Source organism: Pseudomonas sp. LAMO17WK12:I5, from assembly GCF_900215165.1.
Lineage (GTDB): Bacteria > Pseudomonadota > Gammaproteobacteria > Pseudomonadales > Pseudomonadaceae > Aquipseudomonas > Aquipseudomonas putida_A.
The window spans coordinates 170861-226534 of sequence record NZ_OBDS01000013.1 but is presented as its reverse complement, the minus strand read 5'-3'; the positions used below and the strand labels follow the sequence as shown (position 1 = coordinate 226534).

41 protein-coding genes (1 of these 41 running past the window's edge) are annotated in these 55674 nt (G+C 60.2%); 19 read left to right on the top strand and 22 right to left on the bottom strand.

Annotation, left to right across the window (positions count from 1 at the left end; all coding sequences use genetic code 11):
- The coding region (locus CRO59_RS23255) for a transposase (RefSeq protein WP_143503110.1) at positions 1-308 on the top strand (308 nt) is incomplete at its 5' end.
- Between the two features lie 48 nt (positions 309-356).
- Here the strand turns inward: CRO59_RS23255 and CRO59_RS23250 are convergent.
- The 3 genes from CRO59_RS23250 to CRO59_RS23240 form a co-directional block, all read right to left on the bottom strand.
- Positions 357-1226 carry a DUF6279 family lipoprotein gene (locus CRO59_RS23250; protein ID WP_097090497.1) on the bottom strand — a complete coding sequence of 290 codons (870 nt, stop codon included), beginning with the start codon at positions 1224-1226 and terminating at the stop codon, positions 357-359.
- A 71-nt stretch (positions 1227-1297) separates the two neighbouring features.
- A complete protein-coding gene (locus tag CRO59_RS23245) occupies positions 1298-2017 on the bottom strand; it encodes a TorF family putative porin (protein WP_097090496.1) in 720 nt (239 codons plus the stop codon).
- Between the two features lie 205 nt (positions 2018-2222).
- Positions 2223-2411 (bottom strand): hypothetical protein, encoded by a 189-nt coding sequence (locus CRO59_RS23240; protein ID WP_016985943.1) that lies wholly within the window; start codon positions 2409-2411, stop codon positions 2223-2225.
- 349 nt (positions 2412-2760) lie between these two features.
- Between CRO59_RS23240 and CRO59_RS23235 the strand changes: the two genes are divergently transcribed.
- From CRO59_RS23235 to CRO59_RS23225, 3 genes are all read left to right on the top strand, one after another.
- Positions 2761-3597 carry a S1 RNA-binding domain-containing protein gene (locus tag CRO59_RS23235; RefSeq protein WP_027614566.1) on the top strand — a complete coding sequence of 279 codons (837 nt, stop codon included), beginning with the start codon at positions 2761-2763 and terminating at the stop codon, positions 3595-3597.
- Between the two features lie 45 nt (positions 3598-3642).
- The gene (locus CRO59_RS23230) at positions 3643-4047 is read left to right on the top strand and encodes a DUF2177 family protein (protein WP_097090495.1); all 405 of its coding nucleotides are present in this window, start codon (positions 3643-3645) and stop codon (positions 4045-4047) included.
- Between the two features lie 240 nt (positions 4048-4287).
- Positions 4288-5220, top strand: a complete 933-nt coding sequence (locus CRO59_RS23225) for a DMT family transporter (RefSeq protein ID WP_027614568.1) — start codon at positions 4288-4290, stop codon at positions 5218-5220.
- On the opposite strand, the gene CRO59_RS23220 is transcribed toward CRO59_RS23225, so the two are convergent.
- On the bottom strand, positions 5165-6346 hold the full coding sequence (locus CRO59_RS23220) for an MFS transporter (protein WP_097090494.1): 1182 nt from the start codon (positions 6344-6346) through the stop codon (positions 5165-5167). The two genes, CRO59_RS23225 and CRO59_RS23220, sit on opposite strands and share 56 nt — an antisense overlap.
- 104 nt (positions 6347-6450) lie before the next feature.
- Here CRO59_RS23220 and CRO59_RS23215 point away from each other — a divergent pair, with 104 nt between their 5' ends.
- Positions 6451-7344 carry a LysR family transcriptional regulator gene (locus tag CRO59_RS23215; protein ID WP_097090493.1) on the top strand — a complete coding sequence of 298 codons (894 nt, stop codon included), beginning with the start codon at positions 6451-6453 and terminating at the stop codon, positions 7342-7344.
- Between the two features lie 142 nt (positions 7345-7486).
- Positions 7487-7615 carry a PA1414 family protein gene (locus CRO59_RS29040; RefSeq protein ID WP_003184145.1) on the top strand — a complete coding sequence of 43 codons (129 nt, stop codon included), beginning with the start codon at positions 7487-7489 and terminating at the stop codon, positions 7613-7615.
- A gap of 88 nt (positions 7616-7703) precedes the next feature.
- On the opposite strand, the gene CRO59_RS23210 is transcribed toward CRO59_RS29040, so the two are convergent.
- The 6 genes from CRO59_RS23210 to speB all read right to left on the bottom strand — a co-directional run bounded on the left by CRO59_RS23210 (position 7704) and on the right by speB (position 13291).
- Complete coding sequence (locus tag CRO59_RS23210) at positions 7704-7952, bottom strand: phosphopantetheine-containing protein (protein WP_097090492.1); 249 nt, start codon at positions 7950-7952, stop codon at positions 7704-7706.
- A gap of 42 nt (positions 7953-7994) precedes the next feature.
- A complete protein-coding gene (locus CRO59_RS23205; protein ID WP_097090491.1) occupies positions 7995-8720 on the bottom strand; it encodes an MBL fold metallo-hydrolase in 726 nt (241 codons plus the stop codon).
- Between the two features lie 86 nt (positions 8721-8806).
- On the bottom strand, positions 8807-10186 hold the full coding sequence (locus tag CRO59_RS23200; RefSeq protein WP_097090490.1) for a sodium:solute symporter: 1380 nt from the start codon (positions 10184-10186) through the stop codon (positions 8807-8809).
- Between the two features lie 162 nt (positions 10187-10348).
- Positions 10349-11851, bottom strand: a complete 1503-nt coding sequence (locus CRO59_RS23195) for a cytosine permease (RefSeq protein WP_097090489.1) — start codon at positions 11849-11851, stop codon at positions 10349-10351.
- A 56-nt stretch (positions 11852-11907) separates the two neighbouring features.
- Positions 11908-12330, bottom strand: coding sequence for a nuclear transport factor 2 family protein (locus CRO59_RS23190; RefSeq protein ID WP_097090488.1), 423 nt, complete (start codon positions 12328-12330; stop codon positions 11908-11910).
- A 10-nt stretch (positions 12331-12340) separates the two neighbouring features.
- Entirely contained in the window at positions 12341-13291 is a 951-nt protein-coding gene (gene speB, locus CRO59_RS23185; protein WP_003222717.1) for an agmatinase, read from the bottom strand.
- 339 nt (positions 13292-13630) lie between these two features.
- On the opposite strand from speB, the gene CRO59_RS23180 reads away from it, so the two are divergent.
- A complete protein-coding gene (locus CRO59_RS23180; protein WP_007956593.1) occupies positions 13631-14524 on the top strand; it encodes a LysR family transcriptional regulator in 894 nt (297 codons plus the stop codon).
- Positions 14525-14529: 5 nt separating this feature from the next.
- Positions 14530-15126: a tRNA-uridine aminocarboxypropyltransferase gene (locus CRO59_RS23175; protein ID WP_097090487.1), complete on the top strand. Its 597-nt coding sequence runs from the start codon at positions 14530-14532 to the stop codon at positions 15124-15126.
- Positions 15127-15270: 144 nt separating this feature from the next.
- Here the strand turns inward: CRO59_RS23175 and CRO59_RS23170 are convergent, their stop codons facing one another.
- From CRO59_RS23170 to CRO59_RS23160, 3 genes are all read right to left on the bottom strand, one after another.
- Positions 15271-16632: an HlyD family type I secretion periplasmic adaptor subunit gene (locus CRO59_RS23170; RefSeq protein ID WP_007962568.1), complete on the bottom strand. Its 1362-nt coding sequence runs from the start codon at positions 16630-16632 to the stop codon at positions 15271-15273.
- 195 nt (positions 16633-16827) lie between these two features.
- On the bottom strand, positions 16828-18990 hold the full coding sequence (locus CRO59_RS23165; RefSeq protein ID WP_027614578.1) for a type I secretion system permease/ATPase: 2163 nt from the start codon (positions 18988-18990) through the stop codon (positions 16828-16830).
- A gap of 157 nt (positions 18991-19147) precedes the next feature.
- Positions 19148-20506: a TolC family outer membrane protein gene (locus CRO59_RS23160; protein ID WP_007962570.1), complete on the bottom strand. Its 1359-nt coding sequence runs from the start codon at positions 20504-20506 to the stop codon at positions 19148-19150.
- A 531-nt stretch (positions 20507-21037) separates the two neighbouring features.
- On the opposite strand from CRO59_RS23160, the gene CRO59_RS23155 reads away from it, so the two are divergent.
- The 3 genes from CRO59_RS23155 to CRO59_RS23145 all read left to right on the top strand — a co-directional run bounded on the left by CRO59_RS23155 (position 21038) and on the right by CRO59_RS23145 (position 31279).
- Complete coding sequence (locus CRO59_RS23155; protein WP_097090486.1) at positions 21038-29644, top strand: retention module-containing protein; 8607 nt, start codon at positions 21038-21040, stop codon at positions 29642-29644.
- 807 nt (positions 29645-30451) lie between these two features.
- The gene (locus tag CRO59_RS23150) at positions 30452-30823 is read left to right on the top strand and encodes a DUF6124 family protein (RefSeq protein WP_097093106.1); all 372 of its coding nucleotides are present in this window, start codon (positions 30452-30454) and stop codon (positions 30821-30823) included.
- 96 nt (positions 30824-30919) lie between these two features.
- Complete coding sequence (locus CRO59_RS23145; protein WP_097093104.1) at positions 30920-31279, top strand: DUF6124 family protein; 360 nt, start codon at positions 30920-30922, stop codon at positions 31277-31279.
- Positions 31280-31463: 184 nt separating this feature from the next.
- Here the strand turns inward: CRO59_RS23145 and CRO59_RS23140 are convergent, their stop codons facing one another.
- Positions 31464-34643 carry a hypothetical protein gene (locus CRO59_RS23140; RefSeq protein WP_097093102.1) on the bottom strand — a complete coding sequence of 1060 codons (3180 nt, stop codon included), beginning with the start codon at positions 34641-34643 and terminating at the stop codon, positions 31464-31466.
- A 593-nt stretch (positions 34644-35236) separates the two neighbouring features.
- Here CRO59_RS23140 and CRO59_RS23135 point away from each other — a divergent pair.
- The 3 genes from CRO59_RS23135 (at position 35237) to CRO59_RS23125 (ending at position 41822) form a co-directional block, all read left to right on the top strand.
- A complete protein-coding gene (locus tag CRO59_RS23135) occupies positions 35237-37186 on the top strand; it encodes a hypothetical protein (protein WP_256578490.1) in 1950 nt (649 codons plus the stop codon).
- Between the two features lie 157 nt (positions 37187-37343).
- The gene (locus CRO59_RS23130) at positions 37344-39290 is read left to right on the top strand and encodes a hypothetical protein (protein ID WP_097090183.1); all 1947 of its coding nucleotides are present in this window, start codon (positions 37344-37346) and stop codon (positions 39288-39290) included.
- 285 nt (positions 39291-39575) lie between these two features.
- Positions 39576-41822, top strand: a complete 2247-nt coding sequence (locus CRO59_RS23125; RefSeq protein ID WP_256578489.1) for an autotransporter outer membrane beta-barrel domain-containing protein — start codon at positions 39576-39578, stop codon at positions 41820-41822.
- A 115-nt stretch (positions 41823-41937) separates the two neighbouring features.
- On the opposite strand, the gene CRO59_RS23120 is transcribed toward CRO59_RS23125, so the two are convergent.
- From CRO59_RS23120 to CRO59_RS23110, 3 genes are all read right to left on the bottom strand, one after another.
- Positions 41938-43431: a hypothetical protein gene (locus tag CRO59_RS23120; protein WP_097090181.1), complete on the bottom strand. Its 1494-nt coding sequence runs from the start codon at positions 43429-43431 to the stop codon at positions 41938-41940.
- Positions 43432-43654: 223 nt separating this feature from the next.
- Positions 43655-44050: a YbaN family protein gene (locus CRO59_RS23115; protein WP_097090180.1), complete on the bottom strand. Its 396-nt coding sequence runs from the start codon at positions 44048-44050 to the stop codon at positions 43655-43657.
- Between the two features lie 10 nt (positions 44051-44060).
- The gene (locus CRO59_RS23110) at positions 44061-44648 is read right to left on the bottom strand and encodes a YecA family protein (RefSeq protein ID WP_007962155.1); all 588 of its coding nucleotides are present in this window, start codon (positions 44646-44648) and stop codon (positions 44061-44063) included.
- 309 nt (positions 44649-44957) lie between these two features.
- Here CRO59_RS23110 and recQ point away from each other — a divergent pair, with 309 nt between their 5' ends.
- The 3 genes from recQ to CRO59_RS23095 all read left to right on the top strand — a co-directional run bounded on the left by recQ (position 44958) and on the right by CRO59_RS23095 (position 49541).
- The gene (gene recQ, locus CRO59_RS23105; RefSeq protein ID WP_097090179.1) at positions 44958-47087 is read left to right on the top strand and encodes a DNA helicase RecQ; all 2130 of its coding nucleotides are present in this window, start codon (positions 44958-44960) and stop codon (positions 47085-47087) included.
- A gap of 133 nt (positions 47088-47220) precedes the next feature.
- Positions 47221-47655 (top strand): MarR family transcriptional regulator, encoded by a 435-nt coding sequence (locus tag CRO59_RS23100; RefSeq protein WP_027613988.1) that lies wholly within the window; start codon positions 47221-47223, stop codon positions 47653-47655.
- Positions 47656-47783: 128 nt separating this feature from the next.
- Positions 47784-49541 (top strand): FimV/HubP family polar landmark protein, encoded by a 1758-nt coding sequence (locus CRO59_RS23095; protein WP_097090187.1) that lies wholly within the window; start codon positions 47784-47786, stop codon positions 49539-49541.
- A 142-nt stretch (positions 49542-49683) separates the two neighbouring features.
- Here CRO59_RS23095 and CRO59_RS23090 read toward each other — a convergent pair whose 3' ends face one another.
- Positions 49684-51885, bottom strand: a complete 2202-nt coding sequence (locus CRO59_RS23090; protein ID WP_097090178.1) for a patatin-like phospholipase family protein — start codon at positions 51883-51885, stop codon at positions 49684-49686.
- A gap of 71 nt (positions 51886-51956) precedes the next feature.
- Between CRO59_RS23090 and CRO59_RS23085 the strand changes: the two genes are divergently transcribed.
- Positions 51957-52244, top strand: coding sequence for a SelT/SelW/SelH family protein (locus CRO59_RS23085; protein WP_027613985.1), 288 nt, complete (start codon positions 51957-51959; stop codon positions 52242-52244).
- Here CRO59_RS23085 and CRO59_RS23080 read toward each other — a convergent pair.
- Positions 52238-53131 (bottom strand): DMT family transporter, encoded by an 894-nt coding sequence (locus CRO59_RS23080; protein WP_097090177.1) that lies wholly within the window; start codon positions 53129-53131, stop codon positions 52238-52240. The two genes, CRO59_RS23085 and CRO59_RS23080, sit on opposite strands and share 7 nt — an antisense overlap.
- 74 nt (positions 53132-53205) lie before the next feature.
- Positions 53206-53970: an AraC family transcriptional regulator gene (locus CRO59_RS23075; protein WP_027613983.1), complete on the bottom strand. Its 765-nt coding sequence runs from the start codon at positions 53968-53970 to the stop codon at positions 53206-53208.
- A 136-nt stretch (positions 53971-54106) separates the two neighbouring features.
- On the opposite strand from CRO59_RS23075, the gene CRO59_RS23070 reads away from it, so the two are divergent.
- Positions 54107-54922: a UDP-2,3-diacylglucosamine diphosphatase gene (locus tag CRO59_RS23070; RefSeq protein ID WP_041073087.1), complete on the top strand. Its 816-nt coding sequence runs from the start codon at positions 54107-54109 to the stop codon at positions 54920-54922.
- A 120-nt stretch (positions 54923-55042) separates the two neighbouring features.
- Here CRO59_RS23070 and CRO59_RS23065 read toward each other — a convergent pair whose 3' ends face one another.
- Both CRO59_RS23065 and CRO59_RS23060 read right to left on the bottom strand, forming a co-directional pair.
- Complete coding sequence (locus tag CRO59_RS23065) at positions 55043-55633, bottom strand: HD domain-containing protein (RefSeq protein ID WP_097090176.1); 591 nt, start codon at positions 55631-55633, stop codon at positions 55043-55045.
- A 26-nt stretch (positions 55634-55659) separates the two neighbouring features.
- Positions 55660-55674 carry the end of a DUF962 domain-containing protein gene (locus CRO59_RS23060; RefSeq protein ID WP_003222750.1) on the bottom strand. It continues 297 nt past the right edge of the window, so only the last 15 of its 312 coding nucleotides appear in the window; the start codon falls outside the window, past its right edge; the stop codon is at positions 55660-55662.

The following is a 55674-nucleotide window of genomic DNA, read 5'->3' as shown; positions in this document are numbered from 1 at the left end:
TGGTTTATCTACCCGAACTCGGCGAGCTGGATCGCAGGGAGATCGCCGCCTTGGCGGGAATCGCCCCCTATAACGACGACAGCGGTAATCACAGCGGAAAGCGTCAGATTTACGGAGGGAGAGCGCGCGTCAGACGTGCGCTTTACATGTCGTGCTGGGTCGTTATCCGTTGCCAGGCCGACTTCAAGGCCCGTTATGAATCCTTAAGAGAACGGGGCAAGAGCGCGAAAGTCGCGCTCATCGCCTGTATGCGAATACTGCTGATCAGACTGAATGCCATGCTGCGAGACGGCACAGAGTGGCGGTGACGAACGGTGGCAGTAAGACAGTTGCTCCCACATTGGATTGGCATCCTACTAAGGTTTCTGTGCAGCTTTCAGGCACTTCAGGTCATTGAAGTCTTTACGCACCCCTTCGATTTTCTTCAGCAACCGCTGACGCTGCTGCGGCGTACTTTCGGCCATCAAATCCACCGCCAGCGAGCGCGCCTGTGCTTCGGTGTTGGCGTAGGCCTTCTGGTAATCCGCTGTCCATAAACGCTCGCGGTTGACCAGAAGTGTCTCGATTCGTTGTGGGAATTCGGCACTTTTACGCTGGGCAACGGCGTTACTGAACTGCTGCTGCCAATGTGCGCGGTTGGCGATCCATTGAGTGTTCTGATCGCCCAGCGCGGTCGACCAGGCCATCACCCGTTGTTCCTGAGTGGCGCTCAGCGGGCCAAGCCAATCGGTCAGGCGCTTGTCCATGCGCGCGCCGCGCTCGGCGATCTGCTGCGCCAGTGGCGGTTTGACATATTCCTTTTCCCGTTTGCGCAGATCCTTGGCGAACGCGTCGTTCATCTCGGAGACTTGCTTGTCGTCCAGCCCTTGCAGCAGCTCGATGGCCGACGGTGTGATCTGCCGTGCGGTTTCGGCAATGGCTTTTTTCGCTTCCTCGGTTCGTGCTTGCAGCGCAGCGTCGGTCACCTGATTGCTTTCGACCATTGCCTGCAAGCGATCCAGCCAGTCGAGGTAGCCCGGCAGCTGCGTGGTGCAGTGCCAGTTCAGGTGTTCCTTGAGCCGCTCGTTGAACCAGTCCTTCTGCTCGCCGTTCATGTCCAGGTAGTCGCCAAGCGTCCATGGAATGATCACGTCGAGATTGCGATAGGCCAGGCCGACGCGGCTACAGGCGCCGAGGGCGAGGGTGAAGATCAGCAGCGTGGCGAGGTGTTTGAACCAGCGAGACATGAGCGAATCCTTGCGAGAGCCTGACGTCTGATTCTCATGTGAACGCAGGAAGCTCCCGGCAGTTCAGCCGATCAATAGAATGCGCGCTCGGCCTTGAGCGTCACCAGCCCGTCACACTGACTGTTGTGCCCCGAGTACGCCGAGCATTCGCTGCCGCTGAGGTTGGAATTGCTGTAGATCAGATCGAGATCGACGCCCATGAACGGTCGGGAAAATTTCACCGACCAATCGGTAAAACTGCTGACATAACCACCGTCCACCGACACCGGCGTGTTCAGTTGGTGAGTGGTGTATTTCATGCTGATCCCGATGCCGAACGGCTGATTGCCGCCGAGGTCGGCGAACAGCGTGTTGTTCTGTTTGTCCGGGTCGTTGCTCACGGCCACACCGAAGCGGCTGCCGAGCAGGGTCAGGCCGCCGAACAGCTCCTGGCTGTCGAGGGTGTCTACTTTGGGATAGCTGTAGTGGATCATCCCGACTTCGTAGCCGAGGGTTTGATCGAAAGGTTGTTTAAAGCCGATGTAGGAGTCGATTTCGAGGTTCTTGCCCGGGGTCAGGCCCATGCTCGGTGCGTACTGGCCGACATACAAACCGCTGTCGTGGCTCAGATCGAGGCCACCGTGGAACGAGCCGACTGCCGCCGGTTTGACCAGCCCTTGGGCCATGCTGCGGCTGGGCGTGGTGCCGAGTTTGAGGTCGAAGTCGCCGAGCTCGCGCTGGAAAATCTGCGCGTGCGCCGATGAGCAGGCCATAAGGCCCACAAACAATAAACAGAATGTTGATTTGAGCATGCGTCACTCCATGAACAGCGAGCGCAGGCTTGAGCCTGCTGAAACGCTTGATCCAGACGCGTGCAAGGATACCGGCGAATGCTCGGCAATGATGGCCGTTCGTCGATTTTCAAAGATTTGGTTAAACAGAAGGAGGGTGTAACGCGGGTGCCAGTCCAGACGCTTCGAAGCTCAAAGCGTCTCAGGACGGGTGTATTACCGGGTGTTACTTCTTGCCCAGGCTGATCTGCTTGGACGGACCGAACGTCTGGCCGCTGACGCCTTTGGCAATTTGCTGGATTTCGCCGCCGGACTTGAGGAACGCTGCGATCTGATCGTTGATCGATTCGCTGGTTTCAACGGCTGGAGCTGGCTTTGCTTTGCTGGTGGATGCTTTTACACGCATGGCGGCCATTAACCTGTAGAAAAGTAACTCGGCCAAGCATCGTACAGGAATAACTTGACAATTGCTTGATAAATATCCCCGGGAATAACTGAGCGCGTGGGTGGATTATTCTCGATTAATTATCCGAAATATCCTCCTAAGTCACTGTTTTAAATAACAACATTTATTCTTCATTGGCGCAAATGTCCGCCGTGAAACGGCACAGCAGGCTTCGCGCTGGCCTGACGAATGGCAAGCCGCCTGCGCAAACCAAGGAAAATCAAGGCTTCCGCAGATTTTCTACGGCAGGCTGCTTGCCCAGCGAACGAGACCGGCAAAACCGGGTAGAATGCCGCCCACGCAATGAGGGTTTTGGAAAATGGCTTTAGTCGGGCGTTACAACAGTTTGCAAGTGGTTAAACACACTAACTTCGGTTTATATCTGGACGGCGGTGCCGACGGCGAAATTCTTTTGCCCAACCGTTATATCCCTAAAGATATTCCCAGCGAAGATGAAGACTGGCTCAACGTTTTTATTTATCTGGACAGCGATGACAAACTTATCGCTACCACTGAAAAACCAAAAGTTCAGGTCGGCGAATTTGCCAGTCTGAAAGTTGTTGAAATCAACAGCATCGGCGTGTTCCTCGATTGGGGTCTGCCGAAGGATCTGTTGCTGCCGTATTCCGAAGAGAAGCGGCAGATGACCGCTGGTGAATATTGCGTGGTGCACGTCTACCTCGACAAACACACCCGCCGCATCACCGCCACCGCACGTCTGGATCGCTACCTCGACAAGACCCCGGCCAATTACAGTGCCGGGCAGGAAGTTGATCTGCTGGTGGCCGAAGCCACCGACATGGGCTTCAAGGCGATCATCAACAACAAGCACTGGGGCTTGATCCACAAGAATGAAATCTTCAAGTTCATGCGTTCCGGCATGCGCGAGAAGGGCTTCATCAAGGAAGTGCGCGCCGACGGCAAGATCAGCCTCAGCCTGCAGCCGGTTGGCCAGGAAGCGGCGAGCAGCCTGAGCTCGAAGATCCTCGCCAAGTTGCGTGAAAACAATGGCACGCTGGCCGTCAGCGACAAGAGCGATCCGGCGTTGATCAGCAGTCTGTTCGGCGTCAGCAAGGGCAACTTCAAGAAGGCCATCGGTTCGCTGTACAAGGAAGGCAAGATCGTCATTCATGCCGATCGCATTGAACTAACCTGAGCCTTCCGGGGCCCATGTTGCATGGGGTCACTTGAGGTCGGGTAAATGAAAAAGCCGTTGCTTGCTTATATCGCCACTCTGCTGGCGTTTCTGTTGCTCGACGGTATCTGGCTCGGCGTGCTGATGGCGCCAACCTACCGCGAACTGCTCGGTTCGCTGATGCTCGAAAAACCGCTGCTGGTTCCGGCAGCGGTTTTTTATTGTCTGTATGTTTTTGGCTGCGTGCTGTTTGTGGTCTTGCCGGCACAGAGCTGGCAACGTGCGGCAAGGATGGGCGCGCTGCTGGGGCTGGTGGCGTATGGCACGTATGACCTGACCAATTGGGCGACATTGCGCGGGTGGTCGGTGCAGGTGAGTTTGCTGGATTGGGCGTGGGGGACGTTTGCTACGGCTGTGGCGTGTACGGTCGGCTTTTTGGCGGCAAAGCGATTTGTGAAGTCAGCCCCGTAATCTTTGTTGTCTGGGGCGACGCCTTCGCGAGCAAGCCCGCTCCCACAGGGGGAATGCGGTTAACTGTGGGAGCGGGCTTGCTCGCGAATGGCGGCGCAGCCGACAACCATTCCCCGCTGCCGCAACAGACAAACTAAATGTCTTTTCCAGACGGTTTTTTCTGTCCGACTGATTGATAATCCCGACACAGATTTTTGACCATTGGACGGCTGCCATGTTGTGTGTGTTTGAGGTGTTGCGGTGAGTGTCGAGCGGCGCAATGCCGATGGGTTTGCCTTGCAGGTGATGATCGGCCTCTGCCTGATCTGGGGCGTGCAGCAAGTGATGATCAAGTGGGCCGCGCCCGACATCGCGCCGGTGATGCAGGCGGCCGGGCGCTCGGGGATTTCTGCGCTGCTGGTAGGCCTGTTGTTGTGCTGGAAGGGCGGTTGGGATCAGGTCGGCAACACCTGGCGTGGAGGGCTGCTGGCCGGTGCGCTGTTCGGTCTGGAGTTCTTCTTCATCGCCGAAGGTCTGCAACTGACCACCGCCGCGCACATGTCGGTGTTCCTCTACACCGCACCGATTTTCACCGCACTCGGCGTGCATTTCCTGCTGGCGAGTGAACGCCTGCGACCTTTGCAATGGCTGGGGATTCTGCTCGCGTTCGTCGGTATCGCCATCGCCTTCGCCGGCGGCGTGTCGTGGGACAACCTCGACCGGCGCATGCTGTTGGGCGATGCGTTCGGGGTCATTGCCGGCGCCTGCTGGGGCGCGACCACCGTGGTGGTGCGCGCCTCGCGCCTTTCAGAGGCGCCAGTGACGTTGACTCTGTTCTATCAACTGATCGTCGGCTTCGTCGGCCTGCTGTTGATCGCGCTGTTCAGCGGCCAGATCAGCCACGTCAGCCTGACCAGCGTGGCGGTGGCCAGCGTACTGTTCCAGGGCCTGGTGGTGTCGTTCTTCAGTTACCTGACCTGGTTCTGGCTGCTGCGCCGCTATCTGGCGGCTAACCTTGCGGTGTTTTCGTTCATGACGCCGCTGTTCGGCGTCACCTTCGGCGTGGTGCTGCTCGGTGAAGAATTGAGTGTGAACTTCGTCATTGGCGCGGTGCTGGTGTTGCTTGGCATTACCTTTGTCAGCGCTGAGCAGTGGGTGCGTCGGCGTTTGCGCAAAGCCCTCGGCCAGCACTGACCGATTGCAGCGCAAGCCCGCCGGCAATCAGCAGACCGCTGCCGGCAATGATCAGCGCCGGTTGCAGACCACCGCTGAAATGGCTGCTCAGCGCCGCCAGCAACGGCCCGCTGAGCTGGCCGACGGCGAAGCATGCGGTCAGCAGTCCGGCGTTGCGCTGAGTTGTGTGCGGCGCCAGTTCTCGCGAGCGTTGCATCACCAGTTGCATGCAAGCGAGGAACGGCATGCCGCACAACACCACCCCCAGCGCCAGGCCATAAGCGCTGCCCAACAGACAGGCGAAGACCCCGAGCGCCTGCAACCACAGGGTGGCGGTCAGCCAGTGCCGTGTGGTGTTCGGATCATGGCGACGCAGGCTCACCAACAGCACGCCAATCGCCGCACCAAGACCGAAGCACGGCCAGAACAGGTCGGCCTGCCATTGCCCGTGAAATTGCGCGTTGGCCATTTGCGAGAGAAACGTGGCCGGGATGATGTAACCCACGCCATATAACGCATACACCGCTGCCAGTCGCGGGATGCCGCGATTCGAATGATTGACGTTGAGGGTGGCGACCGGCGTGTGCACGCCCGGTTGCGGCAGGATCCGCACGATCCCCAGCAACATCACCAGCGCCACGGCGGCATAGATCAGCCACAAGGTGGCCGATGTCTGATTCAGCAGATGTGAGAACAGTGCCAGCAACCCGGTCAGAAAAATTCCCAGTCCGGGACCGGCAAATACCAGTGCCCCCAGCCGTGGCCGGTCTGCCGCCGCTGCCAGCGGCTGACTCAATGCGGTGATCATCACCAGCACCCAGGCACTCGCCACCCCGGTACCGAAGCGCAGCAGCAAATGCGCCCAGAAGCCGTTGGCCCAGAACGATGCCAGGGTCAGCAGCACACACAGCCACAAACCGCCATGCAACCGGCGCTGCACTTGCTGCGGACGGTGGGCGAACATCGCGTCCACCGCGCCCAGCAGGTAACCGAGGTAGTTGGCCGCAGCAATCAGACCGGCGGCCGTCAGGTCGACCTGGCCTTCGCTGAGCAGGTGCGGCAATTGCGGGGTGAGGGCGAAACGCCCGATGCCCATGGCCATCATCAGGGCGACGAAACAGGCGGATAAGCGAATCAGTGGCGACATGGTCGGGATTCCTTTGAAGGAGCAATGACCGTCAGGCTAGAAGCGATTGACTTTCTTTAAAATTGAATAATAGTGAGTAACTTGTTCTGTTATGGAGAAAGGTCGTGGAGTTCAGCCAGTTGCGGATCTTTCAGGCAGTCGCCGAGGAAGGTTCGATCACCCGCGCAGCAGAACGCCTGCACCGAGTGCCGTCCAACCTGTCGACCCGGCTCAAACAGCTGGAAGAGCAATTGGGCGTCGAACTTTTCGTTCGTGAGCGTCAGCGTTTGCAGTTATCGCCTGCGGGAAAAGTCCTGCTGGACTACACCGGCAAGCTGTTCGCCTTGCGCGATCAGGCCAGTGCGGCGGTGATGGGCGGGCAACCGGCCGGGGATTTTGTCCTCGGCACGCTGTACAGCACCGCGGCGATCCATTTGCCGGCGTTGCTGGCGCGCTATCACAAGCAATACCCGGCGGTGAACCTGCAAGTGCAGTCCGGACCCAGCGGCGAGTTGCTCGAAGGTCTGGTCTCCGGGCGTCTTGATGCGGCGTTGGTGGACGGCCCGCCGCAATTGGCGGGGATCGACGGCGTGCCGCTGTGCGACGAGCGTCTCGTGCTGATCAGCGAAGCCGACCACCCGCCGATCCGCAGCGCCAAGGAGGTCGAGGGCAGGGCGGTGTTCACCTTCCGCCATGGTTGCGCCTATCGCGCACGGCTGGAGGCCTGGTTTGTCCACTATCAGGCGGCGATGGGCCGGGCGATGGAGATCGAGTCCTATCAGGGCATGCTGGCCTGCGTGATTGCCGGCAGCGGTGTGGCATTGATGTCGGAGTCGATGCTCGCCAGTCTGCCGGGGCGCGAGAGCGTTGCAGTGCACCCGTTGGCCGAACCGTTTGCCAGTGCGACAACATGGCTCATGTGGCGCAAGGGCATGGTCGGGGCCAACCTCAATGCCTGGATTGAACAGCAGCAAGCGCTCTATCCCGTGGCATCGAGTGAATCCCGGCAGACGGCGTGAACCAACCAATCGTAATTCTGTTCAATTCAGTAACAGATCATTGCGGATTTGACCGAGCATTGCGTAGGACTTCGGACTATTATCAGTGCGAAGCGGCCTCAGAATTCCGGCCGCTCAGCACTACCCTGAAGGGGGCATGACGATGAAAGAGAAAATTCAGAACTGGCTGCACGATTTGGGTGTTGCCCTCGGCTTGATCGAACCGCCTCTGCAACCTGTTCCGATCCGCACCGATGACGAACAGCGCCGGCGTCAGCCTCGCCGGCGGTAGTGCCTGATTAAAGATCAAAAGATCGCAGCCTGCTGCAGCTCCTACAGAGAAAAGTGTAGGAGCTGCAGCAGGCTGCGATCTTTTGCTTTCAGTGTCGCCCGATCTCCAGCAAAAACCGGCTCAAGTCCTTCGCAGTCTTCGCGGTCTTGAGCATGTGATCCTCTTCGGCAGTAAACGCCGTCAGTCCGAACTCATCTTCCAGATGAAATATCAGATCTTCGATATCTGCCTTCTCCAGCCCTAATTGCACCAGGCTGGTGTCGTCGTTGAATTCGCGGGAGTCCAGCAGGCGCTGAATGTATCGGTGCACGGCAGCACGCACGGCAGCTCTTCTCATGGCAGACAGTTTCGTTGTTGTGTTGACTGATTACAGCAGGCCTCAAGCGTGTCGACGCAACCATTCGTCAATCATCGAACGCAAATGCCCGCCGGAAAAACTGCCGAAATGCCCGCCATGTACGGTGCGGATCGGCAGCGCCTGCAAACGCCGCAGACTGGTGGCGTAGTCCTGCAGATTGGAGTGGTAAGCGTCTTCGATCAGCGGCCCGTCGTAGATGATGTCGCCGCTGAACAGGGTTTCGGTGGCCGCTTCATACAGGCTGATGCCACCCGGCGAATGCCCCGGCGTGTGCAGCACCTGCAAGGTGCGATTGCCCAGATCCAGCACATCGCCATCCTCAACAAAACCGGTGGCCGGCGCGGCCTTCACCCGGTATTCGGCGTAGCAAAGCGGGCAGTCCGGATGTGCCTCGAACATGTCGTCGCCAACGAAGGCCCGGCTCAGGTCATTTTCTCCATCCGGCGCGGCGAGAATGTCGGCCTCGGCGCGATGCACCAGGCGTTCGGCGAATTCGTGATGCCCGGCAATGTGGTCGAAGTGGCAATGACTGGCCACCGCCACCAATGGCCGCTCGGTAATCCACGGTAACTGCTCGCGCAGGCTGACCAGCCCCGAGCCGCTGTCGAGCAACAAGTCTTTGTCGCGGCCCTGCACGTGCCACAAATTGCAGCGGTAGAACGGGCGGATATACGGCTCATGGATCAACCGGATGCCGTCGCTCAAGTGCTGAACTTCGAACCACTGATCGCGCGAAACGATCTTCATATTCACTTTTCTCCAGACGTAAAAAAACGGGTGTGGCAACCGACGCCACACCCGTCGAAGAAAGCATCAAGTCGTTACATCAAAGCTTAGATCGCACTCGCCACCGTCGCCGGGCGAGGGGAGACCAGGCTGACCACCACAAAGCTCACCAGACCCACAGCCAGGCTGTAGTAGATCGGGGTGTTGGCATCCAGGCCGTCCTTGAACATGAACAACAGCGCGGTGGCAAAACCCAGGCCCATGCTGGCGATGGCGCCGACAGTGGTCGCGCGCTTCCAGAAGATCGCACCGATCAGCGGAATCAGCATGCCGCCCACCAGCAGGTTGTAGGCCAGGGTCAGGGCGCTGATCACGTCATTCACCACCAGCGCGATGCCCAGTACCACAACACCAGTCAGCAAGGTGAACAGGCGGTTGATCGCCAGGCTCGACTGTTTGCCGCCGCGCAGTTTCGGCAGCAGGTCTTCAGTCAGCGTGGTGGCAGCAGCCAGCAGGCCGGCGCTGGCGGTGGACATCATCGCCGCCAGAGCAGCAGCGATCACCAGACCACGGATGCCGTCCGGCAGCGACAGTTTGACGATGGCGGCGAAGGCGTTGTTGACGTTGTCCAGATCCGGGATCAGTACGTGCGCGGCCATGCCGATCAGCGCGCAGGCCAGGCCGTAGAGGATGCAGTAGATACCGGCGATGCTGCCGGCGTACTGGGCGACTTTGGCGGTCTTGACGGTGAACACCCGTTGCCAGATGTCCTGACCGATCAGGATGCCGAAGAAGTAGATCATGAAGTAGGTGATGATCGTGTCCCAGCCGATGGTGGTGAAGTTGAACGCCGCTGCCGGCAGCTTCAGCACCAGTTCGTCCCAGCCGCCGACGCGGTACAGGCAGATCGGCAACAGGATGAACATCAGACCTACGGTCTTGATGATGAACTGGACGATGTCGGTCAGGGTCAGCGACCACATGCCGCCGATGGCCGAGTAGATCACCACCACGCCACCGCCGAGCAATACCGAGATCCAGAACGGCAGGCCGAACAGCACTTGCAGCACGGTGCCGATGGCGAGGATCGAGGTCACGCCGATCATCAGCGCGTAGGCCAGCATGATCGCCGCGCTCGCCGAGCGGGCCATCGGGTTATAGCGTTTTTCCAGCACCTGGGTAACGGTGTAGATCTTCAGTTTCAGCAGCGGTTTGGCGAGGAACAGGTTCAGCGCGACGATGCCGCAACCCAGCGCCGCACACAGCCAGAAACCGGAGATGCCATGCACGTAACCCAGGCGTACGGTGCCGACGGTGGACGCGCCACCCAGTACGGTCGCGGCCATGGTGCCCATGTACAGGCTTGGGCCCAGGTTACGCCCGGCGACCAGAAAGTCCTCGTTGGTCTTGGCCTTGCGCATGCCGTAGTAGCCGAGCAACAGCATGCCGGCGGCGTAGATGAGGACGACGAATAAATCCAAAGCCATGATGGCGTGTCTCCGATTGTCTTTTTTATGGTGAAACAAATTTGGTTCGGGGTGCTGCTCACTGTGGGAGCGAGCCTGCTCGCGAAGGCGTCGGCACATTCAACAAAGAAGTGACTGACAGATTGCTTTCGCGAGCAGGCTCGCTCCCACAGGGGATTTGCGTCAGGCGGCCTGACGCAGTTGAGGTTTTACTGCGGCTTCACGCCGGGCATCCTTGGGCCCGAACACCTCCCGCGGTTCCGGGAACAGGCTCAGCAGCGTCAGATACACCACCGACGCCAGGCCCAGGGTCACCGGCAGGCTGATGTCGATGCCGCCGGCCAGCTCACCCAGCGGGCCGACGAATTGTCCCGGCAGGTTGACGAAGCACAGGCCGACCGCCGCGCTCGGGATCCATGCGCCCAAGCCACGCCAGTTCCAGCCGTGGTTGAACCAGTAGCGTCCGCCTTGCTCGCCGCGAGTGAACACCTGCAGGTCATCCGGGCAGTAGAAGCCGCGACGCACCAGCAGGCCGATGATCATGATCACCATCCACGGGGTGGTGCAGGTGATGATCAGCACGGCGAAGGTTGACACGCTTTGCACCAGGTTCGCCGCAAAGCGCCCGATGAAGATGAAGGCGATCGACAGCACGCCGATCAGCAACGTCGCCTTGACCCGCGACAGCACCCGTGGGAATACGCTGGACATGTCCAGCCCGGTGCCATACAGCGAGGTGGTGCCGGTGGACATGCCGCCGATCACCGCAATCAGGCACACCGGCAGGAAGAACCAGCTCGGCGATACCGCCAGCAGGCCGCCCACATAGTTGTTCGCCGCGATGTAGTCCGGCGCCTTGATCGCGACGATGGTCGCGGTGCTCAGGCCGAACAGGAACGGGATGAACGTGGCGATCTGCGACAGCACCACAGCGGCCATGATCCGCTGCTTGGAGGTGTCACGCGGGATGTAGCGCGACCAGTCGCCGAGGAACGCACCGAACGAGATCGGGTTGCTCATCGCGACCAGCGCCGCGCCGATGAACGCCGCCCAGAAGCCCGGTTGACCGAGGTTCACGGTGCCGGCGTAGTTCACATCGAAAGGACCGGCGAAGGCGAAGATGCCCAGCAGGAACAACAGGCTGGCGCTCCATACCGCGATCTTGTTCACCCACAGCAGAAAGCGGAAGCCGTAGATGCACACGGTCAGCACCAGAATCGCGAACAGCCCGTAGGCCAGGCCCAGGGTCAGGTCGGTTTCCGGCAGACCGATCAGGCGTTTCGCACCCCCGATCAACGCATCGCCCGAACTCCACACCGAGAGCGAGAAAAACGCGATGGCGGTCAACAGCGACAGGAACGAACCGACGATCCGCCCGTGCACGCCGAAGTGCGCCCCGGAGGACACGGCATTGTTGGTGCCGTTGAGCGGGCCGAACAGGCCCATCGGTGCGAGGATCAGCGAGCCGAGCAGTACGCCCGATACAATCGCCCAGACACCGGCCTGAAACGACAGACCGAACAGCACCGGGAAACTGCCGAGCACGGCGGTGGCAAAGGTATTGGAACCACCGAAGATCATCCGGAACAAGTCCGTCGGGCCTGCGGTGCGTTCGTGGTCCGGGATCTGCTCGACCCCGTGGGTTTCAATTTGCGTAAGGCTTTGGTCGTTGTTGTTGTTATTCATGATCTGCTCCGATCATAAAGGCGCGCCTCATCGTGTGTGAGGCGTCACCTGTTTGGCTAAGGGGATGGCAGCCCTTCCGGCATTGCGGACAAATGTTCGTGGCAGGCCAGCCAATGGCCTTGTTGTTCTAGGCTCGACGCTTGTTTCTTGAAAACAATCGTCTCGCGCTCCTGGCTGAAATGTTGCTCCCCTTGCATGCGCAGCTCGGTGGCCACGTCATGGATAAACACCGCCACGTCACCTTGCAGGCTGACGAAGGCGTTGCTCGAAGTGCACGACAGCACTTCAAAGCCATCCTCGGCGCGCCAGCTGTCCCACAAAGCCTGGTAGGCATCGCGCGACAGCAGCGGCTGTTCGAGGGTGTAAAACACGAAACTTGCATCGGCGCTGAACGCGCCGAAATAGGCCTCGCGATCGTTACGAGCGAAGGCGGACACCAGATCGGCAGCCGCTTGCAATACCTGCTCACGTTCGTTCATGGCCGAACCCTCAGCGGTGAACCACGCCAGGCAGTACGCAGAGCATTTCGTACAGCAGGTTGGCGGCCAGCAGCGAGGTGTTGCCGGTGGTGTCGTAAGCCGGCGAGACTTCTACCAGATCGCAGCCGATCAGGTCGAGGCCCTGGCAGCCGCGTACGATTTCAATCGCCTGAATGGTCGTCAGACCCCCGATTTCCGGGGTGCCGGTGCCTGGCGCCCAGGCCGGGTCGATACCGTCGATGTCGAAGCTCAGGTACACCGGGCCGCCGCCGACTTTCTCGCGCACTTCGGCCATCAGCGGCGCCAGCGACTTGTGCCAGCACTCTTCGGCTTGTACGACGCGGAAGCCCTGATCGCGGCTCCAGTTGAAGTCGTCAGCGGTGTAGCCCTGCGCGCGCAGACCAATTTGCACCACGCGGTCGCAGTCCAGCAGACCTTCTTCGACGGCGCGACGGAAGGTCGTGCCGTGGGCGATCTTCTCGCCGAACATGTGATCGTTGACGTCAGCGTGGGCATCGATGTGCACCAGTCCGACCTTGCCGTGCTTTTTATGGATGGCACGCAGGATCGGCAGGGTGATGGTGTGGTCGCCACCCAGGGTCATCGGGATCACGTTGTGCTCGAGGATGTTGTCGTAGGCTTCTTCGATGATGCGCACGGCGTCGAGCAGGTTGAAGGTGTTGATCGCCACGTCACCGATGTCGGCGACCGACAGCGAGTCGAACGGCGCGGCGCCGGTGGCCATGTTGTACGGGCGGATCATCACCGATTCGGTGCGGATGTCGCGCGGCCCGAAGCGGGTGCCGGGGCGCAGCGAAGTACCGATGTCCAGTGGCACGCCAACGAAGGCAGCGTCCAGGCCGGCAGCGGTCGGTACATGGGGGAGTCGGAGCATGGTGGCGATGCCGCCGAAGCGCGGCATTTCGTTGCCGCCCAGTGGTTGGTGAAGAATCTTGTCCACGGGTAGGGCCTCATCGTCTTTGTTTTATTTATGTCGGCGCACCGTTGAGCACAGGTTCGGACGCCGCTGTGGGGCCGATTCTGCGAAATGTAGTGGAGGGGAAGAATCGCTACGAGCAAAAACTTAGTTCAGATTTTTCTAAACTAATGGTGAGGCTGGAGATAGACTCGTCGCTGTTCGCCGGGGTTGAACATAACGCCTGTGGGAGCGGGCTTGCTCGCGAATGCGGTGTGTCAGCAACATGGATGCCAACTGATACGACGCCTTCGCGAGCAAGCCCGCTCCCACAGGGACTGTGTTTCTTCGCACGCACCGAATGCTTCTTGTGATGGAGTAGACATGGCCAACGCTTTACCCGACCTGAAACTATTGCGCATCTTTGTCAGCGTGGTCCGCCATCAGGGTTTTGCCAATGCGCAGCAGGAGCTCAACCTGTCGACCTCGGCGATCAGCACTTACATGAGCCAGCTTGAAGCGGCGCTCGGCCTGGTGCTGTGCCATCGCGGACGCGGTGGATTCAGCCTGACCAGCAAGGGCGAGCTGTTCCATCAGGAAACCCTGCGCCTGCTGGCCGAACTCGAAGGTTTCGAGCAATACGCCGCGGCGCTCAAGGGCGAACTGCGCGGCACGCTCAACCTCGGGGTGATCGACTCCACTGTCAGCGATAAGGCCTTGCCGTTCGCCGAAGCCATCGGTGCCTACAGTCAGGAACACCCGGCGGTGCATTTGCATCTGTCGGTGATGAGCCCGTACGAATTGCAGCTCGGCGTGCAGGACAATCGACTCGATCTTGCCATCGGTGCGTTTTCCACGCGCATGAGCGGTCTGGTGTACATGCCACTGTACCGCGAGCAGCACTGGCTGTATTGCAGCAGCCGGCATCCGCTGTTCAACGAACGGCGGATCCCCGAGCAGGTCATCACCCAGCAACGCATGGTCGGCCGTGGTTACTGGAGCCAGGCAGAGCTGGCCCGCCACGGTTTCAAGCACAGCGCGGCGACCGTGGAAAGTATGGAGGCGCAGCTGATTCTGGTGCTGTCCGGCGCCTACATCGGTTACTTGCCAGAACATTACGCCCAGGCCTGGGCCGACAAGGGCGACCTGCGCGTGTTGCTGCCGGCGACCTTCGGTTATCAGGCGCCGTTTTCGATGATCATGCGCCGTGGCCGCAGCCGCGAGCCGCTGATCCAGACCTTCCGTGATTTGCTCAAAGCACAGCTCAATCAGGCATAAGAACCATGTCCAGACCCCAATGCCCGCGCTGCCTGCGCCCACAAAGCCACTGCCTGTGCTCGCTGATTCCGCGCCTCGACAGCCGCACCCGCGTTCTGCTGTTGCAGCATCCGAGCGAGGTCAATCACGCGCTCAACACCGCGCGACTGGCAGCGCTGGGTTTGACCAATGCCGAGTTGATTGTCGGTGAAGTGTTCGAGGATTTACCGGCGCTGTTGAGTCAGCCGGGGTATCAGGCGCGGTTGCTGTTTCCCGCTGACGATGCGCAGCCGATGCAGGCTTACCGCGAATCCGATCAACCGTTGTTGCTGGTGGTGCCGGACGGCACCTGGCGCAAGGCGCGCAAGATGCTCCACCTCAATCCGCTATTGGCAGCGTTGCCACGGGTGACGCTGGCGCAGTGCGGGGTGTCGCGCTACCGGTTGCGCAAGGCACCGGGGCCGGGGGCGTTGTCGACCATCGAGGCGATTGTGCAGGCGCTGGAAACTCTGGAAGCGCCGACGACGTTTGCGCCGTTGCTCAAGCCGTTCGAAGCGTTGATCGAGGGGCAGATTGCGGCGATGGGGGAGGAGGTCTACCAGCGAAATCATGGAGAAAAATAGTTGTTGTCTGGCCTGGCCCCATCGCTGGCAAGCCAGCTCCCACAGTGTCCGTGTCGAACACAAAATCTGTGAACACCTCAGAACCTGTGGGAGCTGGCTTGCCAGCGATGAGGCCAGCCAATTCACCACAAAATCCAGACATTTCTACCGCTCCCGCATCGCCTCGGTCCGGGCTTTGAGCACTGGTTTGAGCAGGTAATCCAGCACACTTTTCTCCCCGGTAATAATGTCCACCGTCGCCACCATCCCCGGGATGATCAGCAGCGGTTTCACGTCCCCGCCCAAATGGTTTTTATCGGTGCGTACCTGAATCAGGTAGAAGCTGTTGCCCTTGTCATCGGTGATGGTGTCGGCGCCGATCAGTTCCAGTTTCGCGCTCAGCCCGCCGTAGATCGTGTAGTCATAGGCACTGAACTTGACCATGGCTTTCTGGCCCGGATGGAGGAACGCGACGTCTTGCGGACGGACCTTGGCTTCGATCAGCAGGTTGTCTTCCAGCGGCACGATTTCCACCATGTCGCTGCCCGGCTGCACCACGCCGCCGATGGTGTTGACCTTGAGTTGCTTGATCACCCCATGCACCGGCGAAGTCACGGTGGTGCGGCTGACCCGGTCGTCGATGGCGATGCTCGACGCGGTGATTTTCGACAGGTCGGTGCGCTTCTGATTGAGGTCCTTGGCGGCGTCGGAGCGGAAGGTCTGTTCCGATTCGTCGATCTTGCTCTTGATCTCGTTGATTGCCGATTCCGCCCGTGGGATCGCCAGGGTCGTTGCGTTCAGTGAGCCGCGAATTTCCACCGCGCTGCGTTTCAGTCGCAGGATCTCCACCGGTGACACCGCACCCGTGCCGACCAGTGGCGCCGACATGTTCATCTCTTGCTGCAGCAGCGCCAGGCTGGAACTGTACTGGCCTTGCTTGGAGCGGAACTCCGCCAGCTCCTGAGTCTTCTGCCGCAGCTGTTCGGTGAGGGTGCGTTGCTCACTGGCCAGACGCCGTTGGCGCTGGTCGTACAGCGCCCGTTCGTCTTCGGCGACCTGTGGCGCCTTGGCGATCACCTCGTCAGACAGCTTGAACGGACGGCCCTCGGCTTCGGCGGAAAGGCGTTCGACTTGCGCGGTCAGGGCATAACGATCGGCCTCGCTCTCACCCTTGTTCGACAGAAATCGCGTGTCATCCAGGCGCAGCAGCTTGTCGCCTTTGTTCACCATTTGCCCTTCGCGGACAAAAATCTCGGTGACGATCCCGCCTTCCAGGTTCTGGATCACCTGAACCTTGCTCGACGGAATCGCCTTGCCTTCGCCCATGGTCACTTCTTCCAGCACGGCGAACTTGGCCCAGACCAGCGCACTGATCAACAGCGCTGCCGCCAGCCACACGGTGATCCGCGACCAGCGCGGCGAATCCTGCAACGCAGCGCCGGCGGTTTCCGGCATGAACTCGGCTTCGGCGCTTTTGCCGAAACTGTCGAAGTAGCCGCGTGATTTGCTATCTGAAGATGCAGACATGGGGCGATACCCCTCAGTTAGGAAACATCAAACCGCACAACCCATGCGTCGCCCGGAACACTTACTTGTGGTGAGGGGATTTATCCCCGATAGGGTGCGAAGCGCCCTCAGAGGCTTTGGGGCCGCTGCGCAGCCCATCGGGGATAAATCCCCTCGCCACAGGTTTTGTGAGCGCCATGAGTTATGTGCACGCATCTAAACCGCCGCCGAGCCGACGCGGCCCTTGCGCAGTGCATCGATGACCGCTTCTTTCGGGCCGTCGGCGACGACCCGGCCGTTGTCCAGTACCAGCAGCCGGTCCACCAGGCTCAGCATTGAGGTGCGGTGGGTGACCAGCAGCAGGGTCTTGCCTTGCACCCAACCGTGCAGCTTCTGGCGCAGCAGGTCTTCACTGCTGTTGTCCATGGCGCTGGTGGGTTCGTCGAGCAGCATGATCGGCGGGTCGAGCAGCAGCGCCCGGGCCAGCAATACGGCCTGGCGTTGACCACCGGAAAGCAGTTGCCCGCGTTCGCCCACGGGGCGGTCGAAACCTTGCGGATGCTGACGGGCCAGCTCGGTGACGCCGGTCAGTTCGGCGACTTCGAGCATGCGTGAATCGCTGATGTAGCGGGCGCCGAGGGTCAGGTTGTCGCGCAGGCTGCCGGCCAGCAGCGGCAGGTCGTGCGCGACGTAACCGATCTGCTGGCGCAGGTCGGCGACATCCAGTTGCCGCAGGTCGAGACCGTCGAGCAGCAACTGGCCTTCCTCGGGTTCATAGAAGCCCATCACCAGCCGCGCCAGGGTGCTTTTGCCTGAGCCGCTGCGGCCGATGATGCCGATCCGTTCGCCGGGTTTCATGCTGAAGCTGACGTTGCTCAGCGCCGGTGCGTTCTGGCCGTTGTAGTGAAAGGTCACGCCGCTGACGTCCAGCGCACCTTGCAGCTGCGTGCGTTCCAGCGGTCGCTGTTTGCCGTCGCGCTCCTGTGGCAGGCCCATCAGCGCGTCGGTGCTTTTCATGGTCAGTTGCGCTTGCTGGTAGCGGGTGATCAGCCCGGCGATCTGCCCCAGCGGCGCGAGCACCCGGCTGCCGAGCATGTAGCTGGCCACCAGCGCACCGACGCTGAGGTTGCCGGCGATGATGCTGTAGACCCCGGCGACGATCGTCGCCATCCCGGAAAACTGCTGAATGAATAGCGTGCCGTTGGTCGCCAGCGCCGAGAGGTTGCGCGCGTGGCTGTCGAGGCGGGTGAGGGCGCCGTGGGTGCTTTCCCATTTGTGCTGGCGTTCGCTTTCGGCGCTGCAGGCCTTGAGGGTTTCCAGGCCGCCGAGGGTTTCGATCAGCAACGCCTGTCGTTCGGCACCCAGGCTCAGGCTTTTCTGCACGGTGTCGCGCAGGCGCACCTGAATCGCCAGAGCAAATATGATCGTGATCGGAAACGCCAGCAGCGGAATCACCACCAGCCAGCCACCGAGCAGACCGATCACCACCAGCATCAACACCACGAAGGGCAGGTCGATCAGGCTGGTCAGGGTCACGGCGGTGAGGAATTCGCGCAGGCCCTGAAAGTCATGAATGCTCTGGGCGAAACCGCCGATGGTTGCCGGCCGCGCCTTCATCGCCATACCGGTGATGCGCTCAAATAAAGTCGCGGAAAGGATCACATCGGTTTTCTTCCCGGCGGTGTCCAGCAGGTGCGCGCGCACCACCCGCAGCACCAGTTCGAAACCGGTGCCGATCAGCAGGCCGATCGCCAACACCCACAGGGTCGAGGTGGCCTGATTCGGCACCACGCGGTCGTAGGTCTGCATGACGAAAAGCGGCACCATCAGGCCTAAAAGGTTGATCAGGAAACTGGCGAGGATCGCGTCGCTGTACAGCCATTTCGACAGCTTCAGGGTGTCGCGAAACCAGGCATGGACCCGCGGCACCAGCGGTGAACGCAAATCTTCAAGTTCGTGGCGTGGACGGGCGAACAAAGCCTGGCCGCTGTAGTGTTCGGCGAGTTCTTCGCGCTCGACCCATTGCTCGCCACCATCGGCTTCGCTGGGCAGGATCAGCGCCTTGCCGTCATCGGCAAAACGCCGCAGTACGGCAGTGCGGCCGTCCTTGAGCAGCAACAGGATCGGCAGATTCAGCGCGGAAATATCCTTCAGTTCGCGGCGCAACAAGCGCGCCTGCAAACCGGCCCGGGCCGCTGCGCGGGGCAGCAGGTCCAGGCTCAGACGTTGCTTGTTCAGGGGCAGCCCGGCACTCAGGCTGGCGCGGCTGACCGTCGCGCCGTGGAGTTTGCAGAGAATCAGCAGACCGTCGAGTAACGGGTCATCGAAGCTCAGCCGCGGATCGATCCCGGAGTGTCCGCCTTCGGCCATGCTGGTCATATTGATCGCCCCTGTAATGACTGGTCCAACCTGTGGCGAGGGGATTTATCCCCGATGGCTGCGCAGCAGCCCCATGGATCTCATTGCTGCTCAAATCTTTGGGGTCACTGCGCAACCCAGCGGGAGCAAGCTCCCTCGCCACAAAGGGTCGTGGGACTTACTTCAGCTCGGGCAGGCGCGCCTCGTTTTTGACCTCGGTCGCGGCGATCGCATCCGCCGGCAGCACCACCCGTTGCTTGCTCAGCAACTGGCCCATGTTCGCCAGCACGCGGTACATCGAATATTCCTCGGTGTAGCGAATTTCGGTGTAGCGACGGTTGGCGTTGTAGAGCTCGTTTTCACTGTCGAGCAAGTCGAGCAGGGTGCGTTGGCCGAGGCCGAACTGATCCTGATATGCCGCGCGCACACGCTTGGTGGTCTCGGCGTATTCACGGGCGGTCGGGGTCTGTTTGTTCGCGTTGACCATGGCGTTCCACGCCAGGTGAATGTTCTCGTTCAACTGACGCAAGGCGTTGTTGCGTATGTCCATCGCCTGATTGATCTGGTGCGCATCGGAGGCCAGACGAGCCTTGTCGCTGCCGCCACGGAACAGGTTGTAATTCATGATCACGCCGACGCGCCATTCGTTGTCGTGGCCTTCATCGCCTTGCACGTTGTTGTTCGCACCCACCGCCGCTTCGGCGTCAAAACGCGGGTAGAACGGAGACTTGGCAACTTCATACTGGCTCTCGGCCGACTGCACGTCCGCCTGCGCGGATTTCAGGTACGGGTTGTTCTCGACCATGCTCTGCTGGGCTTCCGGCAGGCTGGTGGGGATTTCGCCGCGAGTCGACGGTGGTGCTTCCAGTTCATCGGGCATGCGCCCGACCACGGCGTAGAAGTTCGATTCGGCGTCGGCCAGATCGACTTCAGCGGTGTCGAGGTTGTTCTGCGCCAGCGCCTTACGGGCGACAGACTGATCGGAGTCGGCGGTGCTGCCGATGCCGCGCTGGGTGCGCAGGCCGATCTGATCGTTGACGCGCAAGTGCGCTTGCAGGTTGTTCCGGGCCAGGGTCACCAGTTCACGGCGCTTGAGCACTTCGAGGTAGACCTCGATGGTGCGCAAGGCCAGATCCTGAGCGGTGCCTTGCGCGTAATAGGCGCGCGAGTTGGACACGCCCTTGGTGCGCTCGACCTCGTTGGCGGTGTTGAAGCCGTCGAAGATCATCTGCCGCAGGCGCAGTTCCGACTGGGTGTAATTGAGGATTTCGGTGTGGTGATTACCGAAAGCCCGGGTATTGGTGTTGTCGCTGTAGCCGCGCCCGTAGGCGGCATTCAAATCGACGGACGGATAGAAGCCACCCTTGGCCACTTTCACCTGTTCATCGGCGGACAGTTTGGCGTCCACGCGCGAGGCGAGGTCCGGGTGGGTGGCGATGGTGCTTTGAATCGCTTCGGTCAGATTCATGGCCTGGGCTTGGGAAGTGCAAGCCATGGCCAGCAAAACCGCGCTGCAGAGGGGGGTTAAAACGCGCATGGGGTGCATCTCCCTGGTCCTGATGGTGCGTTACTGTCGCCAAATATTTGACGATAATTTGAGGTGTAAGCGTTTCACTCTTGTAACAACAGAGCTAAGAACATCCTGAAGCGTAGCTAAGAAAAAATTTTCATAAGGCTTATGCCGAAAAAAACTTATGCGCTTGGCGAAAACCAGCACATTGTTCAGAGCGAAAGCCTTTGTTTCATGCGCTTTAGGGAGCACAAAAAGGCTTGAGGAAAGTTCCATTCACTTTGCGACATACGGCGAAGTACTGCTGAAGGGGAGGGACGCGTAGCGGCAGATGAGCGACAGATTTTTGTCACTCGGGTGATTCACCACCGTTACGTAGCGTTAGTGGGTTCGCTGCATTGATCAGGATTCTGAAGTGCTTGAAAGCACTGAAGTTTCCTCGTTTGCGCAACCTGCGAAACGAACTGTCGAGGTGCGAGCGTCGCCCCGACAACCCGATTGAGCCATGGGCTGCTTCGCGAACCAGTGCCGACGGTGGTCGGCAGCGGAGGAATTCACATGGCAACGCTCATCGGGACAGTCACTAAAGTCATTGGTCAGGTTTTTGCGCAGGGCACCGACGGCACGCGCCGCGCCCTGGTCGAAGGCGACCGCTTGTTTGCCGGCGATCAAGTGATCACCGGCGCAGAAGGTGCCGTTGCCATTCATCTGCAAAATGGCCACGAGTTGACCCTGGGCCGCGACAGCAGCATGACGATGTCCGGGCAACTGCTGGCCAATCAGGCGGTGCACATTGATTCCCCTGAAGCGCTGACGCCGAGCGAAGCGCAACTGACCGATGTCGAGCAGATTCAGAAAGCCATCGCCGCCGGCGAAGACCCGACCAAAGCGGCAGAGGCCACCGCCGCCGGCCCGAATGCACCGGGCGGCGCGCCAGGTGAGCTGGGTGGCGGCCACAGTTTTGTGCTGCTGACGGAAGTCGGTGGGCGCGTGGATCCGGTGATCGGCTTCCCGACCGCCGGTTTCAACGGCATCCCCGAGTTTCCCGAAGAGCGGCATAACGCAGTCATCGACAATGGCGACAACACGCCGATCGTGCCGCCGCCGATCAACAACCTGGTGACCCTCAGTGGCCTTGCCGTGCCTGGCGGTGAGCTGACCCTCAACGAAGCCAACCTGCCTGCCGGCTCCTCGGCCAACCCCGGCGCGCTGACCCAGAGCGGCAGCTTCACGGTGTCGGCGCCGGACGGTCTGAGCAGCCTTAACATCGGCGGTATCAACGTGATCAGCGGTGGTGTGGCGGCCGGTTTCCCGCAGTCGATCACCACACAACTGGGCAACACCCTGACCATCACCGGGTATAACGTCAGCACCGGCGTAGTCAGCTACAGCTACACCCTCAACGGCAACGATGCCCATCCGGCCGGTGACGGCGCCAACAGCCTCAGTGAACATTTCACGGTGACCGCAAGCGACAGCAATGGCGACAGCGCCACCGGCTCGCTCGACGTCAACATCATTGATGACGTGCCCAAAGCGGCGAATGACAGCAACGCCAACACCGCCTCGGAAACCCAGTTGACCTTGACCGGCAACGTCCTGACCAACGACGTGCAAGGCGCCGACCGCGTGCCCACCGGCCCGGTCACTGCCGGCACCTTTACCGGCACTTTCGGCACCCTCGTATTGAATGCCAATGGCACATACACCTACACCCTGAACACCAGCGACGCAGACTTCAAAGCGCTGCACGGTGGCGGCAATGGCACCGAGACTTTCACCTACACCCTCACCGATTCGGACGGCGATACCAGCACTGCGAATCTGGTTCTGCAGATTCACAACAACGACGATCCGGTGGTGATCAACGGGTTGAACGTCGAGGGTGGCGAGCTGACGGTCTATGAAAAAAACCTCGGCACCGGCAGTGAGCCGGATGCCAATGCGCTGACCCAGAGTGGCACGTTCACTATCACCGCACTGGATGGCGTTACCACGCTGACGGTGGGCGGCATCGCCGTTGTCACTAACGGCGTGGCCGCGGGCTTCCCGCAATCGGTGACTACACCGCTGGGCAGCACGTTGACCATCACCGGTTTCAACGCCACCACCGGTGTTGTGAGTTACAGCTACACCCTGGTCGACAACGAGGCACACCCAACCGCCAATGGCGCCAACAATTTGCCTGAGCAGTTCGCCGTCACCGTCGTGGACGACAACGGCACGACTGCCAATGCAACGCTTGATGTGAACGTGATCGACGACCTGCCTAAAGCAATCGATGACAGCAACACTGGCACCGCTTCGGAAACTCAGTTGACCCTGACCGGTAACGTACTGACCAACGACGTACAAGGCGCCGACCGCGTACCCACCGGTCCAGTCACCGCCGGCACCTTCACCGGCACCTACGGCACCCTCGAACTGCACACCGACGGCACTTACACCTACACGCTGAACACTACCGACGCCGACTTCAAAAACCTGCACGGCGGCGGTAATGGCACCGAGACTTTCACCTACACCATCACCGATTCGGACGGCGATACCAGCACTGCGAATCTCGTCCTGCAAATCCACAACAACGACGACCCCGTGGTCATCAGCGGCCTCGACGTTAACGGCGGAGAGCTGACCGTTTACGAAAAAAACCTCAGCACCGGCAGCGCGCCTGATACCAACGCGCTAACTCAAAGCGGCACCTTCACCATCACCGCTCTGGACGGCGTCACCACGCTGACCGTCGGCGGCATCGCCGTGGTCACCAACGGCGTGGCCGCAGGCTTCCCGCAATCGGTCACTACACCGCTGGGCAGCACGCTGACCATCACCGGTTTCAATGCCACCACCGGTGTTGTGAGTTACAGCTACACGTTGATCGACAACGAGGCACACCCAACCGCCAACGGCGCAAACAACCTGCCCGAGCAGTTCGCCGTAACGGTAGTGGATGACAATGGCACCACCGCCAACGCGACCCTCGATGTGAACATCATCGACGACCTGCCAAAAGCGCTGAACGATTCCAACGCCAACACCGCGTCAGAAACCAATCTGACCCTCACCGGCAATGTCCTGACCAACGATGTTCAGGGCGCCGACCGCGTACCGACCGGCCCAGTGACTGCCGGTACGTTCACTGGCACCTATGGCACGCTGGAACTGCACACCGACGGCACCTACACCTACACGCTGAACACCACCGACGCCGACTTCAAAAACCTGCACGGTGGCGGCAATGGCACCGAAACCTTCACCTACACCATCACCGATTCGGACGGCGATACCAGCACCGCCAACCTCGTCCTGCAGATCCACAACAACGACGATCCGGTGATCATCAACGGGCTCGACGTCAATGGCGGTGAACTCACCGTCTACGAGAAAAATCTCACTGACGGCAGCGCACCGGATTCCACCGCGTTGACCCAAAGCGGCACATTCACCATCACTGCTCTGGACGGCGTGACGACCCTGACCGTCGGTGGCATTGCCGTGGTCACCAATGGCGTAGCCGCAGGCTTCCCGCAATCGGTCACCACACCGCTGGGCAGCACGTTGACCATCACCGGATTCAACGCGGCCACCGGTGTCGTCAGCTACAGCTACACCCTGGTCGACAACGAGGCACACCCGACCGCCAACGGCGCCAACAATCTGCCTGAACAGTTCGCCGTCACCGTAGTGGACGACAACGGCACCACCGCTAACGCAACCCTCGATGTGAACATCATCGATGACCTGCCAAAAGCCGTGAACGACAGCAACGCCAACATCGCGTCGGAAAGTCAGTTGACCCTGACCGGCAACGTCCTCACTAACGACGTGCAGGGCGCCGACCGCGTACCCACCGGCCCGGTCACCGCCGGTACGTTCACTGGCACCTATGGCACGCTGGAACTGCACACCGACGGCACCTACACCTACACGCTGAACACCAACGACGCCGACTTCAAAAACCTGCACGGCGGCGGCAACGGCACGGAAAATTTCACCTACACCATCACTGACTCGGACGGCGATACCAGCACCGCGAATCTCGTCCTGCAGATCCACAACAACGACGATCCGGTGATCCTCAACGGTCTCGACGTGAATGGCGGCGAACTCACCGTCTACGAAAAAAACCTCAGCGACGGCACCAGTCCCGATGCATCGGCGCTGACTCAGAGCGGTACCTTCACCGTGACCGCGCTCGACGGTCTGCAAACCCTGACCGTGGGCGGCATCAACGTCGTCACCGGTGGTGTGGCCGCAGGCTTCCCGCAATCGATCGTTACGCCGTTGGGCAGCACGCTGACCATCACCGGCTACAACCCGGCGACTGGCGTGGTCAGCTACAGCTACACCCTGGTCGATAACGAAACCCATCCGAACGGCAATGGCGCCAACAGCATCACCGAGAACTTCAACGTGGTGGCGACTGACACTGACGGCAGCACCGCCAGCGGCCAGATCAACGTCAACATCATCGATGACCTGCCGAGCGCGCATGCCGATGCCGCGTCGGTGGCGGAGGGCGGCACCGTCAGCGGCAACGTGCTTGACAATGACATCGGCGGCGCCGACGGCCCGGCCGTGACCGGCGCGGTAGTCGGTGTGCGAGCCGGCTCCGACACATCCACCTCGGCCATCGGCGGCCTCAACAGCAACATCAATGGCACCTACGGTTACCTGACCCTCGATGCCAACGGCAACGCGGTCTATCACAGCAACCCCAATGCCGTGAACGGCCCCGGTGCGGTGGATGTGTTCACCTACACCGTGCGCGATTCCGATGGCGATGAAAGCACCACCACCATCACCATCGATGTCGCCAACAGCAAGCTGTATGCGACCAGCGACACCGACGTCACCGTCTACGAAAAAGCCCTCGACCTGACCAAGGACGGCGCCGATCTGGCCCCGGGTACGGTCATCGGCAGCGATCCGACCAACACTGGCGAAACCGCCTCCGGCACACTGGTCGGTTCGGTCACCGGTGCGGTCGGCGCCATCAGCTATGCGCTGGTCGGCAGTGCCACCGGCAACTACGGGCAGATCGTGCTCAACCCCAACGGCACTTACACCTACACCCTGACCTCGCCCGCGACCACCACACCGCATGCCGACGACGGGGCCAACACCCTGACTGAAACCTTCACCTATCAGGCCACCGATTCGCTGGGCAATGTGGTCACCAGCACCATCGTCGTCAGCATCGTCGATGACGTGCCCAAAGCCCTCAACGACAGCAACGCCACCAGTGCCTCGGAAACCCAGCTGACCCTGACCGGCAACGTGCTGACTAACGACGTGCAAGGCGCGGACGTGGTCGCCACCGGACCGAATACCGGGCCGATCACCGCCGGTACCTTCACCGGGACTTACGGCACGCTGGTGCTCAATGCCAACGGCACTTACACCTACACGCTCAACCCGGCTGACGCCGACTTCAAAGCGCTGCACGGCGGTGGAAACGGCACCGAGACATTCACCTACACCCTCACCGATGCTGACGGCGATACCAGCACCGCCAACCTGGTGCTGAACATCCACAACAACGACGATCCGGTGGTGCTCAACGGCCTCGACGTCAACGGCGGCGAACTCACCGTCTACGAGAAAAACCTCAGTGACGGCACCAGCCCCGATACTCCGGCGCTGACCCAGAGCGGTACGTTCACCGTCACGGCCCTGGATGGCCTGCAAACCCTCACCGTCGGTGGCATTGCCGTCGTGACCAACGGGGTCGCCGCAGGCTTCCCGCAATCGGTGGTGTCGCCGCTGGGCAGTACGTTCACCGTCACCGGTTACAACCCGGCGACCGGCGTGGTCAGTTACAGCTACACCCTGGTGGATAACGAAGCGCACCCGACCGGCAACGGCGCCAACAGCCTCACCGAAAACTTCAACGTGGTCGCGACTGACACCGACGGCAGCACCGCCAGCGGCCAGATCAACGTCAACATCATCGATGACCTGCCGACCGCCAAGGCCGACACCGGCTCGGTGGCGGAGGGCGGCACGGTCAATATCAGCGTGCTCGGCAACGACGTTACCGGCGCCGATGGCGCAGCGGCAGGCGGGGCAGTGGTCGGCGTGCGCGCCGGCAGCAACACCGCGACCTCGGCGATCGGCGGCCTCAACAGCAATATCAACGGCGCCTACGGCTACCTGACCCTGGACGCGGCGGGTAACGCCATCTACCACAGCAACCCGAACTCGGTGAGCCCACCGGGCGCCACCGACACGTTCACCTATACCATCCGCGACGGTGACGGCGACGAAAGCACCACCACCATCACCATCAACGTCGCCGACAGCAAACTGATTGCGTCGGTCGATCAGGACGTGACGGTCTACGAAAAAGCCCTCGACCTGACCAAGGACGGCCAGGACCTGGCCCCCGGCACGGTCACCGGCAGCGATCCGAGCAACACCGGCGAAACCGCCACCGGCACACTGGTCGGTGCGGTCACTGGCGGCAGCGGGGCGCTCACCTACACCCTGGTCGGCAGCGCCACCGGCACTTACGGGCAGATCCAGCTCAACGCCGACGGCACTTACACTTACACCCTGACCTCGGCACCGAAAACCACGCCGAACGCCAACGACGGCGCCAACACCCTGAGCGAAAGTTTTACCTACAAAGCCACCGATGCGCTGGGCAACAGCACCACCAGCACGATTGTGGTCAACATCGTCGACGACGTGCCCAAAGCCGTGGCGTCGGATCGTTCGGTGGCGGCGGTGGAGATCGATTCCAACCTGCTGATCGTCCTCGACATCTCCGGCAGTATGGCCGACACCTCCGGTGTACCGGGGCTGTCACGGCTGGCGCTGGCCAAGCAGGCCATCAGTGCCTTGCTCGACAAGTACGATGATCTCGGCGATGTGAAGGTGCAGCTCGTCACCTTCAGCAGTAATGCCACTGACCGGACTTCGGTGTGGGTCGATGTGGCGACGGCCAAGTCCATACTCGCCGGCCTCACCGCCGGTGGCGGTACCAACTACGACGCTGCCGTGGCGGTGATGCAGACCGCGTTCAACACCTCGGGCAAACTCACCGGGGCGCAGAACGTCGGCTACTTCTTCTCCGACGGCAAGCCCAACGAAGGCGACATCAACGCTGCCGACGAAGCCGCGCTGAAAAACTTCCTCGATGCCAACAACATCAAGAACTACGCCATCGGTCTGGGCAGCGGCGTGAGCAACGCCAACCTCGATCCGCTGGCCTATGACGGCATCAGCCACACCAACACCAATGCGGTGGTGGTCACCGACCTCAATCAGCTCAACTCGGTGCTGTCGGGCACTGTGGAAGGCGCGCCGGTCACCGGTTCGCTGCTGGGCGAGGGCGGTACCTTTGGCGCCGATGGCGGCTTCATCAAATCCATCGTGGTCGACGGCACCACCTACACCTATGACCCGCGCGCCAACAGCGGCCAGGGTTCGTTGACCGCATCCGGCGGCACCAACCACGGCACGTTCAACACCGTGAACAACACGATCAGCATCGCCACCAACAACAGCGGCACGCTGGTGATCAACCTCGACACCGGTGACTACAGCTACACCTCGCAAAAAACCACGACCACGGTGATCACCGAGAACATCGGCTTCACCCTCAGCGACAACGACGGCGACCTCGCCAGCTCGACGCTGACCGTGAAAGTGATCCCCAACTCGCCACCGGTGGCGACGGACGACCACGTCATCACCAACGTGCTGTCGAGCAACATCACCGTGCCGGGCGAATTGTTGCTGGCCAACGACACCGATCCGGACGGCGACACGCTCAACGCTTCGCCGACCAGCTTCAACACCGGATGGGTGGCCAAGGGCGCGGACTTCACCGGCACCGGCGCGATCAACTTCGCCGGCACCGGCAACACCGCCGCCAACCAGAACCTGGCCGACGTACGCGCTGCATTCGCCGCCAACACCGCCGCGATGACCGCAGTGCTGGTGGTCAGCGGTTACCTCGGTGCGGTGACCAATGCCAATGCCAACGATGAGGACCTGATCACCGTCAAACTGAAACAGGGCGAAACGCTGAACCTGGATCACAACCTCGCGGCCGGCCACGTCACCATGGAGTACTCGGTCAACGGCGGCGCGTTCGTCAGCATCGCTGACGGCGGCACCATCACTGCCGGTGCCGATGGCACCTACCAGATCCACGTGACCAACATCAGCAACACCAGCGGCAGCAATCCGACGGCAGCGGAAAACTATCAACTGACCATGACGGTCAACTACGCCGGCGCCCATGACGTGACGCCGGATTTCCACGGCACCTATATCGCCAATGACAACCATGGCGGCAGCGACACCGCCAACGTCAGCATCACCTATCAGGATGGCCACACCCTCACCGGTACCGCCGGCGACGACATTCTGGTGGCGGGCACCGGCAACAACATCCTCAATGGCGGCGACGGCAACGACGTACTGACCGCCGGTTCCGGCAACAACGAGATGCACGGCGGCGCGGGCAACGACTTGCTCTACAGCGGCCCGGGCAACGACATTCTCGACGGCGGCACCGGCATCGACACGGTCAGCTATGCCCACGCCACCGCCGGGGTCACGGTCAACCTCGGCCTGCTCGGTGCGCAAAACACCATCGGCGCCGGCACCGACACGATCAGCAATATCGAAAACCTGGTCGGCTCGAACTTCAACGACACCCTGACCGGCGACAACAATAACAACGTGATCAACGGCGGGCTGGGCAATGACATCCTCAACGGTGGCGGCGGTGATGACCTGCTGATCGGCGGCATGGGCAACAACACCCTGACTGGCGGGGCCGGCGCGGACACCTTCCAGTACCTCAAGGGCAACAGTGGCCACGACACCATCACCGATTTCACCCCCGGCACCGACAAGCTTGACCTGTCGCAACTGCTGCAAGGTGAAAACGGCACCACGGCGTCGCTCGATGATTACCTGCACTTCACCGTCACCGGCAGCGGCGCCTCGGTGCTCACCAGCATCGACGTCAGCGCGCTGGCCGGCGCCACGCCGAACCAGACCATCGACTTGGCCGGCGTCAACCTCGCCAGCCACTACGGCGTGACCCCGGGGGCGGGTGGGGTGGTAGCCGGCGGGCACGACACGGCGACGATCATCAGCGGCATGCTCAATGATCATTCGCTGAAAGTGGACACAGTGTGATCAAGGCCTGAAACGACAAAACCCGCCGCCCCGATCAGTCGGGACGGCGGGTTTTTTCTGTCTGGAGAGATGGGTTGCCAGTGCGTCAGCCTTCGCGAGCAGGCTCTCTCCCACATTGGATTTAGGGTGCTCAGCATTTTGTGAACAACAAAGCTCCCCTGTGGGAGCGAGCCTGCTCGCGAAAGCGTCCTCACAGCCGACCAATTCCCACCTGAATGCACTCATTCCAACTGTGGGAGCGGGCTTGCTCGCGAAAGCGGCTCCCAGCCGACCAATCCCCAACTGAATGCACTCGGTCAAATGGTGGGAGCTGGCTTGCCAGCGATGGCGGCCTCCCAGCCGACCAATCCCCACCTGAATGCACGCATTCCAACTGTGGGAGCGAGCTTGCTCGCGAAAGCGGCCTACCAGACAAAATCAAAACAACAGAGCAAACCCCGCAAATAAACATCACCCCGCAACCACGTTTAAAGTACACGAACCGTTACGCCATACCGGCTACAACGTCTTGCGCCGTTACCTACGCGTACGCCAGAATCCGCCGGCTTACACGGCTATGGGGCGGGCTATATCGTATCCCTGTCACTGAAAATCAGTGATCGGGTTTGGTAGCCCGTTTCATTACAGTCGTGCGCCACATTACAGGTCCGTTTTTGGGGCTCTGCTTTTATGGTGGCCATGCGTGGGGCTCCTTCGGGAGCGCCGGGTTTACTGTTTTGACCGGTCTACCAACCCACAAATGGCCGCCACCCTTCGTTTGGTAGCGAGAGTGACGGCTCCTCACTTATTCAAAACAGCGAGTCACCTATGTTCAAAGCCACACCCAACCCCCCGGACACCTCGATCCCGTACGACCCAGCCCTCGACCCGCAGAAGATAAAAGCGGCAACCGACCGCGCCATCAACTTCTACCTCAACCCCGGCGCCCTGAAGATCTCGATCCCTTCAACCTCGTCATGCAAGGCGAACAGAATCTTCCTCATCGACCCCACCGTGGACGAAGAAACCTTGCTCGTCGAAGCCTGCGAATCCCTGGCCGCCGCCAGCGACATGGCCCGCGACATCGGCGACACCGTCGACAACCCACAGCGCCGGGCCATGCTGATGCTGCATCAGGTGATCATGCTCAGTGAACTGATGGTCAACCGGGTACTGGACGGCCGCCGCGTGCCGAACTAACTGCCCGGCACACCTGTTGGCGCAGCCTTTGGCAGCGCCTACAGGTCGTCATTCTTTCAAAGTGCCTCAAGGGGTACTTGCCCGGAGCCTCAGTCGATGTCCGAAACCAAGCCCAATCCACCAATCACAGACCCGGTATCGCCGTACGAGTCCCTCAACTCCAGAAAACTCCACGAAGCCGCCGAACGCGCCCTCGACCACTACCTCGCGCCCGCGAACATCATGGCAACGCCATACACCCCCAGCAGCATGTTCCTCGTCAATCCACAAACCGACACCGAATCCCTGCTGGCCAACGCCTGCGAATCCCTGGCCTCGGCCACGGTGATGCTCGGTGACTTTGCCGGCACGCTGGAGGGGCTGAGTCGTAATACGGTGTTGGGCATTGCGCAGGTGGTGATGCTGGGGGAGTTGGCGGTGAATCAGGCGCTGGATAACGTCGTGCCCAAGGATTAGGCGCCAGCATTGATGGCCTCATTGCGAGCAGGCTTTGAACACGGCGGATAATGCGGAAATACAACGGGGGCGGATCATTTGATCCGCCCCCGCCCTTAAGGCGAAAAAGTAGGTGACGTAAAAATCGTTTTTCATCCGCTACGCCTGACGGGAAGGCGGATGAGATGGGTTCACGTTGTTCGTATCAAATGAATGTGACAGTCTGTTCCCCTAGGAGCTCTTGTCGCGGGTTGGAGGGGGCGGAGTCGGTTGCATATATGTACATGGTGTAACGGCCGGGTTCTAAGAGTCGAGGGGGGATGGATGCGGGATAAAAATCCTTATGCAGTCGGTACCATTTATTTAATCTAGTGCCGCTATATAAAGAGAACCACTCGATGTTGTTGCGCTCGATTATGAGAACGTGGTGTTCCCTGGGGCTAACTGCGTAGAATTCGCAACTCAAATAGTGATTTCTAAAAGATGCGATATTTAGCGTGCTTCCGTTTGGTATTGTTTCAAAACTACCAGGAGACTGCGGGGTGGTTGTGACGCAGAATCGGACCGTCGTGGATGCGGTCACGGTCAAGGTTCGCGGATCCGACTCCTGCTCACTGCCATACAGAGCGATGGCGATAAAACGGTGGTCACCCACGCTCAAGTCCGTCACCGTCAACTCCCAGTCACCATTCTGTGGATCGATGTCGGCAATGCCTATCTCGATGGCGCCATCCTTGATCTTGACTTGCTGACCTTTAGCCCCTTTCCCTTCAAGTTTGATCGTGGTGTCGCCAGTCGTGCCGTCTGGGAGAATCTCATTCCCTTTTGAGTCTTCTACACGGGTAATTTCTGGCCGCACATCCTCAATCGCTTTGATCGTGTAAGTGCGCACAGGGAAAACCACTGCCTCGCTCTCATCCGTGCTCTTGCCGAAAGCAGCCTTGAACTCCATGGTCAGCGGGCTGCCATCTTTGAGGTTTCTCAAGCCTGCAAAGGCGATGCTCCGCTCGTAATAGCCTTGATCGAGCCACTTGTCGCTGACCATTGAACCCGGTGCCGTATGAATCTGCAGGTTGTAGTCGCTGCCATCAGCGTTCGTCCCTTTCAGACGCAGCCAGACATATTGGCCTGTGGCAATCAACGGCCAGACGCCCATGCGATAGGTGGCATTGCTGGTCAGATTCCCTACATTGAACTCCTGGCCCTCGCCGTCATCGTCGGCGTCCATGATCACCGGCAGGATCAAGCTTGAGTCCGGCAAGGTGCCAACATTCAACAACAGCGGCAACGAGGTGCGGGGCGCACCGTTGCGGGTGACGGTGTACGTCACGGTGACGGTTTTGCCCAGGTTGAATGCCAGCACGGTGACCGGCAGTTCGATTGTCAGCGTGGTTTCACTGATGGGTCTTGCCGGGGTGGTGTGCGAGCCGCCGGCGGCAGTGCCGGGTGCGCCGGTCCAGGTCACGCTGAGCAGATCGCTGAACAGCAAGTCTTGCGAATCGATGTTGATGGTCAGGGCTTCCACGGCCTTGATCGGCTGCAAGGTAGTGCCATCGGCCTCGGCCTGCTGAACCTTCGGCCGGGTCAGCAGCACGGCTTCGCCGACAGTGAAATTCAACGTCCGCGAGTAGCTGATACGTTCCGGCGTGGCGCCTGCCGCCACCCTGAGGATTTCATACATCGCGTCCACAGTGCCGCCGCGATTGGGTTCGATGTGGGTCTGGACGAAGGTCGGGTTCAGGGTGAAATCGATGGCTCTACCGGCATTGAGCGAATTGATCGGCACCGAGTCGCTGGTCTTGCCGGTTTTCGAACCGCGCCAGGTATAGGTGACCTTGTCACCCGCTTTGGTGGGTTCGGTGGCAGCCGGGGCGGTCAGTTTGCTCGAACCGCCGGGCAGGTCGTCGGGTTCGAGTGTTCCGCCGGCCTCACCGAGGACGATGGGCGCGACCAGTTCCAACAACGGTTCACCCACCCGCAACAGGGCATGGTGCAGTGACTCGCGCCGAATGATGCCTCCATCGCTGCCCTCGGCCATCAGCACGTAGAACAAATCCAGCGTACCGCCCTCGATGGCTTTGAGGTGTTTGCCTTCGACGATGATCGGGATCGGTTCTTTGTCGTCGATATCGCCCTTGCTAAGGGTGTGCCAGTCCAGTTCCGGGTCGTAGACGCCGAAATCCTGGCGGGTGCCGACCCAGCGCAGAATGATGACCATGCCCACCTGCATCATCGGATCAAAGGGGATGACGGCGGTGGTGTACACCCGATCAGGGTCGAGTGCCCCTTGTTGCGCATCCACGGCAATCGGCGCGAGCAGGCGTCGGGTTGCTCCGATGATACTGACGAAGCGCCCCTTGGAGGCGCGATCATCAGACCCGCTGCGTTCCACGCGATAACTGAACACGGCCTGGGTTTTGGCCAGCAAACGTATGTCGGCGCTTGGCAGGGCCAATTCGTAGATGTTGCCCACGCTGATGAGCGGCTCGCCGCGGACTTCAACGCTGATCGGTTCGCCGTCCAGCGTGGTGCCCTTGCCCAGGCCGATGATCACATCACCGATCCGGAAGTCGGGTGCGTCGACCAATACCTGCAAGGTCAGCGGCGCATCCCCCAGTTTGTCCATGTCCACAACGCTATTGAAGGCCTCTTTGACCATGGGAGGCGACAGGCGCGTGTTGCCGGTATCGACGGCAATCTCCACTGCGGCGCACCAGTCTTCGGAGCGATTGTCGACAATGTCGTGTACTTCAAAGGCTACGGCCAGGCTATCGGTATCGCCGGCGTCGAGGATGGTGGCCTTGTCGACATGGATGATCAGTGGATGGCCTTGCGGGTCATCGATGTGATCCTGGGTCACCCGTGGCGAATACACAAACCAGCCACCCCAGGTCAATTTGCAGCGGTCACCCACGGCCATGTTGGGGTAGGGCAACAGGCTGCTGCCGGGTTTGGCCTTGATGATGATGTCGAGGCCGGTTTCGGCGGTTTCCTTGTCCACGCCATCGTTGATGATCCGCGGATCGATGTACATGTACAGCTCGGAATGCCCCGGGGTACTGCCGTTTTCATCCTTGCCGCCGGGCCGGTCGAGTTTGACGAAGATATTCACCGGAGGCAGCGAAGTTTCCGGAGTCTGTTGGAATACCTTGACCCGATATTGCAGCGTATAGGTCCCGGTCACGAAGCGCTGGGGCGGGACATACAGGGTGACACGCTCGCCGACATCCTCTGGCTTGACGAGGGTGGTCTGGTCGACCTGAATACCGTCGAGCAGCAGCTCGATGTGGTCACCTAAACCCATACGGTTCCAGGGTGGGCAATAGACTTTCAGCCCCTTGTCGGGCGCCAGCAACTGCGCGGCGGCAATATTGATCCCCCACACCCCCCCCTCCAGGGCCGGCTGCGTACGGTCGGGTATTTCCAGTTGCCGCAGAGACTTTGGGGCCGGGAGGCGAGGGGGCTGAATAAGCATGCTGAAGACTCCAGAGTCGTGGGGGGCAAAGAAGACGCTGGAAGTTATTTAGGGGCAGGTGGCGAGCGTTGGCTACTGTCAGAAATTACAGGTAAGGACGTATTTACGATGAACGGTCGGGGGACGGGTTTTGCATGCCTGAAACTGCTTCCCAGTAGGCGCTGCCGCAGAGAAGTCGACTCTGCGGTGAACCCAACCCATGGCGGAGGAGTCTGCTCCCGCTGGGTCGCGCGGCGACTTCACCCCCCATTCAGCTCAACAAAAATGCAGCCTCACGCTGAGCTGAATGTTCAGTTATTTCCAGCGACTTCCCGACAAACGGTAAGCAAACCTAGTATTTCTGACAGTAGTCAGCTTTTTCCGGCAGGCATCTAATTGGGTCACAAACGTTCCACGCCATCGTCAGTCAACGGCCCGTTTTATCTTCACGACTGCCCTGCGCGAGAACACTGTCCGCTCAATTGCCGTGGAGTTTCGCAATGGTGCCCCCAGAAGAGTCGTCGATGGATCCGCAACACGCACGCGGCGATGACGAACCAAGTCTTGTGGTTATTCCAGAACCGATTGTTCCGGATATCCTGAAAGACGAAGAGGGAAATGAGAGCCCGGACGGGCTATTACCTCGCGATGTATTGAATCGCGATTTGAAAATCACGATTCCGGCGTGGGATTTCTCGACAGATCCGCATTTCGTAAAAGACGTCGTGTGGGTGGGCTTCAGGCGACGGGGGCTTCCCTTTGATGACGACACGGCGGGGGTGTTCCCGTTCGATATTCCCATTGATCCGGGTGACAAGATTGTTTCGGTGCCTCAAAGGGACCTGGAAGCTGGCGTTTACGACCTGTCGTACAAGCTCGTGATTGGTGGCAACGCAGCGGAATCGCTGAAAAAAACCATCACCGTCGATAGAGTGCCGCCGGATGACGGCCAGGAACCGGCGATGCTGGAGCTGCTGGATCTTGAGGGCGACATCACCGATGACTATTTGGACGAGCACGGTCAGGTTCGTTTCAAAGTACGCCTCTATCTGGACGTGAAGGCCCGTGACCGGGCGATTTATTACTGGACGGACACCGACACGCCACCGGGCTTCGAAACCGAAATCCGCGAGCAGGCGTTCAGTCAGTTTGATATCGATAACGACCAACTCATCATCACCGTCTACGCAGACGAAATTCGCCTGCGTGGTCATGGGCAGCGATACATCTATTATCGCTTGCGCGACTGGGCCGGAAACCGGGGACCGCGCTCGCGGTTGCTGCCTGTGTTCGTCGATCTGACCCCGGGGGCACCCATTCACAAGCCTCCGCGCATTCCCCTGTCGGACAGAGGCTTGATCGATCGTCAGCACGCCCGGGAGGGGGCAGTCAATCAAGGGGCGGTGACGGTCGAAATCGATGCCTATGACAATCCGTTGAGCGGCGATCAGGTACTGCTGGACTGGGATGGCACTGTTCTGCCGCCGCAGGATGTCGACCCGGCCAACTTTCCTTGCGTGATCCCTGTGCCGTGGAGTGCGCTCACAGCCAAGGGGCTGGGTCCGGCGACTGCTCGTGTCACTTACCGCGTGCGCACGGGGGGCGTCGATAGCAAACCATCAATGGAAACCCTGGTATCGGTGAACTTGACGGTGGCAGGCCAGGATCACCCCAATGCGCCGGCGTTGTTGAACCCCAAGCTTGCCTTGCTGGAGATCTACGGCGCCAACTCCAAGGTGCTGAACACATTGCTTACCGAAGATTTCGGCGAGGACGCCGACGGCTTCCTGACCTTGTTCGACGCACCTGAACGAGGACACACGATCGAAGTTTATTGGGGGAGCATCAGTACGCCCGTGGCGCAATACATCGTCCAGACCGGTGACGTTGCCGGCAAGAGAGTGCCGTTCAATATTCCATGGGCGGTCATTGACCAGGACCGGCTGAACCCGGCGTTGCCGGTCCATTACACCACCAGCAATGGCATCAACCGGCAGTTGGCTCCATCCACGCCCGTCAAGGTGTCGATCATCATTATCGAAGGTCTCCAAGAGCCTTCGTTCCCTGACGCTGGCATCGAAGGGACGCTTGACTGCTGTGCGAAACCGCGTCTTTGGGAGCGGGTGCGCGTGAGGATTGAAGGCAACCCGGCGTTTGACGAGAAGGACATCGTGACGTTGTTCTGGCAGGGATGCGCGGGACCGAATGGCACCACGCCCATTCCCGGGGCCGCGCAACCGTTCTTCACCACTTTGAGTGCGGATCAGGCAAGAAACGGTTTTGAAGTGCATGTGACCGATTACGAAAGATTGATAGCGCCGATGCAAAACCGGGGTTCGGCGTTATGTCATTACACCTTGAAAAAGTTTACGGGTGGGCAGGGTGTTTCAAAAAAAGATTTCGTGATTATCAATAGAACCATGCCCAGTGGTGCAGTGTGCTCACCCACTAATGAAACCTGTACGGAACCGTAACGGGTAATTGATTCATTAAAGTGCATTAGCCGGTTTTAGTCAGGACAGTCACGAGTATTTATTCGGGGCTGACAGAGAGTGTTGTGCCCGCGTTTTGGGCGTTCGTTGTTTGACAAAATCCCGGGCAGATAAAGCCCGTTTCTGAAGGAGCTGAAAAATGGCAAGTCGTCAACCATTGACGCCCGCTGAACAAAGCCGGGTCGATTATCTGAAAGTTCGCCGTGCTGTTACAAAAGTACCTGCACCCGTCATCAAAGTGCATCCAGATAACCCATTTCTAAGCGATACGTCGGATGATGAAACCAATCAGATTCCGCTGAGCCAGCAGGGAAAGCTTTTCAAGTGTCTGGTTCCGAGACCTGCGGAGGCTGGCGAAACGAAGCCGACACCGGGCTTCATTGATCTGACGTTTGACGGAAGTCCGATAGTCTCTACTCGATACAATTATGTGACGCCGCTGGACGCCGATATTCTTGAAATCGAAATGACGTTTCCTGTCGGATACACCGATAGGCCGGGGACACATGAGTTGGGATACTTTATCGATCAAGGCGGTAATGAGAGCAACTCTGAACCGTTGGAGTGCAATGTTGATAGAACTCCTCCGCACCCGTTTTTTCCGGTTGGACTTCCAGATGAAATAGTAAATGACGGTATTACCAAAAAATATCTGGACGACAATGATTTTGTAGCCATTAAGATTCCTGAGTATGGAGATATGAAGATTGGCGATTTTATAGAGTTGTTATATGGGGACTCGACAGTGTTGGCAGAGGTTGTCGATTCGGTCACCCGGACTGATACCATCAATGAGATCGTGCTTAGACTTACCGCTGAACAAGTATTCAAGCAAGATGAAGGTACTCACGCGCTTTTTTTCAGAGTCACCGACCGTAAGGGAAACCCAAGTACTTTTTCTCCACCAGTCCCCGTTACGGTCGTTCTGACAGATCCACCCGAGGGGCTGTTGCCCCTTGATATTCCGCTGCTTGACAAGGACGGTCTGGTCGATCTGGCGGATGCGCAAACGCCTTTGGGCGTGGGAATCTATGACGAATACACCCACTACTTGCCGGGAGATGAGTTGGTGGTGACCTACGACGGCATTCCGCAGATGGCGAAGCCCATCAACGGTTTCCCGGTTTACGTCGATATTTCATTCAAAGACGTGTTCAAAGACGACCCTGGTGAAAAAACTGTAGACGCCGAGTACCAAATCAAACGCGGCAGCACCTATTACCCGCCAACTCCGATTTCCAAAGAAGTTAAGGTTGATATGCGAAAGCCCGGTCTGCCGATTGATCCGAATAATCCAGACCCGACCAATCCAAATCTGGCGTTGGTGACGGTTCAGGGTGATTCCGGAGGCCCTGCCAATGAGTTGCGAGAAGCCGACAAAGATGGGGACGTTACTGTTACGGTCAATACCTATGGCGGCGCCAAGGAATATGACACCGTTCAACTTGAATATGCGGGCCAGCTTGTTTCTGAGGAGGATGGTGGCCTCGTTACGATTCCAGACGTTATCCCCACATCGCTTGAGTGGAAAGTGAAGTGGGACGTTATTGCGGCGGCAGGTAATGGTAATCCAAAGCACCCGATGGCTTACGTCATCGGTCATCCGCTGAACGACAACGTAGATATTTCAGAACCTCGGGAGGTGGATGTGGAGATTCAAGAGGACACTGTCCCTGATCCGGCATTTTTACACCTTGATCCCAATTATACTGACTGGCTGAACTGCAAAGCCTTGCGCCTGGATCCCATCGAGGGTGTGGTGGTCGAGGTGCGGGTCCCGGGCGGGGAATTGGCACTGGCGAATCAAGAGCTGACATTCACCTATCAGGGTTATACCGACGACGGCGGTGCAAACCCCAAACCCGAGACAGACGAGGAGGTGTTCTACACACCGACAGATCAGGAGGCCGCGTCCGGCTTCATTGTGAAGATCCCATACGCGCCCTTGCTCGCGACTCTGAATGCGTGGGGTGGCGTCAAATATAAGGCTGTCATTAACGGACGTGAGACGACCTCCAAACAGCATTTGGTCAGGGTGTACCTGGTCAATCCGGGTGATGGCGGAAGTTGCCCGTTGCCTACCTGATTCAATGCGTTTCAAAGGAAACACGGGAGGCCGCTACGCCTCCCGTGTCCTCGCTGAAACGGTTGCTGAAACAGGCGGATCATTCCTCGAGCGGGACAGGACTTTTCCGTCCGGATCTAGGACTTCTCCTACATTTTTGCTTGACCCGGATAGGTATTGTTCGCGCCTCTTACAGTCTTTTGGCGTTTCTTCTGAAAGATGTGAGGTGATGAACATTCAGGAAGCCACGTCATGAACAAAAACCATGTTTCGCTGCAAAAAAATGCTGCGGCAGGACTCTTTAAAATGCTGGTCGTGCTGCCAGCATTTTTTTTTACCGGCGGGCATTCTTTTGCCGCCGTTATTGTCGATAACGGCAATACGCTGAATATCGATGCAAGCACACCACAGAGCGATTATCTGGTACGCAACGCAAGTGTGCTGAACATCGCGGGGGCCACCACCCAGAGTCTGTCTGTCACGTCCGGATCAACGTTGAATATCAACGGCGCAACGGTCAATGCCGACAGTGGGCTGGTGGGTATCCGCATAACCGGCAGCACGGGTGATCTCACTCGCGCCATCGTGACCAGCGACTTTATGGGGCTGGCGGTCAATCGGTCTATCGGCTCGACCCTGGGCTCCACGGTCACTGCAACCGACAGTCAATTCAAGGGTGGGGAAATCGGTGCTCAGGTCACCGGCTTGAGCACGCTCACGCTCATCAACAGTCAGGTGACGGGCACAGGGGCTGACAGTACCGGCCTGAACATATTGGGGGGGGATGTACGCGCCTCCGCAAACACGGTTATCAGCGGCGACAAGACCGGGGTGACTATGGGCAGGGATCCCTCGGGCCTGGGCAACAATTCACTGCGGCTCGACAACGCCAGTGTGGAAGGCCGCACCGGTGATGCGATTCTTGTGGACAAGGGCATCAATGCCACCCTTGAGGTGTTGAACCAGTCCTCCCTGACGGGGGGCAACGGCAACGTGCTGACGGTGCAGGGCTCTTCCACCGCGGGCATGTCTGTCCGCGACAGCACGCTGCAAGGCAACGTCAACGTCACCGGCAACAGTACCGCCAATCTCACCTTCGATCAGGGCAACATGAAGGGCGATGTGCTGGTCGAAAGCGGTTCGACCGCCAACGTCACCCTGCAGAACAACTCGCAACTGACCGGCCGTCTCGACGAGGTCAACGGCGTGACCGTCAACAGCGGTTCTAGCTGGACCCTGACAGGCGCTGACACTGTAGAAACACTCGCCATGAATGGCGGGACGGTGCGCTTTGGTGCGCAGGATTTGCCAGATAGCTTCTACCAGTTGAACGTCGGCACGCTGACCGGCTCTCCGGATGGTTCCAGTACGGTCGAAATGAAGGGCAATTTCGCCACCGGTCAGCACGACTTCCTCAATGTCACGGACGTTGCCAGCGGGCAATTCGGATTACTGGTGGCCGCTTCCGGTCTGGACGCGCTGAGTCCGCAGCAGTTGACCCTGGTGCACACCGCCGCCGGCGACGCGCAATTTGCCCTGAGAGGCGGGCATGTCGATCTGGGTACCTGGTCTTATAAACTTGATCGGCGAGAAGTGGGGGAGAGCGGTACGGAATGGTTTCTCGACCCGACCACCAAGACCATCAGCCCCGGGGCGAAATCGGTACTGGCGCTGTTCAACGCTCCGGTGACGCTGTTGTATGCCGAGGCGGCAACTTTGCGCAGCCGCATGGGCGAGTTGCGTTTCAATGGGGGTGACACCGGCCTGTGGATGCGCACCTACGGCAACAAGTACAACATCAGCGCCGCTTCCGGCGTGGGTTATCAGCAGACCCAGCAAGGGCTTTCTCTGGGGGCAGATACGCACTTGGGCGACAGTCTGTGGGTGGCCGGGATCATGGGCGGCTACAGCCATACCAACCTGGACGTCGCACAGGGAACTTCGGGTACGGTCGACAGCTACTATCTGGGCCCTTACGTGACCTGGATGAACAAGCAGAGCGGTTACTACTTTGATGCGCTGCTCAAGTTCAACCGCTTTCAGAGCGATACGAAAGTCGGCATTAGCGATGGCACGCGGGCCAAGGGCCGTTATGACAACTCCGGTATAAGCGCCTCGGCGGAGTTCGGGCGTCAGATCACCCTGGGCAACGGCTACTACATCGAGCCGTACGGCAGACTGTCGACTGCGCTGATTCGCGGGCGCAGCTTCGACCTGGACAATGGCATGGAGGCCGACGGCGATCGCAGCCGCTCGGTGCTGGGTGAAGCGGGAACCACTGTGGGCCGCAATTTCAAAATGGGCAATGGCATGGTCGCCCAGCCTTATGTGCGCGTTGCGGTGCAGCACGAGTTCATCAATAACAACCGCGTGACGGTCAACGCTGATAATCAGTTCAACAACGACTTGTCTGGCACCCGTGGTGTGCTGGGCGCAGGCGTTGCAGTGGCATTGACCAAGGACCTGCAGGTGTATGCCGGTTACGACTACAGCCATGGCAAGTCCATCGAGAAACCGTATGACTTGAGTTTCGGAGTGCGCTGGACCTGGTAAGCCGCGTCATGATGCGAATACCTGAAAAACGCCTCGCACCTGCCGGGCGTTTTTTTGTGCTGGCCTGCCGGTCAACCCGCTGTCCGGGCCGGCGGGTTGACCTGACGCCTGCGACTCAGGTGAATCGCAACACGTTGATTTCCTGATGCCCGGACTCATGCGTGCCCCGCCAGTGCGGCCCGTCACGGGACACCCGGTAGAACAGATTCAGTGCACCGTTCTCCAGCACCCGCAGATGTTTTCCCGGCACGTACAAGGTCACGAGATGATTTTCCACGTCCTGCGGGCTGACGATGTGCCGAGCCTCATACAAGTAGGGAATGCCATTGGCCTTGGTGCCCAGCCAGGCCATGTCGACGATATCGTCCGCGGTCATGCCCGGGTACTGAATGTTCACGGTGGCCGATGTGATATCGGTGCTCACCGTATCGCCCGCGGCTTCGCTTAAGACCGGCGCGGGGATCCGGCCTTCCACGCTGGCGAGTTCGTGCCTGGAGGGGAGCGCAGAGCCATCGTCCTTTTTGTAGCGCACATATGATACGTCTGCGGTTCCCATGGCAATCGCCCGGACCTGCGCATTCGGAATCTGAAACATGAGGATGCTGGGGAAGCTTTCCACCCTCTGGGATTGTCGGTTGGGCAACGGAGCACCGGTGGGTGGTGTGCCTACCCAAGTCATGGTGACGGTGTCACCCAACTCGAAATCGCTGGTAGAGGCGCGAACATGCACGTTGACATCGCGATTGTTCAATTGGTCGAGATCAATGATGCCGTTGACTGACTCCTGGATAATCGGCTCATCCAGCTGCCGGATTCCGGACATGACTTTGACTGGGGTCCTCAGCGACCACTTCTCGGAGTGGTTGAATACCTCGTCATGGATCCCGTAATGCACCACCTGCGCGTTGCCGTCGCCACCGGCCACAATATCGTCCTTGTGTGCGGTGATCTCGATAGGTGCCGTGCCGGCTGCCTCATCGGCGCTGACGGTATGAGGTGGCAAGAACGCATTGCCCCATTGCACCTGGATAACGTCGCGCACGGCGATGTTCGGGTAGGGAGGAATAACCATCGGCACACCCTTGGCTGCCCAAACCGCATCCACACCGTTAACGATGACGTCACGCGGCAGCTGCACGATGTGCAATTTTGCATGTCCGGGCAAATGGGGCTTATCGTCTTTGCCGCCTGGCAGATCCAGCTTCACCAGTATTCGCAAGGGCGTGGCGGGCTCGTCGGGGCTGGTGCTGCCTGCGCGGGTCAGTACGTAGTAGACCTCGTCGACCCAGCCGGGAAGGATGTTCGTCACAGGCAGGAAGAAAAACACCGGTTGGTTGCTGCCGTCTTCGTCGTCCTGCAGAACCCGGGTAAAGATCTTGTGGTCCTTGCCCCAATAGATATCGAGCGTGTCACCTTTGCGCATGGGTTCGGCGTAGGCATCGACGGAGCAGAACAAACCGTCGGGAAATTGGTAGTAGGTTTTGCAGTTGATACCGCCGTCCCCATTGACGATCGGCTCTATCATGGCCGAAATCCGCAAGGGACGCAGTTTCAGCCCCGGAATCTCAGTCTGCAAGCGTGGAAACAGGAAGGAGTGAAAGTGCGTCATGACGAAAAACCTCAGCGAAGGACAGGTGGCTCTGCGAGGAAGGCGTTGATTGATTGGGCCTGATATGGCGAGTGCTGCCAACTGTCAGAAATAACAGGTAGGAGGTTTTGTCCGACGAGCGGTCAGTGGCAGGGCACTTGGATAACTGGCTCGAAACACACGAAATAGACGGCCTGAGGCGCTGTCTCGGGGATAAATGCAGATGTAGCGTGGGCGGCGGTATTCAGGATTTATCCAAAGTCTTTTGCCGAAGGATGTACACCGTCACCAACACCGCACTGGTCAACATGAACCCCCGCGCCCACGGCAGTGGCACCAGGTAGCACGAGAACAGAATGCTCGCCCACATCAGCCCGATCGCGTAGACCTTGCCCTTGAGCGGAATGCCGTTGCCGTCGAGGTAGTCGCGGATCCATGGCCCGAGCTTCGGGTGCTCGACCAGCCATTGATAGAAATGCGGAGAGCTGCGGGCGAAACAGGCGGCCGCCAGCAAAAGGAAAGGGGTGGTGGGCAGAACCGGCAGGAAAATCCCGATCACCCCCAATGCCACGCTGAGCCAGCCGACGGCCAGCAGGAAGTAGCGCAACATCAGGGAGCGGTTGCCTATGGGGTTGTCCATAGGCCGGATCTTAGTGGTGACGTGGCTTGAGGATCGCCGGTTTTTCGTCTGGCGCCTGGCACAGCAGGTACAGCGCGGTCAGGGCTTCCGGGATCTGCACGATCATGTCGTCCATCAGGTTGGCGTCCTTGGCGATGTCTTCGAACTCTGGCTGCTCGTCGAACAAGCCCGAACCGACCATGATCGGCAGGAGCATTTCGCTGACTTCTTCTTCAGCGGTTTCGAACCAGGCCGCTTCACGCAGGAATACGCCTTCCATGAAGCCGATGCACCAGCCGCGCAGTTCAGAGTCGTCCGGCTCGTCGCCCAGGTCCAGGTCACACGGCAGTTCGAATTCTTCGTCGGACGCCAATTGGCGGGCGATGTGTGCCTTGAGACCAATCAGGGTGGCTTCGATTTCTTCGCGCTGGGCTTCGCTGCTGTAATGCGGCTCTTCGGCGAACAGGGCGTCGATCCACTCACGCTCCGGTACGTCTTCTGCACAGATTGACAGGGCGGTCAGGTAACCGTGGGCGGCCACGTAATCCAGCGCCTCTTCGTGCAGCTCGTCGGCGTCGAGAAAGACTTGCAGGCGGGTTAGTTGCTCAGCGAAGGACATTACGGGGCTACCTTGGGGGAATAAACAATGCGGGAATTCTAGGCCTTCTTGAGCGCTCAAGCCAGCCGCACGGCAGATTTGCCGCAATTACAGGCAACACGAATATCCCACAGGGTTTTCGTGTTGGCGGCTAGCGGAGTCTTATCAGCGGCACCCCCTGCCGGGGAGGGCTCGGGTATACTGCCGCGTTTTGCGCTCCCTGCTCGTATTGCGGTGGTCTGGCAATGCGCTCTTACGTTTTGTTTAAGCAGCTGTGGCTGTCCTGAACCAGCCTGTGCAGGGATGTTTCGGTAGATTTTTGGAGTTTTTATGCTCGAACAGGCTCAACGCGTCCTCAAGGACATCTTCGGCTACGACAGTTTCCGTGGCCGTCAGGGTGCAATCATTGAGCGCGTGGCCAGCGGCGGTGATGCGCTGGTGCTGATGCCTACCGGTGGCGGCAAGTCCCTGTGCTTCCAGGTGCCGGCGCTGCTGCGCGAAGGCCTGGCGGTGGTGGTGTCGCCGTTGATCGCCTTGATGGACGATCAGGTCGCCACCCTCGAAGAGCTGGGCGTGGCCGCCGCTGCGCTGAATTCCACGTTGAGCGCCGAACAGCAGCGCGATCTGGCGGCACGGATCAAGCGTGGTGAAGTGAAGATGCTCTATCTGGCGCCCGAGCGTCTGGTGCAGCCGCGCATGCTGTCGTTCCTGCAAGGCTTGAACATCGCCCTGTTCGCCATCGACGAAGCGCACTGTGTGTCGCAATGGGGCCATGATTTCCGCCCGGAATACCTGCAACTGGGCCAGTTGGCGGAAATGTTCCCTGACGTACCGCGCATCGCCCTGACTGCCACCGCCGACAAGCGTACCCGCGAAGAAATCGTCACCCGCCTGCACCTGCAGAACGCCGAGCGCTTTCTGTCGAGCTTCGACCGGCCGAACATCTTTTACCGCATCGTGCCCAAGGAGCAGCCGCGCAAGCAGTTGCTCGCATTCCTTGCCGAACGGCGCAGCGATGCCGGCATCGTCTACTGCCTGTCGCGCAAGAAGGTCGAGGAAGTTGCCGCGTTCCTCAGCGAGCAGGGCTTCCCGGCGCTGCCGTATCACGCCGGTTTGCCCAACGATTTGCGCGCCTATCACCAGAAGCGCTTCCTCAACGAGGAAGGCCTGATCATGGTCGCCACCGTGGCGTTCGGCATGGGCATCGACAAGCCCAACGTGCGCTTCGTCGCGCACCTCGATCTGCCGAAATCCCTCGAGGCCTACTATCAGGAAACCGGTCGCGGCGGCCGTGATGGTCTGCCGGCGGATGCGTGGATGGCCTACGGTCTGCAAGACGTGGTGATGCTCAAGCAGATGCTGCAGAACTCCGAGGGCGACGAGCGCCACAAGCGTCTGGAGCAGCACAAACTCGATGCGATGCTCTCGCTCTGCGAAGAAACCCGCTGCCGCCGGCAGACCCTGCTGGCGTATTTCGACGAAGACATGCCCGAGCCGTGCGGCCACTGCGACAACTGCGTCGACGGCGTGCAGACCTGGGACGCCACCGAGCCGGCGCGCCAGGCACTCTCGGCGATCTATCGCACCGGCCAGCGTTATGGCGTCGGCCATCTGGTTGACGTGTTGCTGGGCAAGGACAACGAAAAGGTCCGCAGTTTCGGTCATCAGCACCTGTCGGTGTACGGCGTCGGCAAGGCGCTGAGCGAGAGCGAATGGCGCTCGTTGTTCCGGCAACTGGTGGCGCGTGGTCTGGCCGACGTCGATCATGAAGGCTACGGTGGCCTGCGCCTGAGCGACACCTGCCGGCCATTGCTCAAGGGCGAAGTGTCCCTGGAACTGCGCCGCGACCTCAAGCCGCAAGTCACCGCCAAGACCGCCAGCAAGAGCCCGGCCAGCCAACTGGTGCGTGGCGAAGAGCGCGAACAGTGGGAAGCCCTGCGTGCACTGCGGCGCAAACTCGCCGAAGAGCATGGCGTGCCACCGTACGTCATCTTCCCCGATTCGACCCTGCTGGAAATGCTCCGCAGCCAGCCGACCTCGCTGGCCGACATGGCGCGGGTCAGCGGTGTTGGTGCGCGCAAGCTGGAACGTTACGGCGAAGCCTTCCTCGAAGTGCTCGGCGGCGAGGCCGAGGCGCCGAAAGTGGTGGCCGATGTGCGTCACGAACTGATCACCCTGGCCCGCGCCGGCATGACCCCGATGCAGATCGCGGGGCAGTTGCAATGCTCGGAAAAGAACGTCTACACGATGCTCGCCGAGGCCATCGGCAAGCAACAGTTGTCGCTGGAGCAGGCGCTCGATTTGCCTGAAGAACTGATGGGCGAAGTGCAGGACGCGTTCCTCGACGGCGAGGGCGAGTTGCCGTCGGTCGCCGAAGTGGCCGAGCTGTTTGCCGGTCGGGTTCCGGAAGGCGTTCTTTACTGCGTAAGGGCTGCGCTGCAATCGGAATTCGAAATGTAAGAGGGCGATTGCGCCAACCGTCAGGCAGTTGTAACGATTCAGTACAGGTCGGCTCTTGCCTATAGCCAAATGTCATGCTTAGCTGACTAATAATTAGTTTTTCTCTATTTGTCAGTCTACTCATGAGTGTTTTATGCCGTTAACCGATCAACACCGCTTTGGCATGCAATTGGCCCAGATGTCTCGTGGCTGGCGTGCCGAACTGGATCGCCGGCTGGCCGGTCTGGGCTTGTCCCAGGCACGCTGGCTGGTGCTGCTGCACCTTGCACGTTTCGAAGATGCGCCGACCCAACGCGAGCTGGCGCAAAGCGTCGGTGTCGAAGGGCCGACCCTCGCGCGCTTGCTCGACAGCCTGGAAAGCCAGGGCCTGGTGCAACGTCAGTCGGTGATGGAAGACCGCCGGGCGAAAAAAATCGTGCTCTGCGCCCCGGCGCTGCCGCTGATCGAACAAATCGAAACCATCGCTACACAGTTGCGTCACGAATTGTTCGAAGGCGTCGACGAGGCGGATCTGAAGGTGTGCATGCGCGTTCACGGGCACATTCTGGGCAACCTGGAAAAATCTTGAGGCATAAACCGCGCGCCGGTTTTTTGAGGGATCGCGCAGAGCAGACTATAAGAACTACTGGGCAATATCGTGTTCGTACCGGATGTGCGAACGCATAGAAACCGGTTTTGCTTATTTAAGGGATGCTCATGCTCGCAAGTCGGCACGTTGTACTGCGCGGTGGCGCCAGATGGCTGCTGGTCGCTGGTGTATTCAGCTATTCGACCTGGTCGATGGCGCTGGGGTTGGGGGACATTACCGTCCATTCGGCCCTCAATCAGCCGCTCAAGGCCGACATCGCCCTGGTGGATGCCGCGGGCCTCAGTGCCGGCGACCTCTCGGCCAGCCTGGCCACCGCGGATGAATTCGGCCGGGCCGGGGTCGAGCGGGTGTTCTTCCTCAATGACCTCAAGTTCACCCCGATCCTGCATGGCAATCGCCAGATGATCCGGGTGACCTCGCGCAAACCGGTCAATGAACCCTTTCTGAATTTTCTGGTGCAGCTCAATCAGCCCAATGGCCGCCTGCTGCGCGAGTACACGCTGCTGATCGATCCACCCGGATCGCCGAGTATCGTGCCGGCCACCTACGAGCCCGATCCACGTCCGCAATCTTCTGAATTTCCCACCGTCGAACCTGCCACGGCGGCGCCTCAGGCTGCTCAGGGCAAGCGCGACGCCGCCCCTTCAGCGCCACCCGCTCCGGCGGCGCCAGCCAACGATGCCGTGGCCGAGCAATTGGCGGCCAGCGTGTTGCTCAATCAGCAGTTGCAGAAGACCGTGGACGAACTCAACGCCAGACTGCAGGCGCAAGATGTGCAGATTGCCGACGGCAAAAAGCAGGTCAGTGATCTGCAAACGCGTTTGAGCGAATTGCGAAAGCCAGCGGCACCGGCCGTTACGCCGCCAACACCCGCGCCGGTCACCACCGCGCCTGAAGCTGCCGACGATGGCCTCAACTGGCCGCTGCTCGGTGGCTTGCTGATGCTGCTGGGATTATTGGGTACCGGGTTGTTCGTACGACGTCGCCGGCAACTGGCTGAGGGCGCGGCGCCACTGGCAGCTCTGCCGGCAGATCGGCAAGCAGATCCTGAAGACCCGCCAGCCACTCAATCGGCGAGCATCCGCGCAGCCACCGAACACCGTGAAGAACCGGCGGCCGGCGATGTGCTGGAGGCGGTGGGGATCTATCTGGCTTATGGGCGTTTGAGTGAGGCGGTCGGGTTGTTGCGCAATGCCATGGACAAGGAGCCCGAGCGCACCGAATTGGGTGTGCAATTGCTCGAAGTGCTGGGGCGGCAGGGCGACAGCGCTGCTTATGAACAACAGGAACATCGCCTGCGTGATGCCGGGGTGGATCCTCAGCAACTGGCCGCGATCCGTGAACGGCATCCAAAATTGACCGGCGCTGCGCCGATAACCCCGGCAGTGCCGATGGTCGCTGCCGCAGCGGTGGCGCAGGCGCCCGAGGATGATTTCGAATTGAATCTGGGTGAGCTGTCGATGGCGTCCAGTTGGGATCTTGAGGGCAGTCGCTCTGCACCTGAGCAGCACCCGGATCTGTCTGCATCGAACTCAGGACTTGAGATCCTGCCAGCAGACTTCGAGTTACCCGAAACCGGGGCCAGCGAAGAGGCGGAGCTGGAGTGGATCCCCGAACCGGACGCGCAGCCGCTGGACGATGACTTTCTCAATGCGTTCGGCGATCCTCCGTCCACTCTGGCGCTGGAGCCGCTGAGCTTGCAGGAGCCGGAACCTGCTGTCGGGTCAGTGAAACTCGAACAGGCACAGACCTGCATTGATGATGGGGATATCGACAGCGCGATTGCCTTGCTTAATGAGTTGCTCAAGGAAGGGGATGAACCCCTCAAGCAAACGGCGCGGACGTTATTGGCGGGGATTCGCTGAAGGTTGAGTCAGCGGAATTGTTCGCTGACTGAACTATCGCCTTCGCGAGCAAGCCCGCTCCCACAGTTGGAATGCGTTTCAGTGTGGGAGCGGGCTTGCTCGCGAAGGCGGCCTGGCAGGCAATATAGATCCACCTGAATGATCAGAACGTCTGCCCCAGATTCAAATAAACCGCCTGCTCGTTCGCATCATTCAAGCCATAGGTGAAGTTCAGCGGTCCCAACGGCGTATCGAAGCCGATAAACACGCTGGCGGCATTGATGTAGCCGCTGTCGAATTCGTTGTCGTTGTTCCACGCCCGCCCACGTTCCAGCGAAGCCCCGGCATACAGCGGGAAGTCCAGCGGCAGATAGGAACGCGGCGTCAACCGGCGGTAGTACACCGCGCGCATCAGGCTGACGTTCTGCCCGGAAATCGAATCCTCGCGAAAGCCCGACAACTGTCGCGCACCGCCGAGCAGGAAGCTCGACGTCACCACGTTGGCATCGTCCAGCGTTCGGCCATAACGGCCGCCGAGAATCAGCGTATCCGGGCCATGGCTCATGGCTTTATCGAGCTTGAATTCCCACTGCCGGTAGCGCGTGTCCGAGCCGAGGCCCGGTTCGAATTGCATCAGGGTCAGGCTGACGTCCTTGCCCTCGTGGGGAAAGTAGACGTTGTCCAGCGAGTCGAACGAGTACTTCAGCGAGTAGAACCCTTCGGTGAAGTTTTCTCTCGGCAGGTCCTGATCGCCGATGCGCACATCCGCTTTGCCCCAGGCCTCGCCGACCCCGAAGCGGATTTCACCGTTATTGCCGATCTGCCGGCCGAAATTGAGGCCGAAACCGTAGCGTTCGACGCGATATTGGGCGATCGGGTCGTTGTCGAGCACAGCATCGACGTTCTGCGCTTCAAACGCAGCATACGGGGCGACGAAGTAGCGCGAGCCAACGTCCAGCGGCTGATAGAACTCGGTGTAGAGCTCCTGTTTGTCGCCGATTTGTGCGCGGGTCAGCCATTCCGCGCCGAGGCGGTTGATGCCGTTGATGCGGTAGCTGGCGCCGAGGTTGAAGGCGCTGTCACCGCGCATGTCGTCCGAAAGGTTCAGGCCGACCCGCAGGTAATCGGTGCCGCTGCGTTTGCCCCGGGCGCTGATCACCAGCGTGTGATCCTGGCCCTTGTGCACCACGCGGTACTGCACCTGTTCGAAGTAATCCAGGCCGTACAGCGTGCCCATGTCCGAGTGCAGTCGGCCCAGGTCCAGCGGCTCGCCGATCGGCTGACGGATGTAATAGCGAATCACCTCATCGCCGACTTTCGAATCGTTCTCGACCCTGATCGCGGTGATGATCGGCGTGCGCTGGCCTGGGGCGCGGGCCGCATTGAGTTCGGCGTCTTGAGATTGCTGAGGTTTGAGCTGAGCGAGGCGGGCGTCGAGAATCCGCGTGGCGCGGTAACCGGCGTCGATCATTTCCTGGGCCTTGCCGAAATCGGTCACGCCGAATGCCGCCAGCGCCGGCTGGATCAGCACGTCGGTGGGTTTGAGGGCGGCCAGTTGCTCTTCGGAGTTGCGCCGGGTCATCAGGGTGATCGACTGGTTCAGCACATCAACCACGGTCGTCAGTTGTTTGCGGTTGCGCAGCGGCGTACCGATGTCGACCACGATTGCCACGTCGACACCCATCTCCCGCGCGACGTCGAGCGGGATGTTGTCAGTCATGCCACCGTCCACCAGCAGCCGCCCGTCCAGTTCGACCGGGGCAAACACCGCCGGAATCGACATGCTGGCGCGGATCACCTGCGGCAGGTGGCCTTTGCGGAACACCACTTTTTCGCCATTGGCGATGTCGGTGGCGACGGCGCGGAACGGTATGGGCAGTTTGTCGAAGTCGCGGGTGTCACTGGTGTGCGCCAACAGGCTTTCCAGCATCAGCGCCAGGTTCTGGCCCTGAATCACCCCCAGCGGCAGGCCGAGGCTACCGTCATCGCGAAAACTCAGTTGCTGTTTCACCAGAAAGTCGCGGTCGTCCTGCTTGCGGCGAAACGGCACGTCTTCGCGTGGCGGCGCGTCGGACAGCGCCTGCTGCCAGTCGATGTTCAGCGCGAGTTTTTCCAGTTCATCGATCTTGTAGCCCGAGGCGTACAGGCCACCGACCACCGCGCCCATGCTGGTGCCGGCAATCGCATCGATCTTGATGCCTTGCTCCTCAAGCGCCTTGAGCACGCCGATGTGCGCCAGGCCACGGGCGGCGCCACCGGACAGCACCAGGCCGACTTTCGGGCGGGGCGCTTCGGCGGCATGCACGGTGACATTAGCAAAGAGGGGCAGGAAGCCAAGCAGCAGGCAGAACAGCAAACGGCGCATGGTGAGTCTCGGGGCAAGCGATAAAGCCGGCTATTATAGCGGCGCCCTCTGTCTCAGGAGTTTCAGCGAACATGTCTGCTGCAAAACCGGAAATCGTCATCACTTATTGCACCCAGTGCCAGTGGCTGCTGCGCGCTGCGTGGCTGGCGCAGGAACTGCTCAGCACTTTCGGCGATGACCTCGGCAAGGTGTCTCTGGTGCCGGGCACCGGCGGGGTGTTTCACATCAGCTGCGACGACGTGCAGATCTGGGAGCGCAAGGCCGACGGCGGTTTTCCCGAGGCTAAGGTGCTCAAGCAGCGGGTGCGCGATCAGATCGACCCTGAGCGCGACCTTGGCCACAACGATCGCACTCAGTGAGACGCGGCTTCGGCAGCGACGTTTTTCTTGTCGGCGCTGCCTGACATCCGCGCCGAGACCACGATGGCGATGATGATCAGCGCCCCCCCGATCAGCATGCGCACGGTCGGGTTTTCATCGAACAGCAACCAGGCGACGGTGATTCCGTAGACCGGCTCCATGGCGAACACCACGGCGGCGGTGCGCGCCTTGATCACCGCGAGGCTGGCGACAAACAGGCTGTGGGCGACACCGGTGCAAAACACCCCGAGCAGACCGATCCACAGCCAGTCCAGCGCGCGCACTTCGCTCAGTTGCGGGGCAGCGACCGGCAGCAGACACAGCGCCACCACCACGTTCTGGCACAGCGCGGCCTGCACCGCCGGAATCCGTCCAGAGCTGGCGCGGTTGGTCAGCGACAGCAGGGCGAACAGCAAGCCCGACAGCACCGCCCAGAGCAACCCGGTGGTGGCGCCGCTGGCCAGATCGAACGCCGGGGTCACCAGCACCAGACCGACGCTGACCAGCACCACCAGCACGATTTCATTGGCGCGGATGCGTTCGCGGAAAATCAGCCCTTCGAGAATCACGGTGAACGCCGGGAAACTGGCAAAACCCAAGGTCGCGATGGCGACGCCAGCGACCTTCACCGCGATGAAAAAACTCACCCAGTGCCCGGCCAGCAACACGCCGCTGAGCGCCAGGCGCCGCCAGTCGACCGCCTGCAGTTTCCGCCAGCCGTGCTGACTGGCGAAGCGGGCGAAAAAGGCCAGGGCGAGCACGGCAAATGCAGCGCGTCCGAAGACGATCACCGCCGGCGAGGCGGCCGCGAGTTTGCCGAACACACCGGTCAGACCGAACATTAAAGCGCCGATATGCAGGGCGCCGAGGGCGGTACGCGGAGTCATTGCAATCCTTAATCCGAACACGGTTTCAATGTTGCCCATTGAAACGTGTTGCGGCGCAGAAGTCTGTCGGCGAACTAGCGTTTTTTGTCGCAGGAGTCGCGGCGCAACTGCCCCGGCGAAGCGCCGAACTCGCGCAACACCGCCGCCGCGAACGCGCTTTGCGAACTGTAGCCGACCCGACTGGCGATCTCACCGATCGGCAGTGCCGTGTCGCGCAGCAGGCAAACCGCCTTGTGCAGCCGCCGGCTGCGAATGTAGTCCATCGGCGTCTGCCCGCATTCCGCCATGAACCGTGCGTGCAGCCGGGCGCTGGACAGCCCGGCGATCTGCGCCAGATCGGCCACCTGCAGCGGGTAGGCGGCGTATTGTTCGATGTGCGCATCCAGCGCTGCGTAGGGCAGGCGCCGCGCCGAATGTTCGGCAGGTCTGGCGTGATTCAGGCTGGCCAGCAGCAACACTGCGCCTTGCTGGGCGATCAGCGGATCGCTGACTGGGCTGTGCGCCAGCCAGTGGACCAACTGGCTTTGCCCGGCATCAAGCGACAACCGCGCAGGCTGGTCGAGCAAGCGCTGACTGGCGTCGGCGTGCTCGCCCAGCGAATCGTTCAGCCATGGCCCGTCGGGTACGTCCAGCACCAGACAACGGCTGCCATCGGGGCTGCCGCAGGCATGATGCGCGCCACCGGGGACGACCACGAAACTCTGCTGACGCACCTGGCTGCCCTGACCCTCGACTTCGAAATCCAGCGCGCCGGACAGCCCGAACACCAGTTGCGCGTGGTCGTGGCTGTGGACGATCAGGTCGTGGGTGTATTGGCGCAGGGTGAGGATCGGGCGCATGGAAGAAGTCTCCGAAGTGAGCGCCAGTCTACACCGGGGCGACGGGCTTGCGCGCTGTCACACGACTGACGCCTGTCTGTCATGGTCGATTCACCCGGCACGTGCACAGTGGCGAAAACATCGCAGAGGGTTGCCCATGACCAGCGCCGAGCTCGCCAGACCCAGCCGCAAACAACGGGTGCGTACCTTGTGGATTTCCGACGTGCACCTGGGCACGCGGGATTGCCAGGCCGAGCACTTGTCGCAATTTCTCAAGGGCTACCACGCCGACAAGATCTACCTGGTCGGTGACATCATCGACGGCTGGAAGCTGCGCGGCGGCATGTACTGGCCGCAGGCGCACACCAACGTGATCCGCCGCTTGCTGACCATGAGCAAGCGCGGCACCGAGGTGATCTACGTCACCGGCAACCACGATGAGTTCCTGCGCCGTTATTCGAAGCTGATCCTCGGCAACATCCAGTTGGTCGACGAGGCCGTTCACGTCACGGCGGATGGCCGGCACCTGCTGGTGATCCATGGCGACCAGTTCGACGTGATCACCCGTTACCACCGCTGGCTGGCCTTCCTCGGCGACTCTGCCTACGAATTCACCTTGACCCTCAACCGCTGGCTCAACCACTGGCGAGCGCGTTATGGCTACGGCTACTGGTCGTTGTCGGCGTACCTCAAGCACAAGGTGAAGACGGCTGTGAGCTTCATCAGCGACTTCGAAGAAGCCATCGCCCACGAATGCGTGAAACGCGAATTGCACGGCGTAGTGTGCGGGCATATTCACCATGCCGAGATTCGTAAAGTCGGTGAGGTGGATTACCTCAATTGCGGCGATTGGGTGGAATCGTGCACAGCATTGATCGAGCACTGGGATGGCACGATCGAGCTGTATCGCCTGGCGGATGCGCAGGCGCGGGAGGCACAGCTCAAGGCGGCCAAGGTTGCCGAGATTGCCTAGACCCCAGATATCTCCTGTGGGAGGGGGCTTGCTCCCGAATGCGGTGTATCAGTAAGTACATGTTTATCTGACACACCGCCTTCGGGAGCAAGCCCCCTCCCACATTGATCTGTGGTGTTCTCAGGCCGGGCTGTGTTCTTCCATCGCCGCCTTGTAGATCGAGTGCTTCGGCTGGGCAAACAGCCGCTCCATCATCGGCTCGAAGAAGCTCAGCGGCAGGGTTTCATAGGCCGGGTCGAACGCCGCCGCATCGTACCTGGCGCAAAATTCCGCCGTGGCCTGATACTGCGGATGCGCGGCGAATTGCTCGCGCAGATGCCGATCCATGCCCAGGTGATGGAAGAAGTAATAACCCTGAAAGATCCCGTGCTTCTCGACCATCCACAGATTCTCGGCACTGACGAACGGTTTGAGAATCGCCGCCGCGATGTCCGGGTGATTGTAGGAGCCGAGGGTGTCGCCAATATCATGCAGCAGCGCACAGACCACATATTCCTCGTCACGACCATCGCGATAGGCGCGGGTCGCGGTTTGCAGCGAATGGGTCAGGCGATCCACCGGGAAGCCGCCGAAATCGCCTTCGAGCAACTTCAGGTGCGCGATGATCCGCGACGGCAATTGCCGAGCGTAGGCGCTGAAGTCGGCGGCGATGATCGCCCAGTCTTCCTGCGTGCCGTCCTGCATGTGAGTGAAGCGGGCATTGGCGTTCATCGGCAAGCCTCCTGGTGGGTCGGGTTTCAGAACGCCACGCG

What these genes read in the sequence shown, in the direction of transcription:
- CRO59_RS23250 (WP_097090497.1), bottom strand. Translation starts at nt 1,226, where the DNA reads ATGTCTCGCTGGTTCAAACACCTCGCCACGCTGCTGATCTTCACCCTC.
- CRO59_RS23245 (WP_097090496.1), bottom strand. Translation starts at nt 2,017, where the DNA reads ATGCTCAAATCAACATTCTGTTTATTGTTTGTGGGCCTTATGGCCTGC.
- CRO59_RS23240 (WP_016985943.1), bottom strand. Translation starts at nt 2,411, where the DNA reads ATGGCCGCCATGCGTGTAAAAGCATCCACCAGCAAAGCAAAGCCAGCT.
- CRO59_RS23235 (WP_027614566.1), top strand. Translation starts at nt 2,761, where the DNA reads ATGGCTTTAGTCGGGCGTTACAACAGTTTGCAAGTGGTTAAACACACT.
- CRO59_RS23230 (WP_097090495.1), top strand. Translation starts at nt 3,643, where the DNA reads ATGAAAAAGCCGTTGCTTGCTTATATCGCCACTCTGCTGGCGTTTCTG.
- CRO59_RS23220 (WP_097090494.1), bottom strand. Translation starts at nt 6,346, where the DNA reads ATGTCGCCACTGATTCGCTTATCCGCCTGTTTCGTCGCCCTGATGATG.
- CRO59_RS29040 (WP_003184145.1), top strand. Translation starts at nt 7,487, where the DNA reads ATGAAAGAGAAAATTCAGAACTGGCTGCACGATTTGGGTGTTGCCCTC.
- CRO59_RS23210 (WP_097090492.1), bottom strand. Translation starts at nt 7,952, where the DNA reads ATGAGAAGAGCTGCCGTGCGTGCTGCCGTGCACCGATACATTCAGCGC.
- CRO59_RS23205 (WP_097090491.1), bottom strand. Translation starts at nt 8,720, where the DNA reads ATGAAGATCGTTTCGCGCGATCAGTGGTTCGAAGTTCAGCACTTGAGC.
- CRO59_RS23200 (WP_097090490.1), bottom strand. Translation starts at nt 10,186, where the DNA reads ATGGCTTTGGATTTATTCGTCGTCCTCATCTACGCCGCCGGCATGCTG.
- CRO59_RS23195 (WP_097090489.1), bottom strand. Translation starts at nt 11,851, where the DNA reads ATGAATAACAACAACAACGACCAAAGCCTTACGCAAATTGAAACCCAC.
- CRO59_RS23190 (WP_097090488.1), bottom strand. Translation starts at nt 12,330, where the DNA reads ATGAACGAACGTGAGCAGGTATTGCAAGCGGCTGCCGATCTGGTGTCC.
- CRO59_RS23180 (WP_007956593.1), top strand. Translation starts at nt 13,631, where the DNA reads ATGGCCAACGCTTTACCCGACCTGAAACTATTGCGCATCTTTGTCAGC.
- CRO59_RS23175 (WP_097090487.1), top strand. Translation starts at nt 14,530, where the DNA reads ATGTCCAGACCCCAATGCCCGCGCTGCCTGCGCCCACAAAGCCACTGC.
- CRO59_RS23170 (WP_007962568.1), bottom strand. Translation starts at nt 16,632, where the DNA reads ATGTCTGCATCTTCAGATAGCAAATCACGCGGCTACTTCGACAGTTTC.
- CRO59_RS23165 (WP_027614578.1), bottom strand. Translation starts at nt 18,990, where the DNA reads ATGACCAGCATGGCCGAAGGCGGACACTCCGGGATCGATCCGCGGCTG.
- CRO59_RS23160 (WP_007962570.1), bottom strand. Translation starts at nt 20,506, where the DNA reads ATGCGCGTTTTAACCCCCCTCTGCAGCGCGGTTTTGCTGGCCATGGCT.
- CRO59_RS23155 (WP_097090486.1), top strand. Translation starts at nt 21,038, where the DNA reads ATGGCAACGCTCATCGGGACAGTCACTAAAGTCATTGGTCAGGTTTTT.
- CRO59_RS23150 (WP_097093106.1), top strand. Translation starts at nt 30,452, where the DNA reads ATGTTCAAAGCCACACCCAACCCCCCGGACACCTCGATCCCGTACGAC.
- CRO59_RS23145 (WP_097093104.1), top strand. Translation starts at nt 30,920, where the DNA reads ATGTCCGAAACCAAGCCCAATCCACCAATCACAGACCCGGTATCGCCG.
- CRO59_RS23135 (WP_256578490.1), top strand. Translation starts at nt 35,237, where the DNA reads ATGGATCCGCAACACGCACGCGGCGATGACGAACCAAGTCTTGTGGTT.
- CRO59_RS23130 (WP_097090183.1), top strand. Translation starts at nt 37,344, where the DNA reads ATGGCAAGTCGTCAACCATTGACGCCCGCTGAACAAAGCCGGGTCGAT.
- CRO59_RS23125 (WP_256578489.1), top strand. Translation starts at nt 39,576, where the DNA reads ATGCTGGTCGTGCTGCCAGCATTTTTTTTTACCGGCGGGCATTCTTTT.
- CRO59_RS23120 (WP_097090181.1), bottom strand. Translation starts at nt 43,431, where the DNA reads ATGACGCACTTTCACTCCTTCCTGTTTCCACGCTTGCAGACTGAGATT.
- CRO59_RS23115 (WP_097090180.1), bottom strand. Translation starts at nt 44,050, where the DNA reads ATGGACAACCCCATAGGCAACCGCTCCCTGATGTTGCGCTACTTCCTG.
- CRO59_RS23110 (WP_007962155.1), bottom strand. Translation starts at nt 44,648, where the DNA reads ATGTCCTTCGCTGAGCAACTAACCCGCCTGCAAGTCTTTCTCGACGCC.
- recQ (WP_097090179.1), top strand. Translation starts at nt 44,958, where the DNA reads ATGCTCGAACAGGCTCAACGCGTCCTCAAGGACATCTTCGGCTACGAC.
- CRO59_RS23100 (WP_027613988.1), top strand. Translation starts at nt 47,221, where the DNA reads ATGCCGTTAACCGATCAACACCGCTTTGGCATGCAATTGGCCCAGATG.
- CRO59_RS23095 (WP_097090187.1), top strand. Translation starts at nt 47,784, where the DNA reads ATGCTCGCAAGTCGGCACGTTGTACTGCGCGGTGGCGCCAGATGGCTG.
- CRO59_RS23090 (WP_097090178.1), bottom strand. Translation starts at nt 51,885, where the DNA reads ATGCGCCGTTTGCTGTTCTGCCTGCTGCTTGGCTTCCTGCCCCTCTTT.
- CRO59_RS23085 (WP_027613985.1), top strand. Translation starts at nt 51,957, where the DNA reads ATGTCTGCTGCAAAACCGGAAATCGTCATCACTTATTGCACCCAGTGC.
- CRO59_RS23080 (WP_097090177.1), bottom strand. Translation starts at nt 53,131, where the DNA reads ATGACTCCGCGTACCGCCCTCGGCGCCCTGCATATCGGCGCTTTAATG.
- CRO59_RS23075 (WP_027613983.1), bottom strand. Translation starts at nt 53,970, where the DNA reads ATGCGCCCGATCCTCACCCTGCGCCAATACACCCACGACCTGATCGTC.
- CRO59_RS23070 (WP_041073087.1), top strand. Translation starts at nt 54,107, where the DNA reads ATGACCAGCGCCGAGCTCGCCAGACCCAGCCGCAAACAACGGGTGCGT.
- CRO59_RS23065 (WP_097090176.1), bottom strand. Translation starts at nt 55,633, where the DNA reads ATGAACGCCAATGCCCGCTTCACTCACATGCAGGACGGCACGCAGGAA.